We start from the raw sequence: 57,671 nt of genomic DNA, 5'->3' as shown, positions 1-57,671 counted from the left end.
CTCGAAGGCGGGACACCCGCAGGTGTGGGCGGTGGTCTCGTAGAACTCCGAGCCGTCGGAGCTGACGACGACGAACAGGTCGCCGTGGAGGGGGACGATCGCGCCGTCCTCGATCAGCTCCCGGGCGGACTCGACCTGGTGGGGCTTGTATCCGGCCTCGCGGATCGCGGCCTCGCGGCGCTCCATGCGCTCGCAGTGGGCGCCGATCCCGCGGGTCACGGACTGGGTGGAGCGGAGGGTGGCGTAGCAGCGGCGGCAGGTCGCCGTCTTGGTGGTGTGCTGCTTGGCCATGTCCCATTCTCGCTTCCTGTAGCGCTTGCCGTTGCGCTAACTGTAGCGAAGAGGATAGGCATAGCGCAAGCGGTAGCGCTATGGTGAATGCATGGACGACGCAGAGAAGGCACTCGCCGCCCTGGACAAGACCACCACCCAGTTCCGGCGAACCGAGAAGGCGCACAACGCCGCCCGCGACGCCGCCACCGAGGCCGTCATCACCGCACTGCGCGCCGGAGCCAGACCCACCGAGGTGACCAACCGGTCGCCGTTCTCGCCGGCGCACGTCCGCAACCTCGCACGCGAGAACGGCATTGAGCCGGCGCGCAAAGGTCGCCCGGCACCGAAGGACAGCGATCATGACTAGCGCCTCTGTGGGAGATCTGTGGGACGATCAAGGCCGCGAGGCTGTGTCAGACTGCGTGAGGCTGGGCCGGAATGAGGGCTCTACCTGCGTGAACGTGGAACGTCACTGGTAGGCCGGAGCGTCTTACCTCGTTCGCATCGAGGGGGTCAGGGGTTCAAATCCCCTCAGCTCCACCGAGAAACCCCAGGTAAAGGCCCTGATCGAAGCATACTTCGATCAGGGCCTTGATCGTTTGTCATCAAGTTGTCATCAGGATTCCCCGGCACCAGATGACACGCCCGGTAGCCAAGACCTATCCCTCGCGCCACCACATCGCGTCTCACGTCCGCCGACGGCTCGCGTGCCAGAGGGTTGGGCTAACAGTCGTAGCGGAGCCCACGTCGCTTCTAGACCCGCTCTGAGCTCTTCGCCGGGTTGCCCGTGCGACACGCTGATCTCGCAGCGCCTTGGCCCGCCGCCCACGAACTGGCTGTCCTACAGCATGCGATCGTCCGCTTTGCGACCGCAGGACGCCCGACAGCCAAGCCCGGCATCAGACGAACTGATCAACTGCTCCATGCCAGTGAGGCGCTGCCCGCGCTGAGGTCCTGCACCCGTCTGACGGGGTGAAGGCGGTCTCGTTCGAACTCGTCGGGCCGACGCCGACCTGGACGCCGCGGTCGCCGGGACGGCCCGGTCCTCGTTCACCAATGGCGGGCAGGTCTGCCTGTGCACCGAGCGACTTTACGTGCAGCGCCCGGTCTTCGACGAGTTCGTGGAGAGGGTCGCCGAGCGCGCTCGCGCGCTGCGGTTCGGCTGGCCGGACGACCCCGACACGGCCATGATGCCGATGATCTCCGCAGACCATCGCGCGAAGGTACTGAGCCACTACCGGCTGGCCCGAGACGAGGGCGCCGACGTCATAGCCGGTGGCGACGTACCGTCCTTCGGGGACGCGCGGGACGCCGGCGCCTACGTGCGGCCCACCGTCCTGACCGGCCTCCCGGCCGACGCCCGCACGAACCGCGAGGAGATCTTCGGCCCGGTCTGCCACATCGCCCCGTTCGACACCGAAGACGAGGCATTCGCCCTCGCCAACGACAGCGACTATGGCCTGGCCGCCACGGTGTGGACTCGGGATGTCAAACGCGCACACCGGGCCGGAGAGCGCCTCGACGTCGGGCTCGTCTGGGCCAACACCTGGTTCGTCCCATCGAGGGCGCGGTTGCCGACGAATTGGGCACGACCAAGCTCGACATCCGGGCGCAGACCCACGCCGTGATCGGCAACGTCCGAGACATCCTGCAAGCCACCGGTGCCGACCTTGCGGACCTGGTGCAGGTGACCACCTACCTGGTCAACATGAACGACTTCGGCGGCTACAACGAGGGCCTCGGCCGCTCCTGCGATCTTGGCATTGCTACTCCTCGGCGCCTTGACCGAGGGCGAGGTTGCCGACGGGATTCGGCGGGCACCCGCCCAGTCTCGTGATGCTCTGCCCGACCGGGCACGCAACACCGCCGACCTGGCCGACCGGGAAGCGTGGGAGGAGGTCCACCCGCTTCGCTGACCGGCCGATCGCACGCCTTCAGCGAGGCCGCTGGCTCATGTCGGACGCCGTTGTCGCTGATGTCACCGCCAAGCGTCTGAACCTCCGCTGAAGATGCTGTGGACCAGGACGGACGAGACCTGACCCACACCGAACCTGCTGCACTTCAGCGCTGAGCTTCCCCCGTTCCACGGTCACGTTGATGTTGCCCCGGTTTTCACGGACTTGAGGGCGCGGAGAAGAAGGAACTGGTCGAGTTGCGACGCAAGGCCAGGCAGCTCGAACTGGAGAACGAGATCCTCAAGCGGGCGGCGTACTTTGCCCGTGAGAACGTGCTCCCAAAATAAGGTACTCGCTGGTCCGTGAACTCGCCGATTACGACATTCCCGTAGCGGTGGCCTGCCGAGTGCTGGGCGTCTCCCGGTCCGGTTACAAAGACTGGCTCGGCTGGCCCGCCGCGATCCGGGAACAACGCAACACCGAGTTGCTGAAGCTCATCCGTACCGTCCACACCGAATCGCGGCTCAGTTACGGCGCGCCGCGCGTCCAAGCCGAGTTGACGCTCGGTCTGGGCGAGCGAACGCTCACCCCACGTCGCCGGAGCTCCGCTGGCGCCGGGCAAGAAATGGAAATCCTAAGGATGTGGGTGTGTGGACCGGGCGTGGTCCACGTCGAGAGGCGGATCGAGCGCGATCCGGATTTGGGGGTTGATGACCGGGGAAGGCTGGACCGAGCCGTCGCTGCGGAAGGCGACTCGCCGGAACCGGAGGGCGCACCGTACGCCACGGCGCGGTCGTGCGTCGTTCGTCGCGTTGTCTGAGGACGACACGCCTTGCTGGTGGCGGCTGCGGAACGGGAACGGCTGGCGACGGGCGCTTGGGCGGCTCAGGTGCTCGATAGAGCAATAGAGCAATTTTCTCGATGAACCAACTCAGGATAGTTGCGGTATAGGTCGTGCGCCAAATGCTGGCGTTGGTCAACCTGTAGGTTCCCTTGAATTGCCGAGAGGGTGCACTATTGTGATCAATGCGACCAATTTAATAGGTCGAATCTCTGCTTTGGGTCAGATTTCTGTGCTGGCCCACAGGCGTCGGGATTCGCTCTGCGTGGCATTGTTTGCCATACATACTGCTATCGATCGAGCGCATTGATCATCCACCGTCTGTTCGGTGGGCGGGGTGGATCTCCGTGGTCGACGGCCAGCGTGGCGGGCTTCCGCCTAGGCGAAGTGACCCTGTTGACGAACCTGCCGTCCGTCCGGCAAGGTGGCTATTGGTTGGAGCGCTCGCTCCAGGAGTCCGGGAGACCCCCATGGTGAAGATCGTGGCGTTCGTCCGCAAGAAGGACGATCTGACACAGGACGCTTTCCGCGCTTACTGGCAGGACCACCATGCGAACGTCGTCGCCGCGCTGCCCGGCCTACGCAAGTACGTGCAGAACCCGGCACTGGACATGGGCGGGCGGCGGGAGTGGCCTTACGACGGTGTCGCCGAGTTGTGGTTCGACGACGTTGACGCGGTCCGCGTCGCGTTCGACAGCGAGGAGGCCGCCCGGGTCCGGGAGGACGAGCCGAACTTCACCAAGGCGATCGACTGGCTCCTCGCCACCGAGTTCCCAGTGATGGGCTGACCGTGCTCCGGTTCGGCATCCAGCTTCCGCACTATGGCGCGGGCCCGCTCGGATTGGGCTTGGACGCCCTGGTCGACGCGATCATCGATGCGGGCTTCGACGGCATCTGGGTAAGCGACCACGTGGTGCTGATCGACGGCACGACCTCGGCCTACCCCTACACCGACGACGGCGACTACGGATTTCCCGCTGACACGCCCTGGTACGAAGCGGTCGCGATGCTCGCCTACCTGGCCGCGCGCACCCACGAGGTGGAGCTGGGCACGGCGGTCTGCGTGCTCCCGCAGCGGCAGCCGGTGCTCTTGGCCAAGCAGCTCGCCACGATCGACCGGCTCGCCGACGGCCGGGTGAGGCTCGGCGCCGGAGCTGGCTGGCTGGCCGAGGAATTCACCGCGCTCGGCGTCCCGTACGACGGCCGAGGCGCCCGGACCGACGCCGCCATAGCGCTGCTGCGTGACTGCTGGACCGGTACGCCCGCGCCTGGACGATATGGCGACGTGAGCGTGCCCGGCGGCGTGCATTGTCGGCCCACCCCGGTGAACGGCAGTGTGCCGATCCTTGTCGGTGGCAACAGTCCGGCCGCGCTGCGCCGGGCAGCCCGGCTCGGCGACGGCTGGCTGGGTGCGGTACCGCTCGCCGGGCTGTCGGCAGACGAGCTGGGAGGCATGGTGGCCCGGCTGCGCCAAGAATGTGACCAGGTCGGCCGGAACCCCTCCACATTGGATTTGAGCCTGAGGATCGCCGCACCGTCGCATGCATTGGGCACGCCCGCGCTGCGCGACCTCCTTCTCGGCTATGCCGAGCACGGCGTCACCCGGTTCACGGTCGACCTGTCCTGGCGCGACTTCGACACCGGCCGCCGTCGGCTGGACGCTCTGTCACGCACCGCGGCGGCGGTCCGGGAGAGCCTGACGGCGGGTGCTACATGACCGAAAGTCTGCTGCTGGACCTGCTCGCCCTCAAACGCGGTCCGATCGCGGAAGGAGTGGCCTGGGTCGGCCGCCGCGAGCAGCCCCGACCGGGCGCCCGGCAGGTCGGGGTCGGCCAGGTGGAGTCTTTCGCCGCCTTGATCCGCGACGACGACCCCCGCTACTGGACACCGGCGCCGCGCAGGCCGGTACCGCCAGGCCTGCTGCTCACCTACACGTTGCCGCTGCCGTGGAGTCCGCACGCGCAGACCACCCCGATCTGGGCCAGGATTCCGTTGCCCGGTGACACGCTGATCAACGTCGGCACCAGCACGGTCTTCCACCGCGAGATCGGCACCGGCGACACGGTCATCCTGGATGAGGAGGTCGTGTCGGTCTCGGCGGAGAAGAAGACCCGCCTGGGCACCGGTCACTTCCTGACCACCCGGACCCGGTTCCAGATCGACGAGGAGCCGGTCGCCGACCACACCAACGTGATGTTCCGCTACGGCAGCGACTCACCGCGGGGGGCCGTGCCGGTGCCGCCCGCGCCGCCCTTGGACGGCGAATCGGTTTTCACCCTTACCGTGACCAGCGAGCTGTGCGTGCACAACGTGGCCGCGTCTGGCGATTTCTTCCCGGGGCACTACGACGACGCCTACGCCCGGTCGCAGGGGGCGGCCGGGGCGTACCTCAACACGATGTTCTTCCAGGGGCTTGCCGACCGGTTGGCCTGCCGACACCTCGGTGTCCGCTCGGTACGGCGCCGCGACCTGCGAATGCTCACGCCATCGGCGGTCGGCGACACGCTGGAAGCGTGGGCACGGACGACCACGGACGGCGCCGTCGAGGTCGAGGTGCGCACCGCGCGCGGTCCTGTCGCCATCGCGACCGTCTGGTGCGGCCATGAATGAGCCGTCGCTCGCGGAGCGCATGGCGGTCCGCCCGGTCGCACCGGACGTCTGGGCAGTGCCCGTGCCGATCCCCGACAACCCGCTGCGGTATACGGTCTGCTACGCGCTGGAGGCGGCCGGCGGGCTGGTGCTCCTCGACCCGGGCTGGGACGCAGACGCGACTTATGAGGCGCTCGTGTCCGGGCTCGCGACGCTCGGCGGCGCGGTCGGCGACGTGCGCGGTGTCATCGTCACCCACTTCCATCCCGACCACCATGGGCTGGCAGGCCGGGTACGGGCGGAATCCGGTGCCTGGATCGCGCTGCACGATGCCGACGCGCGGTTCTTCGGCTCGGACGCGGCGGCGGTCGAGGCGATGGTGCGCACCAACGAGGTCTGGATGCGGGCGGCCGGCGCCAGTGTCGACGACCACCCCGAGCTCGCCGACGCGGAAGACGAGGTGGTGCGCCGGATCCTGCTCGCCCGGCCCGACATCCACCCGCTCGACGGCGACCGCCTCCCCGGCACCGGCCGGCTCACCGTCGTCCACACGCCGGGACACACACCCGGTCACATCTGCCTGCACGACCCTGATCGGCGGCTGCTGTTCGGCGGCGACCACCTGCTTCCCCGGATATCACCGAATGTGGGCTGGCATCCGATGTCCGGCACGAACCCCCTCAGTGACTTCCTCGCTTCGCTCCAGCGGGTAGCCCAGCTCGATGCGGCGACCGACCTGGTTTTGCCGGCGCACGAGTGGGCGTTCACCGGACCGGCCGCGCGGGCCATGGAGCTGATCCGGCACCACGATGAGCGGCTGGCCGAGGTGAAGGGGCTACTGGTCGCCGGGCCGCAGACAGCATGGGATCTCGTGCAGGGCCTGACCTGGTCCCGGCCGTGGGCGTCGCTGGCGCCGAATCTCAAGCGGGCCGCGCTCGGTGAGGTCCTGGCCCATCTCGTGTTGCTGCTGTCCGCCGGTGAGGTGACCAGGTCCATGGGACCGCCCGAGGTGTGGTCCATGATCCAGGAGGAGCCCGCATGATCGTCGATGAAGAGACCGCGCTGGCCACCACCGTCAGTGGCCTCCTCCGGATGCAGGCCGAGGCCGACCCGGACCGGCCGTTCGTGGTCGCGCCGGGCGGTGAGCGCTGGTCGTACGGCCGAGTGCACGCCGAGTCGGAGCGGATCGCCGGCGGCCTCGCCGCGATGGGTGTGCGCCGCGGCGACCACGTGGTGATGATGCTTCCGAACGACCTGCCGTTCCTGCTCACCTGGTTCGCCCTGGCCCGCCTCGGTGCTGTGGAGGTTCCGGTGAACCCGGCGTTCCGCGGCGCCAGTCTCGAATACCCGGTCGTGCACAGCGACGCGACGGTCGCGATCGTCGACAGCCGTTATCTGGACCGGTTCGCGGCGCTCGGCGGGCGGCTCGGGGCGGTCGAGCGCCTCGTGGTCGTCGGCGCCACCGACGTTGCTGTGCCCGGCGTGTCCATCGTGGACATCGACGTGCTCGTCGGCGACTCACCGGAGGCTGAGCCGACCCCCGAAGATCTCCTCGCGATCCTCTACACGAGCGGCACCACCGGCCATCCCAAGGGCGTCATGAAAAGCCACCGATGCGCCGTCCACTGGGGACTGAACTACCGGCGTTACATGAACGTCGGCCGGGACGACGTCAACCTGCTCTTCCCGCCGCTCTACCACGCGATGTCGCAGTTCCTTGGGGTCATGCCGGCGCTGCTGACCGGCTCCGCGGTGGCCATCGCGTCCGGCTTCTCCGCCTCCCGATTCTGGGACGAATGCCGGGAGTACGGCGTGACGCTGTTCAACTTCACCGGCGGCGTGCTCTCGTTCCTGTGGAAGCAGCCGGCCCGCCCCGATGACCGCGATAACCCGGTGACTCGCGCGCTGGGCGTACCGATACCCAACGATCTCTATCCCGGCTTCGAGACCCGCTTCGGACTTACCTTGCTGCCGTGCTTCGGCACCAGCGAGAGCAGTGTCGTGTGCTACAGCGCGCCGGGCGAGGTGCGCCCCGGTTCGAGCGGTCGGCCCATCCCGGAGTATGCAGTGGCGATCGCCGACGACGAGGGCAAGCTCGTCGGTCCGGGCGACAAGGGCGAGATCCTGACCCGCCCGAAGCATCCGGACGCGATGATGCGCGGCTACTACAAGCAACCCGAGCTGACCGCCAAGGTGCTGCGCGACCTGTGGTACCACACCGGCGACATGGGGTACCTCGACGCCGACGGCTACCTCTTCTTCGTCGACCGGCGTAAGGACGCCATCCGCCGCCGCGGCGAGAACATCTCCTCGTTCGAGATCGAGCGGGTGGTCAACGTGCACCCGCGGGTACTCGAGTCGGCCGCGGTCGGCATCCCGTCGTCCCACGGCGAGGAGGAGGTCAAGCTCGCGGTCGTCGCGCTCCCCGGCGAGACGCTCGATGCCGACGACCTCTGGGCCTACTGCGAAGCCGAACTGCCCGCGTTCATGGTCCCCCGCTACCTGGAAATCCGCGCGTCCCTGCCGAGGACCCCCACCGAACGCGTGCAGAAGTTCGTGCTTCGTGAGGAGGGGCTGCACTCCGGCGTCCAGGACCGCATCACCTCGAACAAGGAGGCTGCCCGATGACCCGTGCCGCAGTTCTTGGCATCGGCGAGGTCACCCACCCGCCCAAAGGCACAGGCTCTATGCAATTGCACGCGCTCGCGGCGAAGCGGGCACTCGACGACGCCGGGCTAACGAAGGACGACATCGACGGCCTCGTCGTTGGATACTCGCTGACCGAGCCCAAGATGGTACTTTCCGCCGCGGTCGCCGAGTACCTGGGGCTGACGGTCGGCTACATCGACTCGGCACATGTCGGCGGCGCCGCCCCGTTCGTCGGAGTGGCCAACGCGGCCAGCGCGATCGAGACCGGCCGGGCCCGGCGGATCCTGGTGATCTTCGGCGATAACCGGAAGACCGGCTGGCACACGATGGACGCCGCGATCGCCGCGATGATCGGCGAGGTCGGCCACCCGGATTACGAACTGCCGTACGGCCCGCTGATCCCGGCGAATCTCGCGCTGATCGCCCACCGGCACATGCACGAATACGGCACCACCCGCGAACAGCTGGCGATGATCCCGGTGATCCAGCGTGAGCACGCGCTGCTGCGCCCCGGTGCCGAGCGCACCGACCCGCTCACGGTCGACGACATCCTTGGTGCCCGCCCGGTGGCGACCCCACTGGTCGCCGCTGACTGCGCTCTGGTCTCCGACTCCGCGGGCGCGGTCGTCATCGGGCCCGCCGACGACGACAAGGCCGCGGCGAAGTGCCGGGCCGTGGTGGCCGGCTCGTCACAGCACAGTGATTACTACTACCCGTTCCAGAGTGGCGACCTGACCCGGTTCGGCTTCGGTCCGGCCAGCCAGCGGGCATACGAGGCGGCCGGGTTCGGCCCTGCCGATCTGGACTTCGCCGAGATCTACGACGCGTTCAGCGTGATCGTGCTGGCCGCGGTCGAGGACCTGGGGCTGGTCGAGAAGGGCGGCGGCGGCCCCTACGTCGCCGGTCGGCACATGGCACTCGCCGGCCCGGACGAACGGCGTGCTGGATTTCGATCGATCCCGATCAACACGCACGGCGGACTACTGTCATACTCCGGCAACGGTGCGTTCCACATCACGGAAGCCGTGAAACAACTGCGCCATGACGCCGGGCCAGCCCAGGTCGCCGACGCCCGTCGCGGCCTGGTCACCGGGATCGGCGGCATGCTCGCGGTCCACTGCACCCTTCTTTTGGAACGAGCCGAACCGTGATGAACTGGAGCAAATATGGCCAAGGGTGGAGATGTCAAGGCCCGGATCCTCGAGGTTGCAGCTCAGCTGTTCATGGAACAGGGCTACGCCGCGACATCCGTACGCGAGATCGGCGAGCACGCGTCGGTCGGGCAGAGTTCCCTCTACCACCACGTCCAATCCAAGGGTCAGCTCCTCTACGAGTTGCACCACGCGTTCAGCCTCGACCTGATCGACCGGCTGACGGCGGTAATCGAGTCCAAGCCCTCGCCGACCGACCAGTTGCGCGGACTCATCCACGTGGTGCTCGGCGTTGTGGAGACCCATCAGGCCGAGGTCACCGTGTTCCTGCGCGAGGGGCACGCACTACCCGAAGATGCCCGGAAGGACATTCAGCGGGAGCGCGACCAGGTCGATGCCCTGGTCGACAAGATCATCTCGGATGGGATCGAGGCCGGGGAACTGCGCGAGGACCTCGACGTCCGGCTGACCCGGCTGGGCATCCTCGGCCTTACCAACTGGTCCTACCAGTGGCTCCGGCCGGGCGGCGAGCGCACGAGTGCGGAGATCGCCGACTATTTCGCCGACCTGGTGGTCAACGGGGTCGCGGCTCGCTGACCCGCGCCGCCGGTCCGATGGAGGGCTGGCATGGCTGAGCGACGCACGGTGCCGCTGCGTGAGCGGGTGCTTCCGCACCTGCTGCTGCACCGTGCCGAGACCGCTCCGGACGCGCCGCTTCTCACAGTCGGCGCCGGGCCTCGGCGGTCCGTCGGTGAGATCGCGGATGCCGCACTGCGGGTCGGTGGCGGGCTCGCGCGGCTCGGCGTCCGACGCCGCGACCCGGTGGCGGTCATGCTGCCCAACCGGGAGGAGGCCGTGCTGGCCTGGTTCGGCACGGCTGTGATCGGCGCGGTCGAGGTCCCGGTCAACACGAACCTGAGCGGACCGCTGCTGCACCACGTGCTCGCCGACTGCGGCGCGACCGTGCTCATCGTCGCGGCGGACCTGCTGCCGGTCGTCCGGCCGCTGTTGCCGTCATTGCCGCTGAAGATCATCGTGGTGGTCGGGCAGGCGGACCCCGATCACGGTCACGTCCCGTGGGACGAGGTGGCCGACGCCGACCCGGTCGCGCCGGCGAATCTCACGCCGGCCGATCCGATCGCGATCATGTACACCTCCGGTACGACCGGGCCGGCCAAGGGTGTCGTCTGTCCACACGGCTACTTCATGTGCTGGGCCGACGACACCGGACGGGCGGTGCGGTTCGGTCCCGGCGATGTGCTCTACACCCCGTTGCCGCTCTACCACATCACCGCGCAGGCGGTGAACGTGCAGCTCGCCCTCCTCCACCATGGACAGGCGATCGTGGACACCCGCTTCTCGCCCCGCGGCTTCTGGCAGCGGATGGCCGAGCTGGGTGCCACGCACATCTGGTCGTTCGGCTCGATGACGCCGTTGCTGCACCAGCAACCGCCGGACGCACACGACCGCGCGCACCGCGTCCGGGTGGTGTGGAGCATTCCGTGGCCGGCCGGCTTCGGCCGGGAGTTCGAGAACCGGTTCGGAGTGCGCATCCTGTGTGGCTACGGATCCACAGAGCAGGGTCTCACCGTCGTCCAACCCTACGACGCGGTCGAGCCGAGCGCGGTCGGGCTGCCCTCGCCACACTACGAGATATCGGTCGTCGACGAGTACGGCGCGCCGGCCGGCGAGGGTGAGCTGCTGGTGCGGCCGCGCGAACCGGCCTCGATGATGTCCGGTTATCTCGGGCGTGATCGGGAGACCGTGGCCGTAACGCGCGACCTCTGGTATCACACTGGCGATCTCGTACAGCGATGCGCGGACGGATACCTCGCGTTCGTCGAGCGCAAGACCGACTCGATCCGCCGACGCGGGGAGAACATCTCGGCCTGGGAGATCGAATCGATCGCGGCGACCTTTCCGGGCGTCGTCGAGGCAGCCGCGATCGGCGTGCCGTCGCCGCTCGGAGAGCATGACGTGATGCTCGTGGCGACGACGAGCGCGCCGGTGGTGCCGCGCGAGCTGTTCGACTTCTGCGCGGAGCGATTGCCCTACTACATGGTCCCGCGCTACATCCGCTTCGCCGCGGAACTGCCGAAGACGCCGAGCATGCGGGTTCAGAAGTACCGGCTGCGCGAGGCCGGCGTGACCGCCGACAGCTGGGACTGCGAGGCCGCCGGCCTGCGGTTGCGTCGGCCCAATCTGAGCTGATCAGGCCCCGGATGGCCCTTGACATCCCGAAGACTGTCTGACTTTATAGATGGAGCGCTCGCTCCATAACCAGGTAGGTGCCTCGTGGGACAGAATGTTGACGTCTACGCCGCCGCCGAGAGCGCGCCGTGGGACGAGGTCGTGGCCGACGCCTTCACGCGCGTGACCCGCCAGATCGCCGACGTGCGATCCCGCTCGCCGTTCTACGCGGACCTGTTCGACGCCGCTGGGATCGGCCCGGAATACCAGATTCGTGACTGGGACGACCTGACGAGGATCCCGACGACAGACAAGCGGGAAATCCGCGCCTCGCTCGCCGCTGCGCCCCCGCTGGGGCGCCACCTCGGCGTCGACCGCGCGCGGCTGGTGCAGATCCAGGCGACCTCCGGCACCACGGGGTCGCCGTCCTACCTCGGCGTCACCGAGGCCGACATTGCGACCTGGAACGAACTCGGTGCGCGCGCCTTCTACGCGGCCGGCTTCCGCAAGGGCGACGTGGTGCTGCACGCCTGGTCGCTGAGCAAAGGATTCACCGGCGGGGTGCCGGTGGTCCGGATGCTCGCGCACCTCGGCGCGACGGTCATCCCGGTCGGCGCGGAAGCCGGTCTGCACAAGATCCTGACCGTTGCGAAGGAGCAGGAGGCGGTCGCGATGTGCACCGCGCCGAACTTCGCGCTCTACCTCGCCGACAAATGCATGGAGACGATCGGGGTGTCGGCGAACGACCTCGCGATCGCGAAGCTGGTGGTGGGCGGCGAGCCCGGCGGTGGTCTCCCGGCGATCCGCGCGCGGATCCAGGACGGCTGGGGAGCCACCTGCTGCGAGGTGCTGGGCAACTCCGACATCGCGACGATCGTCTGGGCGGAGTGCCCCGAACGCGACGGCATGCACTTCATCGGGCAGGGCCTCGTGCTCCCGGAGATCGTCGATCCGGTCACGGGTCGTCACGTCGAGCCCGTCGCGGGCGCCACCGGCGAACTGCTCTACACCGCGCTGCAACGCGAGGCGTCGGCACTGATCCGTTTCCGGAGCGGCGACATGGTCCAGATCATCGACACCGACTGTGCCTGCGGCCGCACCAGCTACAAGCTGCGCTGCGAGGGCCGTACTGACGACATGCTGCTGGTGCGGGGCATCAACGTCTGGCCCACCGCCGTGCAGGGAGTCGTCGCCGACTTCGCCCCGCGCACCACCGGCGCCATGCGGATCGTGCTCGACTTCGCCGGCCACGTCACCAACGAGAACCTCATGCTCAAGGTCGAGCACGCGCCCGACACGCCCGCCGACGCACACGACGAACTCGCTCGCGACATCTCCTCCGCGATCCGCAGCCGGCTCTCGTTCCGGGCCGACGTGCGCATCGTGCCGGCCGGTGAGCTGGAACCCCCGGGCGCCGCGAAGGTCCGGCTCGTGGAACGGAGCATCTGATGGACTTCACCCTCTCGCCCGAACAGGCCGCGCTGCGCGACTCCGCCCGCGACTACCTCGCGAAGAAGGTGCCGCTGAGCCTCGCCCGCGAGGCCGACGAGACCGAGACCTTCCCGAACGAGATCTACCGTGGACTCGGCGACCTCGGCTGGCAGGGACTGCCGTTCACCGAAGAGTACGGCGGCTCCGGCGGGGATGCGTTCGACGAGGCTCTGGTCGTGGAGCAGCTGGGCTACGCGATGACGCCGCTCGCCGCGTGTTTCCTCGTGACGGTGCTGACCTGTGGCAAGACGATCCGCGACGTCGGCACGGAGGCGCAGAAGCAGGCCTGGCTGCCGGCGATCTCCGCAGGCACGGCCTACGTCAGCTACGCCCTGACCGAGCCGTCGGCGGGCTCCGACGCCGCGAGCGTCCGCACGACCGCACGCAAGACCGGCGACGGCTGGCGGATCAACGGGCAGAAGATGTTCTGCACCGGCGCGGACATGGCATCGGTCATCCTGCTGATCGCCCGCACCGGAGGGCCGGGCAGGGACGGGCTCTCGATATTCCTCGTCGACCCGGAGACACCCGGCATCACCATCCAGCGGATGCCCAAGCTCGGCCTCAGGCCGTACCACACCTGCGTGGTCTTCTTCGACGACGTGGACCTGCCCGCGGACGCCCTGCTCGGCACGGAGAACGAGGCCTGGCGCTACACCGTCGCGAGCCTCAACCGCGAGCGCATCGCCTGCGCCGCCATGACTCTGGGAACCGGCCAGGCGGCGCTCGACTACGCGGTCGCCTACGCCAAGGAGCGCGAGCAGTTCGGCGTGCCGATCGGGTCCTTCCAGGCGATCCGGCACCGGCTCGCGAACGCGCACGTGCGGCTGCGGCAGGCCCGCCTGCTGACACACCGGGCGGCGTGGTTGGAGGCGAACGGCCTGTCCTCCACCCGCGCCGCGTCGATGGCGAAGGTGTGGGCCACCGAGACCTGCGTCGACGTCGCCGGAGACGGGATGCGGGTGCTGGGCGGCTACTCGTACACGATGGAGCATCCGATGCAGCGTTACCTGCGCGATGCGTTGATCCATCCGATCGGGGCCGGGACCAACGAGATCCAGCGCAACATCATCGCAAAGGAGCTGCTCGGGTGAAAGGCGTCAACTCCACCGACCGCCGCGTCGTCGTCACGGACGAGGTGACCGCCCTCGACGGGTTGCGCGACGGCATGACCGTGGCCATCGGCGGGTTCGCCAACTCCGGCCACCCGATGAGCCTCGTCCGCGAGGTGATCCGCCGCCGCCCGAAGGGGCTCACCGTGATGGGTGCGGCGACCTCGGGTCTCGAGGTCGACATGCTGATCGCGGCCGGCTGCGTCACCAAGGTGATCAGTCCGTACGTGGGCGGCGAGACGATCGTCGGCATCGGGCCCGCCTTCCGCCGGGCGGCCGAGTCCGGCGATGTGAAGATCTGGGAGATCGACGAGGCGATGTACTACTGCGCGCTCAACGCGGCCGCGCAGAACCTGCCCTTCCTGCCCTGGCGCGCCCTGGTCGGGACTTCGTTCCCCGAGGTCAACCCCGACCTCAAGGTCTTCGATGACCCGATCCGCGGCGAGCCGCTGATCGCCGTGCCCGCGGTCGCGCCGGACTTCGCCCTGCTGCACGCGAGCGTCTCGGACCCGTACGGCAACATTCAGCACGTCGGCAGCGGCTTCGGTGACCGGGCCATCGCCCGGGCGTCCGACAAGGTCATCGTCTCGGTCGAGCGGATCGTCTCCAACGAGGAGATCCGCCGAGCCCCCGAACGCACCTCGATATCGCTGGTGCGGAACGTCGTCCGGGCTCCGTTCGGCGCGCACCCGTTCTCCAGCCTCGGCCACTACCTAGAGGACATCCCGTTCCTCAAGGACTACGTCGCCGCCGCCGAACGATGGCGAGCGAAGGACGACCGCGACCTGCTCGACGAGTTCTTCGACACCTATGTGTACGGACCGGAGGATCACATGGCCTACCTCGATCGGCTCGGCAGCCGCCGGCTCTTCGGATTGAACGAGTTCTGATGCGTACCGAAGTCACGACCAAGGAGCTCATGGCCTGCGTGATGGCGCGGGACCTGGAGGACGGCCTCGGCGTCCCGGTCGGCGCCAACCTGCCGGTGCCGCGGGCGGCCGTGCTGCTCGCTCACCTGATGCACGGCCCGAACATGCTGGTGCTGCTCTCCTGGACCCGGGCCAACCTCGTGGACGTGCCGGAGTTGCGGCCGTTCGAGTTCATCACCGACTGGCGGGCCGCGCAGTGGGGCGAGTCGTACTGGGCGCACGATGAAGGCTTTCTCAACATGAAGCAGCGAGCCAACTGGATCTTCTACGTCGGCGGGATCCAGATCGACCGGTTCGGCAACTCCAACCTGTTCGGCGTCGGCGACGACCATTCGAGGCTGAAGTTCCGCGGCCCCGGTGGGGTCGGCACCGGCAACATGGCCGCGTTCACCAACCGCTACTACCTCTACAGCCAGACGCACAACCCGCGCATCTTCGTGCCGAAGGTGGACTTCGTCTCCGCGCTCGGCTGGGGCGATGGACCGGGCACCCGGGAGAAGTGGCATATTCCGGGCGGCGGCCCGCGCTACTGCTACACCCCGCTCGGCGTCTTCGACTTCGAGCCGGAGACCAAGCGGATGCGCGTCAAGTCCATCCACCCCGGCGTGACCCTCGACGACGTCGTGAAGGCGACCGGATTCGAGCTGGTCATCCCCGACGACGTGCCGTTCACCCCCGAGCCGACCGACGAAGAGCTGGAGATCCTGCGGACGCGGGTCGACCCCACCGGGATGCTGCGATCATGACCCGCACGGGTGCATGTGCCGGCCTCCGGGTGCTCGACCTCACCCAGCTGCTCCCAGGTGCCGTCACCACGCTCATCCTCGCCGATCTCGGCGCCGACGTGCTCAAGGTCGAGCGACCGGGCGAGGGCGACTACATGCGCTGGGTGCCGCCGGTGGCCGGCGAGATGGGCGCGATGTTCGCGGCGGCCAACCGCAACAAGCGCTCGATGACGCTCGACCTCAAGACACCGGCAGGTCAGGACGTGCTGCGCCGCCTGGCCGCCGACGCGGACGTGCTCATCGAGGGTTTTCGACCGGGAGTGGCGGACCGGCTGGGCGCCGGCTTCAATGAGCTGTCCGCGCTCAACCCGCGCCTTGTCTACTGCTCGCTGTCCGGGTACGGCCAGACCGGCCCGTATGCAAGGCGGCCCGGTCATGACCTCAACTACCTCGCGGCGGCCGGAATCACCGCGCTGACAGGTGCGGCCGGCGAGGCGCCGGCGCTCGTCGGCCCGCAGATCGCCGACGTGTGGGGCGGAGGCATCACGGCGGCCGTCGCGGTGCTCGTCGGCCTGCTCGAACGCGGGAGCACCGGCCGCGGCCGCTTCCTCGACGTGTCCATGCTGGACGGCTCGACGCTCGGGCTCGTCAACCACCTGTCGGCTTGGCTCGGCGCCGGCGTCGCGTACGAGCCCGGCGGACTGCCGCTTAACGGCGGCCACGCGAACTACGGCATCTACCGGGCCAAGGACGGCTACGTGACGATCGCCGACTACGAGGAGAAGTTCTGGCGCCGCACGTGCGCGGTGATCGGTCGGCCCGGTCTCGTCGATTCACACCAGACGAGGGAGGCCGAGGAAACGCTGCGCGAGGTGTTCGCGACGAAGACCCGCGCCGAGTGGGAGGAGCTGCTGGGCGCCGAGGACTCGTGCTTCATGCCGGTGCTGACGCCCGAGGAGGCGGCCGACTCGGACCACTTCGCGGCCCGCGGCCTGACCATCCAGGTCGGTGCCGGGCGCCAGCTGGCGACGCCCGTGACGCGCTTCGGCGACGGTGCTCACACGCCCGCGCCGGCGCTCGGCGCGCACACCGACGAAGTGCTGACCGGGCTCGGCCTCGACCCGGCCGTGCTACGCGCGGAAGGAGCCGTGTGATGCAGGTCCTCAGCGGCCGTGACCGCACGATTCCAACGTTCCTGCGGACCAAGGCGGAGCGCAACGGCTCCCTGCCCGCGCTGCGTTTCCAGGACGAGACGATCAGCTACGGGGAGCTCTACGCCGACGCGCTGCGCCTGGCATCGGGACTTGTGGAGATCGGCGTCCGGCCGGGGGACACGGTCGCGATAGCCCTGCACAACTCGCTCGACTTCCACCGGTGCTGGTTCGCCGTCAACCTCGCCGGCGCCGTGGAGGTGCCGGTCAACACCGAGTACCGCCGCGACGGTCTCGCCTATGTGCTCAACAACTGCGAGGCCCGGGTGCTGATCGCTGACAGTGACCTGCTGGCCCGGGTCCTGGAGATCCGCGAAGACCTGACCGATCTGCGCGTCGTCCTTGCGCGGGGCGAGCTTCCCGACGATCCTCGCGGGCTCGCTGTCCGTCCACTCCGGTCATTGCCGGTGGCCGCCCGCACGCTTCCGGTGGTCGGGCCGGGCGACCACGCCGCGGTGATGTACACCTCCGGCACCACTGGCCCGCCGAAAGGCGTCGTCCTCCCGCACGGCTGCGCGATCTCCTGGGCCGAGGAGACGGTGAAGATGCTCGGGCTGCGTCCCGGAGAGACGCACTACTGCTCCTACCCGCTCTTCCACACGCTGGCGCAGTACTTCGCGACGATGCCGGCGCTCGCGAACGACGGTGTCCTCGCGCTCGCTGAACGCTTCAGTGTCACCCGGTTCTGGGACGACGTCCGGCGCTTCGGTGCCGCCTCGGCCAACATGATGGGCTCGACGGTGTCCCTGCTGCACGCCGTGCCGGCCGGGGACGATGACCGGGACAATCCGCTGCGGATCGCGTTCGGCGCGCCCGCACCCCCGGCGATACTGCCGGCGTTCCAGGAACGCTTCGGCCTCCGGTTCGTGGAGATCTACGGTTCCAGCGAGGCCAACGTCGTGCTGTGGAATTCGCTCGACGACGTCCGGGGCGGCACATGCGGCAAGCCGATCGGCGCGTTCGACGTGCGCCTGGTCGACGCGGACGACGAAGAGGTCCCCGACGGGGAGGTCGGCGAGATCGTCACCCGCCCGCACCGGCCCCACTCGATGATGTCCGGCTACTACAACATGCCCGCGGCGACGGCGGCGGCGTTCCGCAACCTCTGGTTCCACACCGGCGACCTCGCCAGGCGCGACGCCGACGGCTACTACACGTTCGTCGACCGTGCGAAGGACGCGATCCGCCGGCGCGGCGAGAACATCTCGTCCTGGGAGGTCGAGTCGGTCGTGGCGCGCTGGCCCCAGGTGGAGGACTGCGCCGCGTTCGGCGTGCCGTCCGCGCTCTCCGAAGAGGACGTCATGGTGGTGATCGTGCCGAAGCGCGGCCAGGAGCCGCGCCTCGATGAGCTGACCGCTTTCTGCGCTGAGCATATGCCGCGCTACATGGTGCCGCGGTACTGGGAGATCGCCGACGGGCTGCCACGCACCCAGACCGGCAAGGTGGAGAAGTTCCGGCTGCGCGACCGGGGAGTCGGGCCGAAGACATGGGACCGGGAGCGGATCGGATGAGACTCACGGAAGACACGCGCGAGAGCGTCCTGCGGGAAGAGTTCCGGGCCTTCTTCGCCGAGCACTGCACCCCGGAGTACGCCGACGAGTGCGACGCCCGGGGCCGCTTCCCGGAAGAGCTGTTCAAGGCCGCCGGCGAGGCCGGTCTCCTGGGCGCCTGCCTGCCCGCCGAATACGGCGGCCGAGGCGAGGACGCCACCGCGCTTGCGATCCTTTTCAGCGAGGCAGGCCGGGCGTTTCCCGACTTCGCCAATCTGATCGTCCGGCAGCAGCTCTGCGCGACCGTCCTGGAACGGTTCGGCTCGCCGGAGCAACGCGCCGGGCTGCTACCGCGGTTCGCCCGCGGCGACATCCACATGGCGTTCGGCGCCTCCGAGCGCGGTGCCGGCAGCGACGTGACGGCCCTCGCCACCACGGCGCGCCACGACGGCGACGGCTACGTCATCGACGGCGAGAAGCTGTACGCGACCGGCGCGCACGTCGCCGACGCGGTGCTGGTCCTCGCCCGGGAGCCGGGGAGCTCGGGCCGGGACGGCATCCTCGCGCTGGTCGTGTGGGCCGGCAATCCCGGCATGCGAGCCGAACGGCTGGACACGCTCGGCGTCCGGGCGACCGGGACCGCGGTGGTCACGCTTACCGGCGCCCGCGTCCCGGCGAGCGCGCGGGTGGGCGGCGACGGTGAGGGCTGGCGGCTGTTGCGCAGCGGCCTGGACATGGAGCGGCTCGCCACGGCGGCGATCGCGACGGGTGGGTCCCGTTTGCTGCTCGAACACGCGATCGGCTACCTGCGTGAGCGCCGGCAGTTCGGCCGACCGTTGTCCGACCTCCAAGCGGTCCGTCACCGCCTCGCCGACCTGGCGATGCGGATCGACGCGGCCGAGCTGGCGACGATGGCCGTCGCGGACGGGCTCGCCACCGGCGCCCCGGTGCACCTCGACGCCTCGGTCGCCAAGCTGGCGGCCACCGAGACGTACATGGAGGCGGCCCACCAGGCGGTCCAGTTCGAAGGCGGCCACGGCTACACCAAGGACAGGGTCGTCCAACGGCACTTCCGCGACGCCAAGATGTACGAGATCGGCGGCGGAGCCTCGGACGTCCAGCGGGACATCATCGCGAGAGGACTCGGTCTATGACCGCCACAAGGGAGCGCGTCGTCGCCGACATGGCCACGGCCGCCCGGTGCGTCGAATCCGGCATGACCATCGGTGTGGGTGGGCTGGGCACTTCCAGCCACCCGATGGCCCTGCTGCACCAGGTGATCCGGCAGGGCGCACGGGACCTGACCGTCGTCGCGGGCCCGATGGCCGGCCTGGACGTGGACCTGCTGATCGCCGCCGGCTGCGTCCGGGAGGTCGTCTGCTCCTATGTCGGCGCCGAGCGGCTCGCCTCCATCGGCCCGGCCTACCGGCGTGCGGTGGAGCACGGTGACGTCGCGGTTCGCGAGGTCGACGAGGGGATCTGGGTCCAGGGCCTGCGGGCCGCGGCACAGCTTGTCCCGTTCCAGGCCTGGCGCGGCGGCGTCGGCACCGCGCTGCCCGACCGCAACCCCGACCTGCGCCCGATCGAGGACCCGTTCGGCGGCCCGGCACTGCTCGCGGTCCGGGCACTGCCGCTGGACGTCGCCATCCTGCACGCCGCGACCGCCGACGCCTACGGCAACGTGCAGCCCATCGGCACGGGCTTCGCCGACCGTCTGCAGAGCCAGGCGGCCGACCTGACGGTTGTGCAGGTCGAAAGGATCGAGAGCAACGAAGGCATCCGCCGCGCCCCCTGGCTCACCACCATCCCCGACGCCGACATGGTGGTCCACGCGCCCGGCGGCGCGCATCCCTACGCGAGCCCCGGCTACTTCGTGGAGGACGAGGACTTCCTGCACGACTACGTGGCCGCGGCCAAGTCCGGTGGCGCCACGCTGGCCGAGTGGCTCGATCGCTACGTGTACGGCTGCGCCGACCACCATGACTACCTCGACCTCATCGGCCTGCGGCGGCTGTTCGGACTGGGGGAGCACCCGTGACGACGTCGACGACCTCTTACACCTATCCGGAGTTCCTGGCCTGCCTGATCTCGCGCCAGATCGAGGACCACCGGCCGGCCTTCGTCGGCGCCGCCCTGCCCGCCATCCGGGCGGGCACGGTGCTCGGCCACCTCATGCGCGGCCCCAGCATGCGAATGCTGATCTCCATGACGACCACGAACATCTACCACAACCCCGTGATCGACCGGTTCTCCTACGTCACCGACTGGCGGGGGGCGCGCTGGGCCGAGCACTACCGGGTGGTCGAGGACATCTTCGGCGGGATGCGCCGGGTCGCCCACTGGCGCGGATTCTTCGTGGGCGCGCTGCAGGTCGATCCCTACGGCAACTCGAACCTGCTCGGGGTCACGGCGCGTGACGGAAGACCGGCGATGCGCGGCGCGGGCAGCGTCGGGACGCCGTCCGTCACCGCGGTGGCGGAATCGTTCAACATTCTACTTAATCGTCACTCGCCATCGACATTTGTTGCGAAATGTGACTACATAAGCTGTCCCGGCTGGCTTGACGGCACCACCGGGGCACGGGAGGGGCTGGGCCTCCGCGGCGGGCCTGAGCTGTGCATCAGCCCGCTGGGGGTGTTCGACTTTCCGGAGGCGACGAGACGGATGCGGCTGCGCACAGCCCATCCGGGCGTGACGGTGAGTGACATCGTCGCGGCGACCGGTTTCGAACTGGAGATCCCCGAGACGGTCGGCGAGACGGCCGCACCCGCCGAGGAAGAACTGGAGCTGCTCCGTACCCGGGTGGACCGGCACGGAGAGCTGCGTAGAGGGGAGAACCCGTGGCCATCGACGTGAATGTCAAGCCGCTGCCCACACCGGCGCCGGAGGCGGCGCCGTACTGGGACGGCCTGCGCGCCGGACGGCTTCTCATGCAGCGCTGTACGAGCTGCGAGCGGCTCCAGTTCTATCCTCGCTCGATCTGCCGGCACTGCGGCGGAACCGATCTCGGCTGGGACGAGATGGTCGGCACCGGGAAGATCTACTCCTTCACGGTCATCCACCGCGCGCCCTTCGAGGCGTTCAAGGCCGACGTGCCCTACGCCTACGCCGTGGTCGAACTCGACGAGGGCCCGCGCGTCGTGGCCACCATCGAGACCGACGACCTGGACGCGCTCGCCATCGACCAGCCGGTCACCGCGGTCTTCGACGCCGTCACCGACGAGGTGACCCTGCTGCGGTTCCAGCCGGCATGACGGCCGCCTACGCTCCGCCGGCAGAGGTCGAGGAGCTGCGCGAGGTCGTCACCGCCTTCACGGCCAGGGAGGTGGCGCCACTGGTCGCCGCCGCAGAGCGTGACGAGGCATTCCCGCGCGAGCTCTTCGACCGCTGGGCCAAGGCCGGGTTGCTCGGACTGCGGGTACCGGAGGAGTACGGAGGTTCCGATGCGGGCCTGCAGGCGGAGGTCATGCTCGTGGAGGAGACCGCCAAGGTCTGCGCCGGCTTCGCGACCTCGCTCATCGTCCAGCTCACGGTCGTCCCCGGTATCATCCGCGCTTTCGGCACTGAGGTGCAGAAGGCCGCACTGCTGCCCGGGCTCGGCTCGGCCGAGATGGTCGGCTCGCTCGCGGTGACCGAGCCGGATACGGGCTCTGACGTCCGTGCGATCAAGGCACGCGCGGAACGCACCCCCGATGGCTACCGGATCAGCGGCAGCAAGGTCTTCATCACCAACGGCACGCTGGCCGACTTCTACATCGTCGCCGCCGTCGTCGATCCCGACGCGGGCCACCGGGGCATCGGGCTTTTCGTCGTGCGACGGGATGCCCCGGGCCTCATCACGGTCGAGAAGATGCGCAAGACCTCGGTGCGCTCCTCGGACACGGCGATACTGGCCTTCGACGGCTGCGCAGTGGACGAATCGGACCTGCTCGGCGGCGATCTGAACGGCTTCGCCAAGCTGATGTCCACCTTCGATGGTGAGCGTGTGGTGCATGCGGCCCGCGCACTCGGCCTAGCCCGGGCCTGCTTCGACGCCGCGAACGACTACGCCTCCCAGCGTCAGCAGTTCGGCAGTCCGATCCGGTCCTTCCAGGCGGTCGCGTTCAAGCTGGCCGACATGGTGGTCGGGATCGACGCGGCCACCTTGCTCGTTTACCGGGCGGCCGCGCTCGCCGATGCCGGCCTGCCGTTCCATCGCGCCGCGTCGGTCGCGAAACTGTTCACCACCGAAACCGCCCGCGCCGTCGCCACCGAGGCCATGCAGGTACACGGCAGCTACGGGCTCACCGCTGATTTCCCGATCGGGCGCTACGTCGCCGACGCGCAGCTCGAAACCATCGGCACCGGCACGTCCGAGATCCAGCGCCTGATCATCAGCAGAGAACTGGAGGCCGAGCATGAGCGCCGTCCTCGCTAGCTCCATCATCACCGGGTCGCTCTACACCATCATGGCGCTCGGCCTGGTGGCCATCTACAAGACCACACGGGTGTTCAACTTCGCGCACGGGATGATGGCGGCGTTCTGCGGCTACGTCTCGTACCAGCTCGTGACCGTCTGGAAGCTTCCGTTCTTCGTCGGCGTGCTGGGCGGCATCGCGATTGGCGCGCTGCTCGGGTTCCTCGTCGAGCGGCTCCTGCTGAGCCGGCTCTACCAGCGCACGCCGCTGGAACTGGTGATCGCGACGTTCGGCGTCTCACTCGTCCTGCAGTTCCTGATCATCCGCCTCTGGGGCCACGAGGAACGCGGCGTCTCGGCGCCGTTCAACGACAAGCCCATCTTCGCCAACGTCACCGGGTACGACGTGCTCGTCGTCGCGATCAGCCTCGCGGTCGTCGGCCTGCTGACGATGGTGCTGCTTCGCACGGACGTGGGTCTCCGGCTGCGTGCGACGTTCGAGGACCCGGTCGCGGCGCGCCTCGCGGGCATCAACGTCAGCTGGGTCCGGACGCTGTCCTGGGTGGTCGGCGGATCGATGGCCGGGCTGGCCGGCGTGCTCCTGGCGCCCCTGCTGTTCCTCAGCCCGGGCACCATGAACGTCATCCTGATCACGGCGTTCGCCGCGGCGGTAATCGGCGGGTTCTCCTCGTTCTACGGCACGGTGGCCGGCGGCGCCGGGGTGGCGCTCGTGCTCAACGTCGGCGGCACCTACATCTCGCTCCAGTTCCGCAACCTGATCCTCTACGCGGTGATCCTGGTGTTCCTCTGGCTCCGGCCGCAGGGCCTGCTCGGTGAGCAGGAGGACGCGACGCACGCCGCCGAGGGCGAGCGCGCCGGGTCGATCATGCGTCGCTGGCACCGGATCCTGGCGATGGCCGGGCAGGCCGGCGAAACCGTTCGGCAGCGGGCACTCTTCGGGCACGCGCCGCAGTGGCTGCTGCACGCCCTGATGGTCGTCATCGTCATCACCGCTCCCGCGATCCTCGGCGTGGAGTGGCAGATGAGCCTCGGCACCTGGCTCATCTACTTCATCGCGGTGGCCGGACTGGCGATGATCATGACGTACGGCCACCAGTTCTCGCTGGCACAGAACGCGTTCATGGGGGCCGGGGCGTATGCGACCGCCTGGTTCATCACAGACGCGGGCGGCGGCTGGCTGCTCGCGATCATCCTGACCACGCTCGGTGCCGCCGCCGTCTCGGTGCTGGTCGCGCTCCCTTCGGCCCGGCTCAAAGGCGCCTACTTCGCGGCGATGACGCTCGCCCTCGCCCTCGCCCTGCCCGAGGCCGCCTACAACTGGATCGGACTGACCGGCGGCGGCAACGGCAAGGTCGTGGAACGGCCCGCGATCGGCGGCGTGCCGCTCACCGGCGACCAGCTTTACCTGATGGTCGCCACTATCGCGATCATCGTGTTCTTCGCCCTGATCGCGTTCCGCAACTCGCCACTGGGGCGGCGGATGGTGCTCGCCTCCGACGCGCCGAAGGCCGCCCGCAGTATCGGCCTGTCCCCCCAGTGGTGGCAGGTCGCGGTGCTGGCGATCGGCGGGACCCTGGGGGGCGTTGCGGGCTCGCTCTCCGCTGTCCATGCCGGGATCGTCTCTCCCACTTCGTTCACGCTCGACCTCGCTCTGCTGCTGTTCGTGGCGGCCGTCGTCGGCGGCTCGGTCACCGGAGCGTTCTGGGGCACGGCGATCGTCGTGCTCGTTCCGGTGGCGTTCAAGGAGAGCCAAGAGTTCTCGATCATGTTCTTCGGGCTCGCGCTGATCCTGGCGCTGTTCATTCTGCCCCGCGACATGTCCGGAGCGGACGTGCTCAGCCGCCGCCGGAGGCCACGCGGCGAGCCGGTCGCGCCGACGGCGCCCGATGCCCCTCCCGCCGCCGTCCAGTCACATATCGCTACGTAGAACTACCGATCGCAGTGCGTCACCTGAGGGGTGTGAAGTCCGCCAAATCAATTGGAGCGATCGTTCGCTACAGGTCGCTCGACGCTTGAGAGAGGACATGACATGTCCGAAAAACGCGCCAGAAGCTGGGGCTTCCTCGCGGCCGTGACCACGGTCGCCCTCGCCCTCACGGGATGCGCGGCGGGCGGAGGCGATTCCGGTGGCGGGGCCGCGGCACCGGGGGTGGACGACTCCACCAAGACTGTGACCCTCGGGGGCTGGCGGCTCGCCTCCGGCGCCTACGCCTCGCAGAACCAGACCACACAGGCGGTCGAGGCCTGCCTCAAAGCGTCTAACGATGCCGGCGGCGTCAACGGCTGGAAGTTCCAGTACACCGCCAACGATACCGGCGGCGACCCCACCCGGGCCCTTCAGGAGGTGAAGAGCCTGGTGGACACCAAGAAGGCCTTCGCGCTCCTATGGGGGCCGGGCACCCCGTCGAACAACGCGGTGCTGCCGTACGTCCAGCAGACCGGCATTCCCTACTTCCCGGGCATGTCCGGCGACCCGTTCGTCGGCAAGGTCGTCGAGAACGTCTTCCCGACCATTCCGCCCTACAGCTACCAGGCCATGTACATGGCGCAGCACGCGATCCAGGAGATGGACGCGAAGAAGATCGCACTCCTCTACCAGAACGACGACGTCGGGCAGAGCGTGCACACGGTGATGGCCGACTTCGTGAAGAGCAAGGGCGCCGAACTGGTGGCCGACGTTCCGCACACCGCCACCGACACCGACTACACGTCGATGTCGCAGAAGATCGCGAAGGCCAAGCCCGACGCGGTCATCGCCTGGGGCTACCCGAACGCGCTGGTCAAGGGCAAGGCGGGCGTGATGGGCGCCGGGGTCGATGTGCCGTGGCTCGCGGCGTACTACAACGCCAACGAGGACGTCGTCAAGCTCGACCCCGAGACCGTCGAGGGCACCTACTTCAACTACTACCTGACCCCGTTCTTCACCGACACCCCGGCGGTGGAGGCGTTCAAGAACGCGATGAAGAAGTACTACCCGGACGTGCCGCCTAGCGGCCTGCCGCTCAACGGGTACGCGTCCTGCCAGGTCTTCCTGGAGGCGTTCAAGGAGATGACGAAGGACGGTGCCCAGCCCACCTGGGACGGTCTTTTCAAGGCGCTCAACAGTTTCCAGACCCGCCAGATCGGGGTGGTGCCGAGCGTCACCTACAGCGCGGACAAGCACACCGGGCCCAACAAGTCCTACCTGATCCAGTTCAAGAAGGGCGAGTGGGTGCAGGTGGCCGACGCGACCGAGATGCCCACAGGGCAGTGACCTGCCGCCGGCCCCCTCGGGCCATCGGCTCGTAACCGGCGGACCGGCCCACCCCCGGCCGGTCCGCCGGACACCCCGCCATCGGCAAACCCCAGGAAAGGAGACTGCGGTGGCTCCGGCATCCGAGCGAGATTCGGCGTCCCCCGCCGTCGAGGTCGCCGCGGTATCCGTTACGTTCGGGAACCTGCGCGCCGTCGACGACGTCAGCCTCACCATCGCGCCCGGCGAGATCCGCGGGCTGATCGGGCCCAACGGCGCAGGCAAGTCCACGCTCGTCAACGTCATCGCCGGCGAGCAGCGCGCCCACGCCGGCGAGGTGCGGCTCGGCGGTCGGACCTTCACCGGCCGTCCGCCGCGCGACCGGGCGGCCGCCGGTCTCGCCCGCACCTTCCAGCACCCCGAGATCGCCGGCCGGCTCTCCGTGGGGGAGAACCTCGACATCGCCCGGCGCCGCGCGCCCCGCGAGCGGCGCGGCACCCTCGGCTGGGTCGACGAGTTGATCGGCGAGCTGGGGCTGGAGTCCTGGCTGCCGGTGCTCGCCAAGAACGCGCCCTACCCGGTGCTCAAGCTCGCCGACACACTACGTGCGCTGCTCAGCGCGCCGCAGGTTCTGCTCGTCGACGAGCCAGCGGCCGGGCTCAACCGCGACGAGCGGGAAAGGCTCGTCGGCCTGCTGACCACCGCCCGCGAGCGGCTCGGCACCACGATCGTCGTCATCGAGCACGACGTGCCGCTCGTCTTCGGCCTCTGCGAGCGGATCAGCGTGCTCGACTCGGGTCGGCTGATCGCCGATGGCACGGCGGCCGATGTCAGGCGCCATCCCGAGGTCATCGAAGCCTATTTGGGGGTGCACCAGTGAGCGCGCTCGAGGTACAGGACCTGGTCTGCGGATACCTGGCGACGCCGGTCCTGCGCGGCGTCAGCTTCTCCGCGGCCCCGGGCGAAGTGGTCGCCCTGCTCGGTCCCAACGGTGCCGGCAAGACCACCCTGCTCAAGACGCTCAGCGGCCTCGTCCAGGCCCGTTCGGGCACGGTGACGGTCGGCGGCCGTGACGTGACCAACCTGCGCACCGAGAAGCTCGCCCGGGCCGGCGTGATCCTCGCCCCGGAGGGCCGCCGTCTCTTCACTGGGCTGACCGTGCGCGAGAACCTCCGGATCGGTGCCCTCACCGGCCGCGAGGCACCGGGCATCGAGGAGGTGCTGGAACTCTTTCCCCGATTGCGCGAGCGCATCGACTTCAAGGCCGGCTCGCTGAGCGGCGGCGAGCAGCAGATGCTGACGGTCGGCCGGGCGCTGATCGGTGGCCCCGGAGTGCTGCTCATCGACGAACCCTCGCTCGGGCTCGCGCCCAAGCTCGTCGCGGCCGTCTTCGACGTCTTCGGTTCGCTCGCGGCCCAGGGCCGCGCGGTCATGGTCGCGGAGCAGAACGTCGGTGAGGCGATCCGGGTCGCCGACCGCTGCCTCGTACTCGCCGACGGCGGGATCGCGCTGTCGGCGCCGAGCCGCACCGAGGCCGAGCGCGCGCACGTCCAGGCCGAATACGCCCGCCTGCTCGCCATCGAACTGCCGGAGGCCTCATGAGCGCGCCCCGCCTGGGGATCTGCATGCCGCTGACCTCGACGGCTCCGACCGTTGGCGACTACCTCGCGCAGCTGACAGCGGAGGCCGAGGCCGCCGACGCCGCCGGCCTCGACGTGGTGATGCTGCCCGAGCATCACCAGGGCCTCCCGGTCGGCTATGCCGCCCCTCTCACGCTCGCCGCGCACCTGCTCGCGCGCACGTCTCGGATCACGGTCGCGACCGGAGTGCTGGTGCTGCCCGGGCACCACCCCGTGCACCTCGCAGAGCAGGTGACGATGCTCGACAATCTCTCCGGCGGCCGGTTCGCGCTCGGTGTCGGCGCCGGCTACCAGGAGTCGGACCTTGCCCCGTTCGGCGTCGGCCTCGCCGATCGGGGAGCCGTGCTGACCGAGACCCTGACCGGCCTCGGCGCTCTGCTCTCCAGCGAGGACGCCGCCTTCGACGGTGCCCACGTCGCGTTCCCGTCCTTCCGGCTGCGGCCCCGGCCGCTGTCGGTGCCCCGGCCGCCGATCTGGCTCGGCAGCTGGTCGCGCACCGGAGTGCGGCGGGCGGCCGAGCTGGCAGACGGCTGGATCGCCGACCCGATCCGCACCATCACCGAGATCGCGGAGATGGCGGCGGCCTACCGGGCGGCCGGCGGCATCGGCCCGGTCATCGTCATGCGCGAGGCCTGGGTCGATACCGACGTCGCCACCGCTCGCGGGGCCTTCGAGCCGGCGATCGCGCCCGTCTTCGGCTACTACCGCAAGAGCGGTGCCTATACGGGCTCGTTCGACGACCTGGCGGCGGACCGCTTCGTGCTGGGCAGCGCCGACGACTGCGTCGCGCAGGCGCAGGACGTCGTCGACCGGACCGGCGCCGACATCGTGCTGCTGACCGTCCGGCATCCTGCGGGACCGGGGCACGTGGAGACCCTGGAGCACATCACCGCGCTCGGTCACGCCTGGAAGGGGGCCCGGGTATGAACGACGTGGTCTTGCTCTCCGCCGTGCGGAGCCCGATCGGGCGGCGGAAGGGCGGGCTCTCCGGGGCGCACCCGGTGGACCTGCTCGGACATGTGCTGACCGCGGCCGTCGACCGTGCCGGGCTGACCCCGGCCGACGTCACGCAGGTACTGGCCGGATGCGTCACCCAGGCCGGTGCACAGGGCTACAACATCGCCCGCAACGCGGCGCTGGCCGCCGGCTTCCCGGCCGAAGTGCCGGGTTCGACGATCGACGCGCAGTGCGGCTCGTCCCAGCAGGCGGTCAACCTCGGTGCCGCGCTCGTCGCGAGCGGGGCGGCGGAGGTCGTGGTCGCCGCCGGGGTCGAGTCGATGTCGCGGCTACCGCTCGGCACCGCGGTCGAGGCCGGCCCGGGAGAGCCGCTCAATGACGCCTACCGGGCCCGGTACGAGGTCGTCCACCAGGGGGAGTCGGCCGAGCGCATCGCCGACCGCTGGAACCTCGACAGGCGGGCGTGCGACGAGTTCGCGCTCGCCTCGCAGGACCGGGCGGCTGAGGCATGGGCCACCGGCCGGTTCGACCGCGAGGTGCTGCCACTGGCCGGGGTGACCCGTGATGAGGGCCTCCGGGCCAGCTCCCTTGACGGGCTGGGCGGGCTCAAACCGGCGTTCCGGTCGGAAGGGCGGCTGACCGCGGGCAGCTCGTCGCAGCTCTCGGACGGCGCCGCCGCCGTGGTGCTGACCTCCGCGGCGCATGCGGCTGCGGTCGGGCTGCGCCCGCGCGCCCGGATCCTGGCGCAAGCGACTGTCGGCGTCGACCCCGTGCTGAAGCTGACCGGGCCGATCCCAGCCACCCGCGCGATCCTCGCCCGCACCGGCCTGAGCCTCGCCGACATCGACCGGTTCGAGGTGAACGAGGCGTTCGCGAGCGTCGTGCTGGCCTGGCAGGCGGAGTTGGGCGCCGATCCCGACCGGGTCAACGTCAACGGTGGTGCCATCGCGCTCGGCCACCCGGTCGGCGCGACCGGGGCACGGCTGGTGACGACCGCGCTTCATGAACTGGAGCGGTCCGGAACCGACCGGGCCTTGGTGACCATGTGCTGCGGCGGCGGGCTCGGCACGGCGACGCTTCTCTCCATGATCGACTAACTGAGGACGGTTGAAGAGCCATGACGCTGGTGAAGCTGGACCCTTCCTACGAGGAACTGCGGGCGGTGGCCCGGGATTTCGCGCGGAAGGAGGTGGAACCGCGGGCGGCCGAAGCGGACCAGACCATGCAATACCCGGGGCCGCTCTTCCGGGCCATGGTCGACGCCGGCCTGACGGCGCTGCCGATCCCGGAGGACCTGGGCGGCTCCGGGGCCGGCATGGTGGGGCTTTGCGTGGCGATCGAGGAGGTCACCCGGTACTGCCAGAGCGCGGGCCTGATGCTGCTGCTGAGCCGGCTCGCCGCCGGGCCGTTGCTGATCTCCGGTTCCCCTGAGCAGCAGCGGCGGTACGTGCCCGACGTGGCTGCCGGCCGGCGGCGGGGATCCTTCTGCCTCACCGAGCCGCAGACCGGGTCGGACACCTCGGCGATCGCCACCAGCGCCCGGCGCGTCGGCGGCGACTACGTTCTCGATGGACGCAAGGCCTACATCTCAGGGGCCACCGTCGCCGACTTCTATGTCGTGTGGGCCCGGGTTCCCGACGAGGAGGGCCCGCGCAACCTTGCCGCGTTCGTGGTCGACCGAGACCGCGACGGCGTGTCCATCGGGCACGTCGACGAGAAGATGGGCGTGCGCGGCGTACCCACGGCCGAAGTGGTCTTCGAGTCGGCCGCCGTACGGGCCGATGCCCGGCTCACCCCGCCCGGCAAGGGATTCGCCCATCTCATGGCGCAGCTCAACTCGGCCCGGCCCGGGGTGGCGGCTCGCGGCTTGGGCCTAGCGGGCGGCGCACTGCGCTACGCGGCCGACTACGCCAGGGAGCGGCAGGCGTTCGGCGGGACACTGCTGGACTTGCAGGCCGTGCAGTTCCTCCTCGCCGACATCGCGATCGGGCTTGAGGGAGCGCGGTCGATGGTCTACAACTCGGCCGCACTCGTCGACCGCGGCTCCCACGGCAAGGAGGCCGCGCCCTACATCGCGATGGCCAAGGCCGCGGCCGCCGACCTCGCGGTGAAGGCGTCGTCGGACTGCCTTCAAGTGCTCGGCGGCGCCGGGTACATGATGGACCACCCGATGGAGCGCTACTACCGCGACGCGAAGCAACTCCAGATCGTCGAAGGCACCTCGCAGATCCAGCGGCTGATCGTCGGCAGGTCGATCCGCGACGGTGCGCTGGCGTTCGACTGAAGGTCAAACCTGGTGAGTATCGGCCGTGACACCCTCGGCCCGGAGGCGGTACTTCTCCACCTTCGCGGTCGGGGTGCGCGGCAGGGCCGTGACGAACCGGATGTACGCGGGCACGGCGAACCGCGGCAGTTCGGCCGCGCAGTGCCGGGCGATCTCCGCCACGGTCAACGTCTCGTCGGCGCGCATCACCGCGATCATCACCTCGTCCTCACCCAGGCGGGACGGCACCGGATAAGCGGCGACCTCGGCCACGCCTGGGTGCCGGAGAACCGCCGCTTCGACCTCGAGCGAACTGATGTTCTCGCCCCGCCGGCGGATCGCGTCCTTGCCTCGGTCCACGAAGTACAGGTAGCCGTCAGCATCCCGGTAACCGAGATCGCCGGTGTGGAGCCAGAGGTTGCGAAACGCCTCCACGGTCGCCTCGGGCATGCCGTGGTAGCCGGCCATCATCGCGCCGTACTGCCGCGGCCGGACAACGATCTCCCCCTTCTCTCCGGGACCGAGCGGCCGGTCGTGCGGATCGTGGATCTCCAGCTCGTAGAGGCCGACGGGCGTACCGGCGGAGCCGGGTTTCGGCGCGTCGTACGGTTGATAGGTCACCTGACCCGCCTCGGTGATGCCGTAGCCGTTGATGAGCCGCACCCCGAACCGCTCCTCGAAGCGCCGTTCGACGGTCGCGGGCACGGCGACTGCGAACGCGAACCGCACCCGGTGGTCGCGGTCGCCGGGATCGGCCGGACGGTTGTGGAGCATCGAGGTCATCGCGGCGATCGAGCCGAACCCGGTCACGCCGTACCGGCGGCAGTCGTCCCAGAAACGCGATGCGCTGAACTTCGGCACGACGACCAGTTCTGCGCCGGCGATGAGCGGGGCCATCGTGCCGGAAAGTTGCGCCATGCCGTGGAAGAGCGGCAGGCACGTGTAGTAGACGTCGTCCTCGCGCAGGCGCATGTTGCGGATATTGGCCGCAGCCATCAGCAAGAAGTAGCGGTGGCTGAGCACTACGCCCTTGGAACGGCCGGTCGTGCCGGACGTGTACATGATGGCGGCCGGTTCGGTCGTGCCGTCGAACGATTCGTCTGGATCGCCGGCGAGTTCCGTCCAGGTGGCGACGGCTCCTTCGGCGGCGTCACAGATCAGCAGCCTGTCCAGCGGGCCGAGAGCGGAGACGCGGTCGGCGTACCGGTCGTCGAGGACGATCGCCGCGCACCCGGACTGTTCCAACACGTAGCGCAGCGACGCGCCGTGGAAGGCGGTGTTGACCGGCACCTCGACGGCGCCGATGAGCGCCAAGGCGAACCAGGTGATGAGGAAGCGCGGCCCGTTGTCCATGACCAGTGCCACACGCGTGCCACGTCCCACACCGAGGGTTTGCAGGCCACCGGCGACCCGGCGCACCTCCGACCAAAGCTGCCCGTAGGTGAGACTTTCCGCGCCCGAACGGCAGAAGACGAGGTCCGGTGTCGAGGCCGCGCGCTCCCGCAGGGGGTCGGTGATCAATCGATAGGGCGACTCCACAGGTTCCGTCATACCTCTACTGTAGCGAGCGCTCCATCCAGCTGCTACCCTCCTAAATGAGCGTCGGAAAAAGGAGCGAAATGAAGCGGATATCCCGGTTCCTGCCCACCGCGCTGCGGCCACGCGACGAGGCCGACGAGCACTACGTGATGGTCCATCACAGGTTCGCGATGCGAATGTTCCGCGAACATGCACCAACGGTGACGCGTTATGCGACCAACCACGCCACTGCGCAGTACGATCTCGCGTCCACCTTCCGCCGACGGCCTGCCGACGCCTGGCGTTTCATCATGCTGGAGTTCGGTGATCCCGCGGTGGCCGCGGGCGCGGGCCACGACGGAGACGCTGGCGGCCCGAGCGTCGGCCGCGGTGGGAAGGAGTGGCTTCCTACCTGGGCGGAACACGCCATCGTCAGTGACCACACCAACTTCCTGCGCGAGGTGCGGCCGTTCGAGGTCACCCCCTCGGTCGCCGTCGACCGGCGCAGCGGGCAGACCAGCCTGGTGAAGTACCTCATCGAGATTGAGGACACCGGCGCCGGTTCCGACGCCGGTGTCTTCGAGTCGGTGCGCAGCGCTTTGGCGGAAGCCGCCCCGGACGCGTTCGGGCTCCGACTGCACATCGCCAACGACGTGGTCCGGGAGGCCGAGATGGCCGCCGTCAGTGAACCCGGGCAGGCGTACACCGGCCGCTACCGCGAACGGACCGGCATGTACGCGATCGACGAGATGTACTTCGACCACGCGGTATGGGCCGAAGAGTTCTTCGCATCGCTGGCGATGCGGCCGGCGCTCGCGCCGCGGACCGGCGTCCGGGTCGCCGTCTATGCCGTAACGGAGCTTGTCGGTGTCGACCGCAGTTGACCTTCGGCACGGGCTGCTGCTGAACACTCAGGACCCGCCGGCCGGCGCCGCGATCCCACAACGGTGGCAGGAACTGCTCGTACTCGCCGGCGTAGCCGAAGAGGCGGGATTCGAGTCCGTACATCTGCCCGAGCACCACGGCCGCGACGACGGATTCCTCCCGCAACCGCTCGTGGCCTGCGCGGCCCTCGCCGCGCGCACCTCCCGAATCCTGATCGGGACCGGCATCTCCGTGGCGCCGCTGCGGCATCCGATTCACCTGGCCGAGGAGGCGGCGGTCGTCGATGTCCTCTCCAACGGCCGGCTGGTGCTCGCCCTCGGGATAGGCGACCATCGGCCGGAGTACGAGCTGTTCGGACTCGACATCGCCACCCAGGCGAGACGTTTCGATGAGTGTCTGACCGTGCTGCTGCGCGGCCTGACCGGCGAACGGTTCTCGTTCGAGGGGCGTTATTACCGGTTCCGTGACGCAGCGATCCGGCCGGTGCCCGTACAACGACCGCGGCCCGACGTCTGGGTGGGCGCGATGTCCCGTGCCGGAGCGCGGCGGGCTGCGCGGTTCGGCCTGCCGCTGTATCTCGACCCGCTCACCACAGTCACCGAGCTGGAGCCGCTCGCCGCCGAATACCGCGCGGAGTGTGCACGGCACGGGCATGCCGGTCGGATCGTGTTGAGCCGGTGGGGTTGGGTCGACGAGGACGGCCGGGTGGACAAATGGTGGCCGCACGTGCGGCTTGCGCTCTGGGCGTATCTCGTGGAAATTCCCCGGATGGCGGCGCCGGAGGCCGCAACGTCGGCTGACGACCTCGACCTCGCCTCGGTCGCACCCGACCGGCTCCTCGTCGGCACCCCCGGCGAGGTCGCCCGCACCGCGCGGGACTTCGCCGAGCGGCTCGGCGCCGACCGGCTCGTGGTCAAGCTGCAGGGCGCGAGCGGCCCCTGGGGCGCCTCGCTGGAGCAAGCGATCCGGCTCTACGGCCGAAGCGTGATTTCGGCCGGCGGCAGGACAGTGCGCCCCACAAGTTCCACACGATGACCGATCCGACCGTGCATGACCTCAAGGAATGCTGTGGTGCTGCGAATGTCCGATCCGATGATCCTGCCTGATGAGACCCGGCTGCGCGCGGCGATCGCAGACGCCAACGTGCCGACCCTGCTCATGGTCCTGGTGCAGCTCACCGGGGACCTGCAATGGCTGGAACCGCCTTACCAGCCGACCCGGCCCCGAGGGTTGGACGACAACTCGACCGGCGGCCTCTCCGAGCGCGACCAGACCGCCGTGCGGGAGGCCGCGGTGCGAGCGATCCTACGCTGGCATGACGGTGCGCCACCGGCGTTGCCGATGCCCGACCGCGAGTTGATGTCGCGCATGATGCAGGTCAGCGTGAGTGAGCCGGTTCCTCCGGAATATGGGCTGCTGCTTGTCGACGAACTTTCCCCGCCGGGCGTCGAACCGGCGCCTGAAGCACCCGGGTTCTCGGTCGCCGTGATCGGTGCTGGTGTGTCAGGGCTGCTGGCCGCAGTGCGTCTGCGGGAGGTGGGGATCTCCTGCACGGTGTTCGAGCGTGATGACGATATCGGCGGCACTTGGTACTACAACGGATATCCCGGTGCCGGCGTCGACACGCCCAGCTACATCTACTCGTACTCGTTTTTCCCATGGGACTGGAAAACCCACTTCGGCCGACGCGACGATGTACTCGAGTACCTGCGCGCCATGGCCGACGACTGTGGGCTGTCGCCGTGCATCGAGCTGCGGACGACCGTGTCGTCGGCGGTCTACGATGCCGCGGCACAGGGGTGGTCTGTGACGACTGTCCGCGACGACGTCTCGCGCACCCGGCGGTTCGACGCCGTCATCAGTGCGGTCGGCCAATTGAACGTGCCGTCGATTCCTGATCTGCCGGGGCTCGCGGATTTCCGCGGCCCGGTGTTCCACTCGTCGCAGTGGCCCGCGGATCTCGACGTGACCGGCAAGCGCGTGGCGGTGATCGGCACCGGGGCGAGCGCGATGCAAATCGTGCCGGCGATCGCTTCGCGCACGAGCCACCTGACGGTGTTCCAGCGGTCGCCGCACTGGATAGCGCCGAGCGCCGACTACTTCGGGGAGGTGCGACCTACGGTCCATTTCCTTATGGCGCACGTGCCGTACTACAGGGCCTGGTACCGGTGGCGGCTCGGGTGGATCTTCAACGACAAGACGCACGCGTCGCTGCAGATAGACCCCGAGTGGCCACATCCGGAGCGGGCTCTGAACGCGGTCAACGACCGCCACCGCGCGCACTTCACGAACTACCTGCACCAGCAGTTGGCAGGTCGGCCCGACCTGCAGGCGAAGGCACTGCCGAACTATCCGCCGTTCGGCAAGCGGATGTTGCTGGATAACGGTTGGTACACGGCGATACGCCGGGACGATGTCTCACTGGAGACATCCCGTGCGGTGGCGCTGACCTCGTCCGGAGTCCGGGCTGCCTCGGGCACTGAGCACCCGGCGGACGTGGTGGTACTGGCGACCGGCTTCGAGTCACTGAAGCTGGTTCAGACGGTCGAGATCCGCGGTCGGTCCGGGCAGACCCTGCGCGAGCTGTGGGGTGACGACGACGGTTGGGCCTACCTCGGGGTGACAACCCCAGACTTCCCGAACCTCTTCTTCCTCTATGGTCCGGGCACCAGCGCAGGCGCCGGTGGGAGCTACATTTTCCTCGCCGAATGTCAGGTGAACTACGTCGTATCACTCTTGGACACGATGCGTTCCCGCGGGCTGGCCGTTGCCGAGGTACGGCGCGAGATCTCGGACGCGTACAAGACCAAGCTTGACGCGGCGCACGCCAAGATGGTGTGGACTCACCCGGGAGTAAGCAACTACTACCGGAACGAAAAGGGACGGGTCGTCACCAACTCGCCGTGGCGGTTCATCGACTACTGGCAGATGACGAGATCGCCGGATCTCGCCGATTTCGAAACCGAACCCGCGGGAGAGGAAAAGTCTCCACGGAGCCGCCAGGGCTGATGGGTTCCGCGCGGATGCCGTATTCACCTCGGCCGGTCGTGCGCTGCAGACGCACGGCGGCATGGGTTATCTCGAGGAGTGCGACGCCGCGGGCGCTGCCGTGAGGCCCGGAAGATCGACGTCTCAGTCAGGAGATGGCCTCAAGTGATCGACATGCTGGGAATGCCAAGGAGCTATCGATGGACACGAACCGGCTGTTCGACCTCACCGGACGCTCCGCACTGGTCACCGGGGCCGCAGGCGGTATCGGCTCGGCTGTCGCGCAGGCCTTTGCCGGTGCCGGGGCGGCGGTTCTTGTGACCGACGTCGACGCGGACGCGGCCGCCACCGTCGCCCAGCGGATCTCGGCTTCCGGCGGCCGTGCCGACAGCACCGCGCTGGACGTACAGGATCGGACCGCGGCCGACGCGGCCGCCGCGCGTGCGGCGGCTCTGACCGGCGGGACGCTGCACGTGCTGGTGAACAACGCGGGCGTGACCGCCCCGGCGATGTTCGCCGACACCACCGAGGAGTCCGCGCACCGGCTCCTCGACGTCCACCTCATGGGTGCCTTCCGCTGCTCCCAGGCCGCGCTGCCGTACCTGCCGACCGACGGCACCGGGCGGATCGTCAACGTGACGTCGTCGGCCGGGCTCACCGGCACGCTCGGCCAAGTCAACTACTCCGCGGCCAAGGCCGGCATCGTCGGACTCACAAAGTCGCTGGCCCGCGAACTGGCCAGGAAGAAGATCACCGTCAACGCGCTGGCACCGCTGGCCGCGACACCGATGACCGAGACCATCCGGACCAACGAGAAGTTCGCCGCCAACATGCTCGCCCGAATCCCGCTGGGCCGGTGGCCCGAGCCCGAAGAGGTCGCGGGGGCATTCGTGTTCCTCGCCTCCGACGCCGCATCGTTCGTCACCGGCCAGGTACTGCCGGTCGACGGCGGCTTGGTGATCTAATGCCCGAACTGTGTGGGCCGACCTTTCGAAGAGACCTGGGTGGGCCGCGTGGGGAGAGTGCCCCCCAGGTTGGTCCCTGGGAGGTTCTCAGCCGTGATCGTCTGGAAGTTAGACGGCGCGGATTGTCGAGGCTGGCTTTGAGCGATTGCGGATTTTGGCGAAGGCGTCCAGGGCGGTGTCGTCCTCGTCGGGGAGCGTGTGGAGGTACTTCTCGGTTGTGGTGATGCTGGCGTGGCCTAGGCGTTCTTTGACGACCTGGAGGTCCGCGCCGCCAGCCAGGAGCCAGGAGGCGTGGGCGTGGCGCAGGTCGTGGGGGCGGACGTGGACGCGGAGTTCCGCGGTCATGGTGGCGGGCTTCCAGATGTGGTCCCGGAACCAACTGCGTGGGATGTGGCCGTCTGTGTTGACCACGCGGCGGCGCCTGGGGGAGTCCTTGCCGGCTTCTCTGCGGCGGGCGCGGTAGTCGGCGTAGGCGTCCTTGCAGTGCTGGCAGCGGCATTTGCCTGCGGAATAGCCGCTCAGGGTGCCGTGGCGGTAGCGGCGGTCGGGTTCGATGTATCCCAGGGTCTGCGGGTCGCAGAGGACTCGTAGGCGGTGGGGGCGGGGGAGCTCTTCCTGCCGGAGGAAGAAAAGCAAGGCGTCATCGGCGAGTTGTTCCGTCTGGATGTAGGCACCGAGCCTTCTTGCGAGTTGGGCGCTGATCCGGACGGTTCGGTGCTCCCGGTCCTTGGGGTAGTCCTTCACCAAGAAGCGACCGCCTTCAGGGTGATGCTTCGGGCTCAGTTCGATGACGACGCGACTCACGGTAAGCACGCGCGTGGCGTGGTCGATGTCTTTGCCCCGCAGTTCGGTGACTTCACCCCAGCGCAGGCCTGTCTCGATTTTCAGTTCGGTCAGAAGCTGCATCCGTGCGTCCGTGAGGGCCTCATAGAGCGCGTCGAACTGCTCGGGTGTGATGATGGTGCGCTTCTTTTTCGGAACTGGGGGAGTCTTCACGCCTTTGCAGGGGTGAAGGACGATGACCAAGTCGTTCAGGGCTGTGGTGAAGATGGCGCTGAGCACGGTCATGCAGTAGCGGATCGTCGGTGGGTTGACGCCTTCCTTCTGCAGATGTGTAACCCATTCGCGGACGTCAATGGGCATGACGTCGATCATGCGCATGTCGGCGAACCAGGGCATGATGTGTCGGTTGATCTCGTAGTCGTAGTTCTCCCTGGTGCGGAGTTCGATGACGTGGTTGGGGAACCAGACGTCCTCCACGTAGCGGCGAAACCGCTGGCGGCCCTTCCCTGCATCGGGAAGCCGGTCTAACGCCAGCTTGGCCTCAGCTTTTTGCCACGCTTTGTCGGCCTGCAGCTCGGTCGAGTAGGTTCCGGCGGAGCGAACACGGCCGCGCTGGTCGCGGTAGAGAGCGGTGTACCGCTCTCGGCCGTCCTTGCTCTTGCGAAGCCGGGCGAATCCCATGGCGCACTCCAGGGTGGTGATCGTTTGTCATCGGGCTGTCATCAAGGACGGTGTTGTCGATCTTGATACTTGATGACACGAGGCGGCATGGATGTCGCCTCTCACCAGGGAATTTACCCTGAAGTTGTTGAACTGAAGATCGCGTTTTGTTTGATTGATCTCGTTCGCATCGAGGGGGTCAGGGACCGGCCAAAGTTTCGCCGGACGAGCATCCGCTCTCCACGTGGGTGATCACCCGACCGTTCACCGACATGACCTCGTGGGCGGTGTCGGGCCAGCGGCCGTCCTTCTTGGCCGATGTGCCGCGTAAATCGTCCCGTCGTGGCCCGGTTTCGAGTGGGCCGCGCTTGGCGGTAGATGAAAGGACTCACTTCTTCGAGCACCTTAAGAGCGCCGCCGAGAGGGCAGATGTCGGCAGCGTTGACGGAATGCTGCTTCGTCGGCAGGCGCATTACGTCGCGAGCTTTGATGATTCCGTGGAGACGGCGGAATGGCTGGCGGGCATGCAGCACGAGGAGGAACGTAGGTCTCAGCGTTCCGCCGACTGGTCGCCGTCATGGGTGGTTGTGCGTTCCGGAGCGCACTCACTTGCTCGCAAGGGAGACCCCGAGGCGCTTCAAGCGTTCATCGGCCGGGCGATGAAGACCGACAGGCGCGAGACCGCCAATCTCAACTACTGGGCGTACTGGCTCGGCAAGATCACCGAGCCGCAGACGGCCGACACGTTCATGGTGGAGTTGCCAACTCGGTCATGGAGAGGCACGAAGCTGCTGGCTCATCTGGTGGGCAAGCTGGAGCCGACGAACGTCTACATCGATGTCGTCGCTCATACGGTCTGGGCGCTACTGCGACACCGGCCCGCGATCGTCCATGACGAGCCCGGCATGCTCGGTCAGTTGCAGGACCGGGCGGCCCGGGTCCTGGACGGAGCCGCGATCTCCGTCCAGTCGCGACGGGAGTTGGAAGAGGTTCTACGGTTTACGTATGGCGGACGGCCGTTGAGAGAGGGTGAGCATGGCGAACGAGACGGAGCGGTTGGCGGGTTTCCTGTACGAGATCGGGCTTCTCAAGCGCTACAAGCGTCAGCCTCTTCCACGACAGCCAGGAGACGCGCCTCACCGACATCCCTTACGTGGCCAAGCCGTACATCAAGAAGGCGCCCAACGAGCGGGTCACCGAGCGCCAGACGCGCGGCCTGCCGGAGGCGGTTACCTCGATGATCACGGGGGTCGTCGCGGAGTACGAAGGCAAGGTCAGTGCCGAGGCGATGTGCGCCCGCGACGCGGACAAGCTTGAGTGCCTCATTCAGGCCGTCGAGTATCGCGAGCACGGCAACCAGAACACCCAGCCGTGGATAGACAACTCGCTCGCTCAGCTTCAGACCGCGTCCGCGAAGCTTCTCGCCGAGGAGGCGCAGAGGACTGGTTCTCTCGACTGGTTCATGCGAGCGTTGAACGGTGACGAGGACGCTTAAAGGCGTCCCGTACCTGAACATTCGGCGGTGCTGCTGTACAGCAGAGAAGTACAGCAACGCACCCGCACACGGGCGCATCTGATCACTCGTCACCACACCCGCGACCAGCGAGGCGAGGAAGTCACCTCGGTCGGGCAGGTAGTTCGCATCGTGGGGGTCAGGGGTTCAAATCTCCTCAGCCGAGACACCCCGAGTCAAGGTCCTGTTCGGAGCATTTCCGCGGGGCCTTGGTCGTTCGTCATCACTATTCGCCGGTGAACGTGCAGGACCATTTGTGCAGAAGGTGCGAGCTGTGCGTCGTCCGGTCCGGCCGGGTGGTCGGCGTGTGTCAGGAGCGGGTGCGTAGTCCTTCGCACACGACCTCGATCATCCGGCGGCGCACGACCGCGTCGGTGGTTCCGCGCTCGCGGGCCAGGCACCCCGCGATGAGGGCCTTCACGTCGGCGACCTCGGTATCGTCGCGGACCGCGCCCGCCCGTTGGGCGGCGGTGAGCAGCTCGCGCAGTGCTCCCATGACGTCGTGCCCGGTGCGCTCGGCGGAGGCCGCGACGTCGTAGCCGCCGCCGGCCAGGGCCTCGGCCAATCCGTGGTCCAGCGCGCCCTCCTGCACCATGTGCGCGATGTAGGCGAAGAACGCGTCGCCGGGATCGCGGCGGCGGCCAGTGACCGCGCCCGGCCGACCAGCTCCTCGACGCGGTGCAGGATCATCGCGTCGTAGAGCGCCTCCTTGGTCGGTAAGTGGCGGCTGACCGTGCCGGTGCCGCCCCCGGCGCGCCGGGCCGACGACGAACCGACCGCCTTGGAGGACATCGCCGCCCGGGTGGCCGGAGATCGGCTGCCGGAACTCCCTCCCGAACTGCGGCGCCTGATGCCCGAGGTCGCGTGACGTCCGGACTTCATGAGGGCAGAGCCCGCCATGCGGTCGGCCACGTCCCGGTTCCGACGCGCCGGCCCGACGGTCACCCGCTTGGGGGAGAACACTTACTGCTCAGGTGGACCGATCGTAGGCCGGTCCACCTGGGCAGTTCTCACGAGGTGCCGTTGTACACCCCTGGACACCACGCCTAGGCGACGACCGCCAGGAGGGCGGTGATGGCCGCGGTGAGGTCGGTGTCGCCGCTCGTCGTCGAGCGCTGGCGAGCCTGTTCCACGGTGATGCCCCTCGTCGCCAGCCGCCAGAAGGTGTCCTGGTCCATCGAGACGTGGGCGGTCGGCTCCCCTTGGGGTGGGGCCATCCGCCACCTTTGGTCTTGCCGGATCGTTCCCCATCGTCCGCCCGCCGGGCCGGATACTTCCAGGTGAGCCGTGCTGCCTTCGGGACGGTCGTGCATCCGCAGGGCGTGCGGCAGGCCGCGTGCGAAGATGTCCAGCACCGGAGCCATGAGGTCGGGTTCGGTGGCGCCCGGAGCGGAAACGGCGTCGCGCACCTGCTGCTGATGCACCCAGAACTCGGTGTAATCGCGGCCGATGTCCAGCCAGGCGGGGCTGTCGATGTCGGCGGCGGCCCAGGAGACGTTGAGGTCCGCGGCGGCCTGGAGGTCGCGGGCCGCCCATACGGCGTCGAGCCGTGCTCCCAGGTGGTCCAGCAGTTCGATCATCAGTTGCGGGCTGAGCTGCCGGGACGCCCGGACGAACTCCTCGTTGGTGCGCGCCAGATAGGCGGGGAGCGTCTCATCGTCGGCGAAGATCGCACCGCCGAACCCGTCGCGGCTGCCCGACAGGCGCCGCATGTAGTCGTTGAGCACATGACCGACGACGTCATGCACGTCCCAGCCGGGGCACACCGTCGGCGTGGACCAGTCGGCGGGGCTCAGGGAACCGAGCAGGTCGAGCATGGCCCGCCGTTCACGTGGGAAGAGGGGACGAACGTCGACGGCCGGGCCAAAGATCATCATGGGGCGACCTTACCGACGGCCGTTTCGTCGTCCACCGAATTCTCGGCTCGGTGCCGCCGACCGGCCGCGGGTGCCGCGTCACGGCCGCGGTGCTCTGCGGTTCGGGTGGTAGTGGGCGAGGGGTGGTGATGGGGTTCCGTGGATCTCTTGGGTGATCAGGGCCGCCAGGTGGGGGGCCAGGGTGATGCCGCTGTGGGTGACGACGGTGTACAGGCCGGGGCGCTGGTAGCCGATCAAGGGGTAGCCGTCGGTGGGGAGCGGGCGGACGCACCGCCGGACTTCGGCGACGTCCGCCGTCAGGCCCGGGATGAGCGCTCGTGCGCGGGCGAGGAGTTCGGTGCCGACCGCGCGCATCAGTGTGGAGGAGGGGTGCTCGTCCACGCCGGCGTCCAGGTCTGCGGCCTCCAGGACGAGACCCTCGTCCTCCGCCGGGCGAGCGGAGAGGCCGGGGGCGTGGACGAGGCCCCTGAGGACGCCCGGTGCCGCGGTGGTGGTGGCGACGAGGCAGGGGGCGGCCGAGCCGAGGGCGGACGGGTCGATCAGCGGGAGGGTGACGCCGGTGGTGGCGAGGAGCGCGGGGCTGTGCCGGCCGGCCGCGCAGATCGTGAGGTCGGCGTCCAGGTTCCGGCCGTCGTCCAGTCGCACGCCGGTCACGCGGTCGCCCCGGGTGGTGAGGCGGACCGCGCGGTGGCCGGTGACGATGTCGGCGCCCGATTCACGGGCGCGCCGGGCGAGGGCCCGTGCCGCGGGGCCTCCATGCACGTAGCCCTCGTCGGGATAGTGCGCGACGAGGGCGCCCTGCGGGGGACGGACGTGCGGTTCCAGTTCGTGCAACCGGCCGGTGCCGATCAGTTCGGCGGCGTAGCCGAGGTCGGTGAGGCGGGCGACCCGGCCCGCCAGGCGGGCCTGGTCCTCGTCGGTGTCCGCCCATGTCGTGTTGCCTGACGGCCGGTACCAGGACGGGTCGCCGAACTCGGCGGCCACCTCCCTCCAGGTGGACATCGCCGCCGTCCGCAGCCGGTGATAGGCCGGGTCGGCGGGGTCGTTGGCGTTGAACCAGGCGTAGCTGGTGCCGGAGGTTCCGGCACCGGGCCCTTGCTCCTCGACGACCGTGACCTCGTCCTGCGAACCGGGACGGGTGAGCCGGTCCGCCAGCGCAGTGCCGATGATTCCCGCACCCACGACCAATATCCGCATGCACTCACAATGACACCCACCCGGCGTGGGGGTCAGGTCACGAGGTCGGCTATGGCCTCGGGGTTGCGCTTGCGGCGCAGTGCCCCGACCGCCGTCCCCGCGGCCAGGACGATGAACGGCAGCGCCACCAGGAACCAGCCGAGCGCCGACAGGCCCCACGACCGGGTCGCGGGGTCGACGCCCTCGGCCGCGGTCCCGGCCAGGAGGCCGAAGCGGGACACGAGCAGGTACATCCCGAGCAGGAGGCCGACGATGGCCACGACGGGCGCGACCAGGGTGTTCCACACGCGGCCTTCGCCGGGCCGCCGGCGGAAGTAGGCGATCACGGCGATGGACACGAGGACCTCCACCAGCACGATCGCCAGCACCGCCAGGGCGCTGAACCAGGAGAACATGTGCAGGACCGGGTCGCGGTCGGTGATCCGGAACAGCAGGATGACGACCAGCGACGTCGCCGCGACGGCGGCGGTGCCGTACACCGGCGCGCCGCGCCCGTTGACCCGGCCGAGGACGGCGGGCAGCACGCCGGCGCGGGCCATCGAGAAGAAGTAGCGGGCGGCGCTGTTCTGGAAGGCGAGCAGTCCCGCGAAGAGGCTGGACAGGACGAGCCAGCTCATCACCGTCGCCATCCAGCCGCCGACGTACTCGGTGGCGACGCCGAAGATGACCGCCGCGGGGTCGGCCAGCGGGGTCCCGTCCACGGCCGAGGCCTCGGCGACGCGGTCGCGGACCGTCGCGCTGCCGAGGCCGCTGACCACCGCCCACGAGGTGAACGCGAACAGCACCGCGATCAGGGAGACGGCGATGTAGGTCGCGATGGGGACGCTGCGCTTGGGGTTCCTGGTCTCCTCGCCGTAGATGGCGGTCGCCTCGAAGCCGATGTAGGAGGCGAAGGCGAACGTGAGCGCGATGCCCGCCGAGCCGGCGAAGCCGCCCTCGAAGACGCTGCCGGGGGAGAAGGAGGAGCCGAGCGACATGCCGTCCGGTCCGCCGCCGTGGAGCAGGACGGCCACGGCCACGACCGCGAGCGACAGCACTTCGAGGAGCATGAGCAGGCCGAGCACCTTGGCCCCGATGTCCACGCTGAGCGCGGACAGCCCCAGGACCAGGGCCCAGGCGATCAGCGCCCATACCCACCACGCCAGGCCGATGCCCAGTTCGGCGTCCATGTGGCCGGCCATGACGGCTCCGAAGAACCCGAAGACCGCGAGCTGGATCGTCAGGTAGGCGAGCAGGGAGACGAAGGCGGACGCCACGCCGGGGACGACGCCGAGCCCCCGCCCGACATACGCGAAGAACGCCCCGGTGTTGGTCACCTGGTGGCTCATCGCGGAGTACCCGACGCTGAAGACGAGCAGGATGAGGCCCACGGCGAGGTAGGCGCCGGGCACGCCCGCGCCGTTGCCGAGGACGATGGCGATGGGGACGGCCCCGGTCATGCCGACCAGGGGCGCGGCCGCGGCGACGACGAAGAACACGATGCCCGCGATCCCGAGCTTGTTCCTCGCGAGGCGGCTCCCGCCTCCGTCGATCGGGTCGGCGTCCCGCAGACCCGTTCCGCTTTGCTCGGTCATACCCCTCACTGTCCTTTCGATCGGCCGCGCGCGGTGTATGCGTGACGGGATCATACGGGGCCAAACGACTTTTGGAAACACCTCCGTCCGCCTGCGGTCGGATATTGTTTGGGGGCAAATGGATTCGAGGACGGACGGAGGACCGCATGCGGGCGCTGGTGATCGAGCACGACGCCTTCTCCCCGATCGGGCCGGTCGGGGACCGTCTCGTCCAGCGCGGGTTCGAGGTCGAGGAACTGGTCGTCGTGCCGCCTGAGCGGCACCTGGATCCCGGCGTGGAGATCGCCTTCCCCGAGCCGGAGGAGTGGGACCTCGTCGTGGCGATGGGCGCGCCGTGGTCCGTGGACGAGCCGGCGATCGGGAGCTGGATCGCCGGCGAGCTGGCGATGCTGCGCGAGGTGCACGGCGCCGGCGTGCCCGTCCTCGGGATCTGCTTCGGCGGCCAGGCACTGGCGACGGCGCTCGGCGGCGGGGTGGAACGCGCGCCGCGTCCCGAGATCGGGTGGGGCGAGGTCGAGACGGAGGAGCCCTCGCTCGTCGGTCCCGGGCCGTGGTTCCAGTACCACTACGACCGCTGGATCATGCCGCCGGGCGGCGTCGAGATCGCCCGCAACGGGGTGTCGCCGCAGGCGTTCCGAATCGGGCGGAGCCTCGGCGTCCAGTTCCATCCCGAGCTCACCGTGCGCGAGCTGGAGTCGTGGCTCGCGATCGGCGGGGAGAAGGACATGCGGGGGCTTGGCCTGGACCCCGGAGCGGTGCTCGACCAGACCCGGGCGCTGGCTCCCGTCGCCGAGCGCCGCGCCCACCGCTTCGTGGACGCCTTCCTACGCCACGCCCGTCTCAAGTGAGCGGGCCTCCGCGCCGCGGGACGCCCGCACGAGTGCGGTGAAGAGGGCCTGCTGGGCCGGGTCGCGGGCCGCCGTGTCCTCCGGATGCCATTGGACGCCGAGGAACCATCCCGCCGCGCCGGGGAGTTCCATCGCCTCGATCATGCCGTCGGCCGCCCGCGCGGTGACGGCGAGCCCGGCGCCGGGCGTCTCCATGCCCTGGTGGTGGTAGCAGGAGACGGTCGGGGCCCGGTCTCCGATCGTCTCGTGCAGCAGCGAGCCGTCCTCGACGGCGACCCGGTGCACGAGGTGCCGGTGGTCGGGCTCCATGTGCTGGCGCAGTGTCCCGCCCGTCACCACGTTGACGACCTGGAGGCCCCGGCAGATCGCCAGCGTCGGCAGCCCGGCGGCGAGCGCGTGCCGGGCGACGGCGAGGTCGAAGGCGTCCTGCTCCTCGTCCACGTCGTACAGGGCCTCGTGCTCGTCGGACGCGCCGTAGTGGCGCGGGTGCAGGTCGCCGCCGCCCGGCAGCAGGACGCCGGCGCAGCGGGCCAGGCGTCCGGCGACGTGGTCCGGGTCGGCCGGATGCATGACGAACGGCTCTCCGCCGCCCCGCCAGACGGCCTCGACCAGCGCGCGGGCGGCGACCTCCGCCGCGTGGCGCAGCGCGGAGGCGCCCGCCGAGAACCGGGCGGGGACGGCGATCAGCGGACGGACGCTCACAGCGCGATCCAGGTGGTCTTGAGGTCGAGGTACTTGTCGAGGGCGTGCAGGGACTTGTCGCGGCCGTTGCCGGACCGCTTGACGCCGCCGAACGGGACGCTCATGTCGCCCTCCTCGTAGCAGTTGACCCAGACGGTGCCGGCCCGCAGCGCGCGGGAGACTCGGTGCGCGGTCGACAGGTCCGACGTCCAGAGCGCGGCGGCCAGGCCGTAGTCGGTGTCGTTGGCCAGCCGCACGGCCTCGTCGACGCCGTCGAACTCCAGGACGGCGAGCACCGGGCCGAAGATCTCCTCCCGCGCGATCCGCATCCCGGGCTTCACCTGGTCGAAGACCGTCGGGCGGACGTAGTACCCGACGTCCCCGCCGGGCGGGGGGCCGCCCGCGCGCAGCCGGGCCCCTTCGGCCTCGCCGGCCTCCAGGTACGACAGGACGCGGTCGCGCTGGCGGGCCGAGACCAGGGGCCCCATCTCGGTGGCGGGGTCGAGCGGATCCCCGATCGCCAGCGTTCGCGCGCGGTCGACGATCCGGTCGAGGACCCGTCCGGCCACGGAGCGGTGGACGAGCAGGCGGGACGGGGCGGTGCACATCTCCCCGGCGTTGAAGAAGATCCCCCAGGCGGCGGTGTCGGCGGCGGCGTCCAGGTCGGGGGCGTCCGGCAGGATGATGTTGGGCGACTTGCCGCCGAGCTCCAGCCACACCCGCTTGAGGTTGGAGCCGGCCGCGTACCGCAGGAAGTGGCGGCCGACCTCGGTGGAGCCGGTGAAGGCGACGACGTCGACGCCGGGATGCTCGCCCAGTGCCCGCCCGGCGGTCTCGCCGTGCCCGTTGACGACGTTGAACGCCCCGTCCGGCAGCCCCGCCTCGGCGGCCAGCGCGGCCAGGTGCAGGGCCGAGAGCGGTGACTCCTCCGCGGGTTTGAGCACCACCGTGCAGCCCGCCGCGAGCGCGGGCGCGACCTTCCAGGCGGCCATGGTGAGCGGGAAGTTCCACGGGACGACGGCGCCGACCACGCCCACCGGCTCGCGGGTGACCAGGGCCAGGGACGCGGCATCGGTGCGGGGCGACTCGTCGATGAGCTTGTCCGCGGCCTCGGCGTACCAGCGCAGGCAGCCGATGAGGGCGCGCAGTTCGATGCCGTCCGCCTCGGCGACCGGTTTGCCCATCTCCAGGGAGACCAGCAGCGCCAGCGTCTCCCGGTCGCGCTCGACGAGGCCGGCCAACCGCAGGAGGGCGGCCTTGCGGTCGGCGGGCGCGAGCCGGGGCCAGGGCCCCTCGTCGAAGGCGCGCCGCGCCGCGGCCACCGCGCGGTCGACGTCCGCGGCCCCGGCGGCGGCCACGTCGGCGACCGTGCGGCCGTCCCGCGGCGAGACGGCCGGGAACGTGGCGCCGTCGCGGCTCGGCACGAACGCGCCGCCGATGTGGTGGCCGGTGTGCGGGCTGAGCCGGGCGGCCCGCCGGCGCCACTCCTCGTACGGGACGTCGGTCATGGGCTCTCCGTTCAGAGCAGGGCGCCTGCGCGCCTGACGACCTCGCGGCAGAAGGGGCCGACGCCGTCCGGGTCGTCGATGAACTGCGAGGGCTTGATGCAGAAGGTGGTGAATCCCTGGGCGAGCTGTTCCGGGACGCTCTCCAGCGCGGGCGCGAGCGGAGCGCAGGAGCGGTCGTCCGGGAAGGCGGGGCGGGTCCCGCCGATCATCTCCAGGGCGGCCGCGTCGCGTCCCGCGCCGGCCATGGCCGTCCGCAGGCGCGCGAGCTCCTCGGGGGACGGCCTGCCGAGCGGGTGGAAGCCGTGCCCGTACCGCACCAGGCGGTCGAGGAGCCGGTCGTGCAGCCGCTGCCCCCCGAACCACATGCGGGGGCCGTCGGGCCGGTGGGCGCGCGGCTCGAAGTACACGTCCTCGAAGGCGTAGTGGCGCCCCCGGTAGGAGACCGGGGACCCCTGCCAGAGCCGGCTCCAGATCTCCAGTTGCTCGTCCAGAAGCGCGCCCCGCTTGTCGAACGGGACGCCCAGGGCGGCGTACTCGTCGCGGCTCCAGCTCACGGTGGGCTGCACCACCAGGCGTCCTTCGGAGACCAGGTCGAGCGTCCCGAGGTCGCGGGCGAGCGCGAGGGGGTGGCGGAGCGGGGCGAGCACCGCCGCCGCCGCGAGCCGCAGCCGGGAGGTCACCGAGGCGATCGCCGAGAGGAGCACCAGCGAGGACGGCCAGGGTGTGCGGGGGTCCTGGTTGCCCGGGAGCGCGTACTCCCGCGGGTTTCCCATGATGCCGCCGGCGCCGGCGTCCGGGCCGAGGACGATGTGCTCGCTGACCATGACGGCGTCGAAGCCGGCGTCCTCGGCCTCCCGTGCCCAGCGGACCAGGGCGGGCAGGTCCCGTCCGGCGGTCATCGTCCAGTTCTCGCTCAGTACGAGCACGAAGCGCGGAGGCTGCACTCCCCGTCCCCTCCCCAGGCGCCGGTCTTCCGGTGACCTAGAATGTTCGGGCTCAAACGATCTGTCAAGGCGGGGCCTGTGAAGTTGACCGCGGGAGCCCGGTCGACCTATTTTATTTGGGACCAAACGAACTGGAGGTGCCGCATGGCAGAGGTCGCGGGCGTCACCGTCGACACCGGCCACTGGATCGGCGGTGAACGGGTCGGCTCGGCCGCCGCGTTCACCGATGTCTCCCCCATCGACGAGCAGCCGCTCGCCGAGGTCGCGCGGGGCGGCACCGCCGAGGCGGGCGCCGCCGTGACCGCCGCCGCACGGGCCTTCCCGGGCTGGGCCCGCACGAGCCGGGACGAGAGGGCGCGGATCCTGCACGCCATCGCCGACGGCGTCGACAAGCGCGTCGAGGAACTCGCCCAGGTCGAGACGGCCGACAACGGGGCGCTCATCCGCTCCCACCGGCGCGGTGTGATGCCGCGCGTGGCGCACAACTTCCGGTTCTTCGCCGACCGGCTGCTGCGGCTCGGCCACGACGACTTCGAGACCCGGGGCCACGGCAACCATGTGAGCTGGGATCCGGCGGGGGTCTGCGCGCTGATCACCCCGTGGAACGCGCCGCTCATGCTGGCCACCTGGAAGGTCGCCCCGGCGCTGGCCGCCGGGAACACCGTCGTGCTCAAGCCGGCCGAGTGGTCCCCGCTCACCGCGTCCCTGCTCGCCGACATCGCCGCGCAGGCCGGTCTGCCCGACGGCGTGCTGAACGTCGTCCAGGGGTTCGGCGGCGAAGCGGGCGCGGCCCTCGTCGCGCACCCCGAGGTGCGCAGGATCAGCTTCACCGGGTCGGTGGCCACCGCGCGGAGCATCTCCGCGGCGGCGGCGCCCAACCTCACCCCGCTGTCGCTGGAACTCGGGGGCAAGTCCCCGCTGCTGGTGTTCGCCGACGCGGACCTGGACCTCGCGGCCGACCTCGCCGTGGAGCAGTACGACAACGCCGGGCAGGTCTGCCTGGCCGCGACGCGGCTGCTGGTGGACGCGTCCGTCGCCGACGAGTTCACCGAGCGCCTCCTCGACCGGGCGGGGCGGCTCGTCCAGGGCGACCCCCGCGAGGAGGGCACCGACATCGGCCCGCAGATCCACCGCCGCCACTTCGACCGCGTGGACGGATTCGTACGGCGCGCGGTCGAGGACGGTGCGCGGGCACTGACCGGCGGCGGCCCCAACACGGGCCTCGGCGGCCTCTACTACCGGCCCACGCTGTTCACCGATGCCCCCGAGGGCAGCGAGATCCTCACCGAGGAGGTCTTCGGGCCCGTGCTGACCCTCCAGACGTTCGAGACCGAGGAGCAGGCCGTCGCGATGGCCAACGGCACCCGGTTCGGACTCGCCGCCACCGTCGCCACCGGCGATCCCGAGCGCGCGGCGCGCGTCTCCGGGCGCCTGGTCGCCGGGACGGTGTGGGTCAACTGCTTCTTCGTCCGCGACCTGCGGGCCCCCTTCGGCGGCTCACGCGACTCCGGCGTCGGGCGCGAGGGCGGCGATTGGAGCTTCGACTTCTACTGCGACCTGAAGAACACGGTGATGGCCCCATGGGCGAAATAGCCGGCGCGGGCCTGCTGGCCCACGTCCCCACGATCGTGCTGCCCGAGGCCACCCGCCGCGAGCTGAACGGCGGCGAGGACTTCACCCTGGTCGACGGCCTGCGGCGGCTGCGGTCCGACGTGTTCGACCGGGCGGACGACTACGACACCGTCGTCGTCCTCGACTCCCACTGGGCCACCACGGTCGAGTTCGTGACCACGGCCCACGACCGGCGGGCCGGGCTGTTCACCTCCGAGGAGCTGCCGCGCGGCATGTGCCGCATGCCCTACGACTTCCCCGGGGACCCCGAGCTGGCCAGGGCCGTCGCGCGCTACGCCGACAGGCACGGTACCTGGATCACCCCGATCGACGACCCGTACCTGCCGATCTACTACGCCACCGTCAACCTGTGGACGTACCTGGGCGTGCGCGACAACCCGTACCTGGAGGAGCCGGGCAAGCGGTGGATGTCGATCGGGGTGTGCCAGACCGCCGACACCGAGGACTTCCTGCGGCTCGGCCGGGCGCTGCGCGACGCGGTCGAGGCCACCGACCGGCGGGTCCTGCTCATCGCCTCCGGCGCGCTGTCGCACACGTTCTGGCCGCTGCGGCAGATCCGGGACCACGAGGGGGCCGATCCGTCGCACATCTTCACCCCCGAGGCCCGCGCCGCCGACGAGGAGCGGATCGAGTGGCTGACGCGCGGCGACCACGCCCGCGTCCTCGACACGATGCCGGAGTTCCTGCGCTTCAAGCCGGAGTCCCGGTTCGGCCACTACCTGATGATGATCGGTGCGCTCGGCGGGCGGGCGTGCACCGCGCCGGGCCGCCTGTACAGCGAGTACGAGAACTCCGTCGGTACCGGCCAGGTGCACATCTGGTTCGACCGGCCCGAGAACGGATGGACCGCCTCATGACCGGGCAGCCGACCGAGTACCGCCGGATCCTGCTGGACGGCGCGGACGTCCAGGTCGTCCGCGAGGGCGACGACCTGGTCAGTGCGGACGGCCGCCGGGTGCGCGCCGAGGACGCCCTCCATCTGCCGCCGTGCCGGCCGACCAAGGTCGTCGCGGTGCACCTCAACCACCGCAGCCGCGTGGAGGAGTTCCAGGCGACGCTGCCGCCCGCGCCGACCTACTTCCACAAGCCGGTCTCGGCGCTGAACGCCCACGGCGGCGCGGTCGTCCGCCCGGAACGGTGCGAGTACCTCAACTACGAGGGCGAGATCGCGATCGTCATCGGCCGGACGTGCCGCAACATCGCGCCCGCGGACGCGGGCGCGCACATCGCCGGCTACACCGTCGCCAACGACTACGGCCTGCACGACTTCCGCGACACCGACGCCGGCTCGATGCTGCGGGTCAAGGGCTCCGACACGCTCTGCCCGCTCGGCCCCGGCCTGGTCACCGGCTGGGACTTCCGCGGCAAGTACCTGCGGACCTACGTCAACGGCGAGCTGGTCCAGGACGGCGGCACCGACGAGATGCAGTGGGACATGCACTACCTCGTCGCCGACATCGCCCGCACCATCACCCTGCACCCCGGGGACGTGCTGCTGTCGGGCACGCCCGCCAACTCGCGTCCCGTGCGGCCGGGGGACGTGGTCGAGGTGGAGGCCGAGGGCCTCGGACGGCTGCGCAACCACATCGTCGCGGGCCCCGTCCCCGTCAGGGACGACGTCGGCGCGCAGCCCACCGCATCCGAAGAGGTCGTGTCCACCGCGTTCGGCGGTGACTGGGAGTTCCGAGGCGTCCGCGCCCCGAGGAGGTAGTGCCATGAAGGTCATCGTCGACATGGACAAGTGCCAGGACCACGGGCAGTGCGTGTTCTCCGCGCCCGAGGTCTTCCGCCTCGACGACACGGGGAAACTGGAGTACGAGAGCGAGCCCGGCGACGCCCTGCGCGACGACGTGGAGGAGGCGGCCGACGTCTGCCCGCTCCAGGCCATCACGATCGAGGACTGAACGGTGCGAAGGATCGTGGTGGTGGGGGCGTCCCTCGGCGGGCTGCGTGCCGCCGAGCAGCTGCGCGCCGCCGGTCACACCGGCGAACTCGTGGTGATCGGCGACGAGCCCCACCGCCCTTACAACCGGCCGCCCCTGTCCAAGGAGGTCCTGGCCGGGGAGGTCGCCTTCGACCGGGTGGCCTTCCGGATGCGGGCGAGCACCGCCGACGTCGACTGGCGGCTCGGAACGGCCGTCACCGGGGCCGACCTCACGGCGCGCGCCGTGCGCCTGGCCGACGGGACGGAGGTGTCCTACGACGGCCTGGTGATCGCCACCGGGCTGCGGCCACGGAGGCTGGACGCCCCGGGGCCGGGGCCGTCGCGGCACGTCGTGCGGACCCTGGACGACGCCGCCGCGCTGCGCGAACGCCTGCGCCCGGGGACGCGGGCGGCCGTGGTCGGGGCGGGCTTCATCGGCTGCGAGGTCGCCGCGACCGCCCGCACGCTCGGCGCGGACGTCACCGTGGTCGCCCCGGAGAGCGAGCCGATGCTCCGCCCGCTCGGCCCCGAGCTCGGCGCCGAGCTTCGCCGCCGCCATCGGGAGCGGGGAGTGCGGTTCCTGCTCGGCCGCACGGTCGCGCGGTTCACCGAGTCGGGGTTGGAACTGTCGGACGGGTCGGAGGTGCGCGCCGAGGTCGTCGTCGAGGCGGTCGGGTCGGTCCCGTGCGTGGAATGGCTGAAGGGCAATGGCCTCGACCTGTCGGACGGCGTGCTCTGCGACGGCGCGCTCCGGGTCGAGGGGCGTCCCGACGTGGTGGCCGTCGGCGATGTCGCCCGATTCCCCAACCCCCGGTACGACGACGTCGCCCGCCGGGTGGAGCACTGGAGCATCCCGACCGACACCGCCAAGCGCGCGGCGCGCACGCTGCTCGGCGAGGAGGAGGGGCAGTTCAGGCCGCTCCCCTCGTTCTGGAGCGACCAGTACGACATGCGGCTGCAGTCGTTCGGCGCACCGGCCCTCGGCGAAAGCGACATCCGCATCCTGGAAGGCGACCTCAACCGTGAGGCCGTCGTCGGATACCACCGCGACGGCGGGCTCGTCGGCGTGGTGATGCTCGGCTGCACCCGCCGCCAGGCCCACTACCGGAAGCTGCTGCTGGACGACGTCCAGGTCGCCGCGTCCTGACAGAGCGAGCGCGCCCCCGATGCCGTCTCGGGCATCGGGGGCGCGTCGCATTGTGAACTCAGATCGTCGGGAACTCAGACCTCGGCGAGCCGGCAGCAGCACCTTCCCGCCTGGAGGCAGGCGGCGCCGTGGGCCTGCTTCCGGGCGGACATGCCGGCGTTCACGATCCTCTTCGTCCGGGCGTCGGCCTCGCCGTCGTACACCACCCGGCCGCCCTGGACGGTCGCGGCGATCGGCAGGTCGACCAGGTCGTGCGGATCGGCGCCCAGGAGGTCGGCGTCGACGACGCACACGTCGACCGCGTTCCCGGGCTCCAGCGTGCCCTTCCAGCGCTCGGCGTGGTCCTGCCAGGCGGGCGCCCGGGTGTAGGTCACGAGCGCCTCCTTCAGCGTGATGCGCTCCGCCTCGCCCGCCACGCCGCCGAACCTGCCCTCGCGCAGGACGGCCGACTGCACGCCCTGGAGCCAGCTCGGGAACGTCACCGACGCGTCCGAGGCGCTGCTCACCCGCACGCCAAGGTCGAGCGCGCTGCGGTACGGCCACTGGTAGTCCGTGCGCTCGGGGCCGAGGACCGGGTCGAGCGTCCGGCCCAGCAGGTACTTGATCGTCGCGTTCATGTTGACGCCGATGTCGTTGCGCGCCATCGTCCGCAGCGTCTCGCGCGGCGTCAGGTCGCCGTGGATGACGTAGTGCCGCAGATCGCGGCGGCGCCGGTTGCGCCGCATCGCCGCGAGGTAGCCGGCGACCACCGCGTCGATGGTGGCGTCCCCGGTCGCGTGCGTCCCGATCTGGAGCCCGGCGTCATGCGCGGTCCGGATCAGCTCGTGCAGGTTCGCGACCTGCTCCTCCGCCGTGTCCCCCTCCATCATGAGACGGCCGTTGGTGCCGTCGAGGTAGGGCTCGTGCAGCCACGCGGTCTGCGCCGCGGTCGGGACGCCGTCACCGAAGATCTTGACGCCCGCGACGCGCAGGATCCGGGGGTCCACGCCGCGCGGCGGCTCGTAGGCGTCGAGCATGCTCCGCAGCTCGTCCAGCGTCGTCCCCGCGGACAGCAGCGCGTTGACCCGCAGGCCGAGGGCCCCCGAGCGCGCCTTCCGCTCGTACAGGGCGAGCCGGTCGAGGCCGATCCCCGGATCGGTGACGCTCGTGATGCCCAGGCTGTGCAGGAGGTCGATCGCCCGGTCGAGGGCGTTCGAGACCTCCTCGTCGGTGAACGGCGGGACGTGCGGGCCGATGAGGTCCCGCGCCGTCTCGCGCAGGACGCCCGTGGGCTCGCCGTCGGAGTCCTTCTCGATCACCCCGCCGGTCGGCGGCTGGGTGTCGCGGGTGATCCCGGCCATCCGCAGCACGACCGAGTTGACCGCGACCGCGTGGGCGGAGAAGTCCCTGAGGACCACCGGGTGGTCGCCGGAGACGGAGTCGAGATCGGTCCTGCGCGGCGGACGGGGCAGCCGGTTGTCGTTCCAGCCCTGCCCGCGGATCCAGGCGCCAGGCGCCGTGTCCGCCGCCGCGGTGCGCACGGCGTCGACGAGTTCCTCGATCGTGGCCGTGTCGACGTCGATGGTGAACGGCGGGTAGTCGAGCCCGAATCCGCCGAGGTGCAGATGCGAGTCGTTGATGCCGGGCAGGACGGTGCCGCCGCCCGCGTCGAGCGTCTGCGTGCGCCGGCCCGTGAACCGGCGCATCTCCTTGTCGCGTCCGACGCCGACCACGACGCCGTCGCGGATCGCGATCGCCTCGGCGGTGCGGAAATGCCTGTCCAGGAGAAGGACCCTGCCGTTGCGGATGACCAGGTCGGCGGGGCCTCGTCCCCGCCCCCGCCCGCCGGGGTCGGCCAGGGCGGACTGTGCGGGCAGGGTTCCGGCGATCGCGGCACCGGCCGCCGCGGCGGCCGACCCCTGGAGGAACCTACGTCGGTCGACTCTGTTTCCCATCACGGGCTCCCTCTCAAGAGCAGTGGGCACACATCTGGCGGGGGTCGGGGCGGCGAGCCCAGCTGACGCTCCGGGCCCGGGCGGCGGCAGAGCGGTGGGACGCGTCCGCGGCGTCGTAGGCGATCTCGCCGTCGACCACGGTGAGCGCGACGGGGACGTCCGTGATGCCGTGCGCGTCGTGGGTCAGCCGGCCGCGGGAGTCGAACAGGGTCCCGTCCAGGACGCAGAGGTCGGCGGCCATGCCGCGGGTCAGCGCGCCCTTCCAGCGGTCGGCGCGGTCCTGCCACGCTCCGGCCGTGGTGTAGGTGTGCAGCGCCTCCCGCACACCGATGATCTGATCCGGGCCGGAGACCTCACCCGAGCCGCCCTCGCGCAGGAGCATGGTCTCCAGCCCTTGCCGCCAGTCCGGTGCGACGTTCGGCGCGTCGGACGCGCTCGTCACCACGGCGCCCGCGCGCAGGGCCGACCGGTAGGGCGTCTGGTAGGCCGCCCGCCTCGCGCCGACGATGTCCGGCTGGGAGTCGGCGATCAGGTGCTTGATGCTCGGGTTGAAGCTCACCCCGCAGCGGTTCCTCGCCAGGATGCGCAGCGTCTCCGGCCAGGCGAAGTCGCCATGGATGACGTAGTGCCGCGGGTGGGATCGCGACCGCCGCAGAGCCCGCGCGTACGCGGCCGCGACCGCGTCGATGGCGGCGTCGCCCGTGGCATGCGTCCCGACCTGCATCCGGGCCTGATGAACCAGGCCGATCATGGCGGTGAGCTCGGCGACCTTGTCCTGGTCGGTCTCGCCGTCGGTGACGAGGCTTCCCCGGCCGCCGCCGGTGTAGGGCTCGCGCATCCAGGCCGTGCGGCCGGCGATGGGCACTCCGTCGGCCCGGAGCTTCACGCCGGTGACGCTGAACCACCGCGGATCGACGTCCGCCGGGGGACGGTGGCCGCCGAGGATCTCGCGCACGTGGTCCGCGGAGGTCGGGTAGGTGTCGTCGGGCCTGCTGAGCAGGGCCGTGACCCGGGCGCCGAGCGCGCCGCGGCGGGCCTTGTCCGCGTAGACCCGCTGGGCCGCGGCGCCGATGCCCGGCTCGGTGAAGCTCGTGATGCCGTGGCTCAGCAGCAGGGCGACGGCGTTGTCGATCGCGTCGGCCTGCTCCTCTTCGGTGTAGGGCGGGACGTGCCTGTTCACCAGGTCCATCGCGGTCTCGCGGAGGAGGCCGGTCGGCTCGCCCGAGGCGTCCCGCACGATGACCCCGCCGCTGGGGTCGGGCGTGTCGCGGGTGATGCCCGCCAGTTCGAGGGCCTTGCCGTTCACCCACAGCACGTGGTTCGACCAGTCGAGCAGCACGACCGGGTGGCCGGGGGACACCGGGTCGAGGTCCTGGCGGGTGGGCGGGCGTCCCTCGGCGAAGGCGTTCTCGTTCCATCCCTTGCCGCGGATCCACGTCCCCGGATCCGCCTGCCGCACGGCCTCGCCCACCGCGGCCACGGCGTCGGCGATGGAGCGGACGGCGGGCTCGCCGACGTCGACGGTGTACGGCGGCAGCGCGAGTCCCGTCCGCAGGCCGTGCAGGTGGGAGTCGTTGATACCGGGCAGGACCGTGCGCCCGCGCAGGTTGACGACCCGGGTCCGGCGGCCGATGAGGCGGCGCACCGAGGGGTCGGGGCCGGCGTGGACGACCCGGCCCGCCTCGATCGCCAGCGCGGAGACGATGCGGAACCCCCGGTCCATCAGCAGCACCTGGCCGTTGTGCAGCACCAGGTCGGCGTCCCGCGACGGCGGTTTCGCGTCCTGAGCCAGGGCGTTCCCGGGGATCAGGGGCTGGGCTGCGGCTCCGGCGGCCAGGCCGGCCCCTCCCCGTAGCAGTCCTCGGCGGCTCAGCGGGCTGTGCTCCATGACGGCTCCTCTCCGGCTTCCGGCAAGAAGTTCGGGCCCAAACGGCATTTAGAATGTTCGGGCTCAAACGATCTGTCAAGGGTGCGGGGCAGAAGTCAGGGCCGGGAACGCGCCCGACCCCGCCTCGAAGGACGAGGCGGGGTCGTGGGG

53 protein-coding genes, 1 tRNA gene and 1 pseudogene (1 of these 55 running past the window's edge) are annotated in these 57,671 nt (G+C 70.0%); 43 read left to right on the top strand and 12 right to left on the bottom strand.

Annotated features, from left to right (window positions below; translation table 11 throughout):
* Positions 1-291 carry the 5' portion of an SWIM zinc finger family protein gene (locus E1281_RS01075; protein ID WP_165958733.1) on the bottom strand. Its footprint begins 48 nt before the window's first position, so 291 of the gene's 339 nt are visible here — the first part of the coding sequence; it begins with the start codon at positions 289-291; its stop codon lies beyond the left edge, outside the window.
* 91 nt (positions 292-382) lie between these two features.
* Here E1281_RS01075 and E1281_RS01065 point away from each other — a divergent pair, with 91 nt between their 5' ends.
* The 31 genes from E1281_RS01065 to E1281_RS00920 all read left to right on the top strand — a co-directional run bounded on the left by E1281_RS01065 (position 383) and on the right by E1281_RS00920 (position 31,076).
* A complete protein-coding gene (locus E1281_RS01065; RefSeq protein WP_131875189.1) occupies positions 383-640 on the top strand; it encodes a hypothetical protein in 258 nt (85 codons plus the stop codon).
* A gap of 96 nt (positions 641-736) precedes the next feature.
* Positions 737-813, top strand: a tRNA-Ala gene (locus E1281_RS39880).
* A 473-nt stretch (positions 814-1,286) separates the two neighbouring features.
* Positions 1,287-1,901 (top strand): aldehyde dehydrogenase family protein, encoded by a 615-nt coding sequence (locus E1281_RS01060; protein ID WP_243716451.1) that lies wholly within the window; start codon positions 1,287-1,289, stop codon positions 1,899-1,901.
* On the top strand, positions 1,898-2,110 hold the full coding sequence (locus E1281_RS41640; protein WP_243716445.1) for a Rid family hydrolase: 213 nt from the start codon (positions 1,898-1,900) through the stop codon (positions 2,108-2,110). The genes E1281_RS01060 and E1281_RS41640 overlap by 4 nt, the downstream gene beginning before the upstream one ends.
* A gap of 464 nt (positions 2,111-2,574) precedes the next feature.
* Positions 2,575-2,988 carry a hypothetical protein gene (locus E1281_RS01050; RefSeq protein WP_131875187.1) on the top strand — a complete coding sequence of 138 codons (414 nt, stop codon included), beginning with the start codon at positions 2,575-2,577 and terminating at the stop codon, positions 2,986-2,988.
* A gap of 491 nt (positions 2,989-3,479) precedes the next feature.
* Positions 3,480-3,797 (top strand): EthD family reductase, encoded by a 318-nt coding sequence (locus E1281_RS01045; RefSeq protein WP_131875186.1) that lies wholly within the window; start codon positions 3,480-3,482, stop codon positions 3,795-3,797.
* A gap of 59 nt (positions 3,798-3,856) precedes the next feature.
* Positions 3,857-4,726 carry a TIGR03619 family F420-dependent LLM class oxidoreductase gene (locus E1281_RS01040; RefSeq protein WP_165958732.1) on the top strand — a complete coding sequence of 290 codons (870 nt, stop codon included), beginning with the start codon at positions 3,857-3,859 and terminating at the stop codon, positions 4,724-4,726.
* Positions 4,723-5,619, top strand: a complete 897-nt coding sequence (locus E1281_RS01035) for a MaoC family dehydratase N-terminal domain-containing protein (protein WP_131875184.1) — start codon at positions 4,723-4,725, stop codon at positions 5,617-5,619. Before E1281_RS01040 ends, E1281_RS01035 begins: the two co-directional genes overlap by 4 nt.
* Complete coding sequence (locus E1281_RS01030) at positions 5,612-6,640, top strand: MBL fold metallo-hydrolase (RefSeq protein WP_131875183.1); 1,029 nt, start codon at positions 5,612-5,614, stop codon at positions 6,638-6,640. The genes E1281_RS01035 and E1281_RS01030 overlap by 8 nt, the downstream gene beginning before the upstream one ends.
* Complete coding sequence (locus E1281_RS01025; RefSeq protein WP_131875182.1) at positions 6,637-8,226, top strand: AMP-binding protein; 1,590 nt, start codon at positions 6,637-6,639, stop codon at positions 8,224-8,226. Before E1281_RS01030 ends, E1281_RS01025 begins: the two co-directional genes overlap by 4 nt.
* Positions 8,223-9,398 (top strand): thiolase family protein, encoded by a 1,176-nt coding sequence (locus tag E1281_RS39875; protein ID WP_165958731.1) that lies wholly within the window; start codon positions 8,223-8,225, stop codon positions 9,396-9,398. The genes E1281_RS01025 and E1281_RS39875 overlap by 4 nt, the downstream gene beginning before the upstream one ends.
* Before the next feature lie 15 nt (positions 9,399-9,413).
* The gene (locus E1281_RS01015) at positions 9,414-9,995 is read left to right on the top strand and encodes a TetR/AcrR family transcriptional regulator (RefSeq protein WP_131875181.1); all 582 of its coding nucleotides are present in this window, start codon (positions 9,414-9,416) and stop codon (positions 9,993-9,995) included.
* 30 nt (positions 9,996-10,025) lie between these two features.
* Positions 10,026-11,609, top strand: coding sequence for an AMP-binding protein (locus E1281_RS01010; RefSeq protein WP_131875180.1), 1,584 nt, complete (start codon positions 10,026-10,028; stop codon positions 11,607-11,609).
* Between the two features lie 84 nt (positions 11,610-11,693).
* Positions 11,694-13,037 (top strand): AMP-binding protein, encoded by a 1,344-nt coding sequence (locus E1281_RS01005; protein ID WP_131875179.1) that lies wholly within the window; start codon positions 11,694-11,696, stop codon positions 13,035-13,037.
* Positions 13,037-14,173, top strand: coding sequence for an acyl-CoA dehydrogenase family protein (locus E1281_RS01000; RefSeq protein ID WP_131875178.1), 1,137 nt, complete (start codon positions 13,037-13,039; stop codon positions 14,171-14,173). Before E1281_RS01005 ends, E1281_RS01000 begins: the two co-directional genes overlap by 1 nt.
* Positions 14,170-15,081, top strand: coding sequence for a CoA-transferase (locus tag E1281_RS00995; RefSeq protein ID WP_131875177.1), 912 nt, complete (start codon positions 14,170-14,172; stop codon positions 15,079-15,081). Before E1281_RS01000 ends, E1281_RS00995 begins: the two co-directional genes overlap by 4 nt.
* Positions 15,081-15,866 (top strand): CoA-transferase, encoded by a 786-nt coding sequence (locus E1281_RS00990; RefSeq protein ID WP_165958730.1) that lies wholly within the window; start codon positions 15,081-15,083, stop codon positions 15,864-15,866. Before E1281_RS00995 ends, E1281_RS00990 begins: the two co-directional genes overlap by 1 nt.
* Entirely contained in the window at positions 15,863-16,999 is a 1,137-nt protein-coding gene (locus E1281_RS00985) for a CoA transferase (RefSeq protein ID WP_131875175.1), read from the top strand. The genes E1281_RS00990 and E1281_RS00985 overlap by 4 nt, the downstream gene beginning before the upstream one ends.
* On the top strand, positions 16,999-18,567 hold the full coding sequence (locus tag E1281_RS00980) for an AMP-binding protein (protein WP_131875174.1): 1,569 nt from the start codon (positions 16,999-17,001) through the stop codon (positions 18,565-18,567). Before E1281_RS00985 ends, E1281_RS00980 begins: the two co-directional genes overlap by 1 nt.
* Entirely contained in the window at positions 18,564-19,700 is a 1,137-nt protein-coding gene (locus E1281_RS00975) for an acyl-CoA dehydrogenase family protein (protein WP_165958729.1), read from the top strand. The genes E1281_RS00980 and E1281_RS00975 overlap by 4 nt, the downstream gene beginning before the upstream one ends.
* Positions 19,697-20,584 carry a CoA-transferase gene (locus E1281_RS00970; protein ID WP_131875172.1) on the top strand — a complete coding sequence of 296 codons (888 nt, stop codon included), beginning with the start codon at positions 19,697-19,699 and terminating at the stop codon, positions 20,582-20,584. The genes E1281_RS00975 and E1281_RS00970 overlap by 4 nt, the downstream gene beginning before the upstream one ends.
* Positions 20,581-21,402: a hypothetical protein gene (locus tag E1281_RS00965; protein WP_131875171.1), complete on the top strand. Its 822-nt coding sequence runs from the start codon at positions 20,581-20,583 to the stop codon at positions 21,400-21,402. Before E1281_RS00970 ends, E1281_RS00965 begins: the two co-directional genes overlap by 4 nt.
* Positions 21,387-21,800, top strand: coding sequence for a Zn-ribbon domain-containing OB-fold protein (locus E1281_RS00960; RefSeq protein WP_131875170.1), 414 nt, complete (start codon positions 21,387-21,389; stop codon positions 21,798-21,800). The genes E1281_RS00965 and E1281_RS00960 overlap by 16 nt, the downstream gene beginning before the upstream one ends.
* A complete protein-coding gene (locus E1281_RS00955) occupies positions 21,797-22,963 on the top strand; it encodes an acyl-CoA dehydrogenase family protein (RefSeq protein WP_131875169.1) in 1,167 nt (388 codons plus the stop codon). Before E1281_RS00960 ends, E1281_RS00955 begins: the two co-directional genes overlap by 4 nt.
* Entirely contained in the window at positions 22,944-24,890 is a 1,947-nt protein-coding gene (locus tag E1281_RS00950; protein WP_131875168.1) for an ABC transporter permease, read from the top strand. Before E1281_RS00955 ends, E1281_RS00950 begins: the two co-directional genes overlap by 20 nt.
* A gap of 102 nt (positions 24,891-24,992) precedes the next feature.
* A complete protein-coding gene (locus E1281_RS00945) occupies positions 24,993-26,216 on the top strand; it encodes an ABC transporter substrate-binding protein (protein ID WP_131875167.1) in 1,224 nt (407 codons plus the stop codon).
* A 109-nt stretch (positions 26,217-26,325) separates the two neighbouring features.
* Complete coding sequence (locus E1281_RS00940; protein WP_131875166.1) at positions 26,326-27,075, top strand: ATP-binding cassette domain-containing protein; 750 nt, start codon at positions 26,326-26,328, stop codon at positions 27,073-27,075.
* Entirely contained in the window at positions 27,072-27,797 is a 726-nt protein-coding gene (locus tag E1281_RS00935; RefSeq protein WP_131875165.1) for an ABC transporter ATP-binding protein, read from the top strand. The genes E1281_RS00940 and E1281_RS00935 overlap by 4 nt, the downstream gene beginning before the upstream one ends.
* Positions 27,794-28,762, top strand: coding sequence for an LLM class flavin-dependent oxidoreductase (locus E1281_RS00930; protein WP_131875164.1), 969 nt, complete (start codon positions 27,794-27,796; stop codon positions 28,760-28,762). Before E1281_RS00935 ends, E1281_RS00930 begins: the two co-directional genes overlap by 4 nt.
* The gene (locus E1281_RS00925) at positions 28,759-29,889 is read left to right on the top strand and encodes an acetyl-CoA C-acyltransferase (RefSeq protein ID WP_131875163.1); all 1,131 of its coding nucleotides are present in this window, start codon (positions 28,759-28,761) and stop codon (positions 29,887-29,889) included. Before E1281_RS00930 ends, E1281_RS00925 begins: the two co-directional genes overlap by 4 nt.
* 20 nt (positions 29,890-29,909) lie before the next feature.
* Positions 29,910-31,076 (top strand): acyl-CoA dehydrogenase family protein, encoded by a 1,167-nt coding sequence (locus tag E1281_RS00920; protein ID WP_131875162.1) that lies wholly within the window; start codon positions 29,910-29,912, stop codon positions 31,074-31,076.
* 3 nt (positions 31,077-31,079) lie between these two features.
* Here E1281_RS00920 and E1281_RS00915 read toward each other — a convergent pair whose 3' ends face one another.
* Positions 31,080-32,717, bottom strand: coding sequence for an AMP-binding protein (locus E1281_RS00915; protein ID WP_131875161.1), 1,638 nt, complete (start codon positions 32,715-32,717; stop codon positions 31,080-31,082).
* Between E1281_RS00915 and E1281_RS00910 the strand changes: the two genes are divergently transcribed.
* The 4 genes from E1281_RS00910 to E1281_RS00895 all read left to right on the top strand — a co-directional run bounded on the left by E1281_RS00910 (position 32,675) and on the right by E1281_RS00895 (position 37,411).
* Positions 32,675-33,457: a hypothetical protein gene (locus E1281_RS00910; RefSeq protein ID WP_131875160.1), complete on the top strand. Its 783-nt coding sequence runs from the start codon at positions 32,675-32,677 to the stop codon at positions 33,455-33,457. The genes E1281_RS00915 and E1281_RS00910 overlap by 43 nt on opposite strands.
* Positions 33,441-34,493: an LLM class flavin-dependent oxidoreductase gene (locus E1281_RS00905; RefSeq protein WP_165958728.1), complete on the top strand. Its 1,053-nt coding sequence runs from the start codon at positions 33,441-33,443 to the stop codon at positions 34,491-34,493. Before E1281_RS00910 ends, E1281_RS00905 begins: the two co-directional genes overlap by 17 nt.
* A 33-nt stretch (positions 34,494-34,526) precedes the next feature.
* Positions 34,527-36,467: an NAD(P)/FAD-dependent oxidoreductase gene (locus E1281_RS00900; protein ID WP_207943028.1), complete on the top strand. Its 1,941-nt coding sequence runs from the start codon at positions 34,527-34,529 to the stop codon at positions 36,465-36,467.
* 179 nt (positions 36,468-36,646) lie between these two features.
* Positions 36,647-37,411, top strand: a complete 765-nt coding sequence (locus tag E1281_RS00895; RefSeq protein WP_131875158.1) for an SDR family NAD(P)-dependent oxidoreductase — start codon at positions 36,647-36,649, stop codon at positions 37,409-37,411.
* Positions 37,412-37,519: 108 nt separating this feature from the next.
* Here the strand turns inward: E1281_RS00895 and E1281_RS00890 are convergent, their stop codons facing one another.
* Complete coding sequence (locus E1281_RS00890) at positions 37,520-38,875, bottom strand: tyrosine-type recombinase/integrase (protein WP_131875157.1); 1,356 nt, start codon at positions 38,873-38,875, stop codon at positions 37,520-37,522.
* A gap of 1,132 nt (positions 38,876-40,007) precedes the next feature.
* Between E1281_RS00890 and E1281_RS00885 the strand changes: the two genes are divergently transcribed.
* A complete protein-coding gene (locus tag E1281_RS00885) occupies positions 40,008-40,349 on the top strand; it encodes an HD domain-containing protein (RefSeq protein ID WP_347813261.1) in 342 nt (113 codons plus the stop codon).
* 328 nt (positions 40,350-40,677) lie between these two features.
* On the opposite strand, the pseudogene E1281_RS00880 reads toward E1281_RS00885, so the two are convergent.
* Positions 40,678-40,986 (bottom strand): annotated as a pseudogene (locus tag E1281_RS00880) (TetR/AcrR family transcriptional regulator); the annotation flags it as partial.
* A 90-nt stretch (positions 40,987-41,076) separates the two neighbouring features.
* On the opposite strand from E1281_RS00880, the gene E1281_RS39870 reads away from it, so the two are divergent.
* Entirely contained in the window at positions 41,077-41,235 is a 159-nt protein-coding gene (locus E1281_RS39870) for a hypothetical protein (protein ID WP_165958727.1), read from the top strand.
* 178 nt (positions 41,236-41,413) lie between these two features.
* Here the strand turns inward: E1281_RS39870 and E1281_RS00875 are convergent, their stop codons facing one another.
* From E1281_RS00875 to E1281_RS00865, 3 genes are all read right to left on the bottom strand, one after another.
* The gene (locus tag E1281_RS00875; protein WP_131875155.1) at positions 41,414-42,244 is read right to left on the bottom strand and encodes a maleylpyruvate isomerase family mycothiol-dependent enzyme; all 831 of its coding nucleotides are present in this window, start codon (positions 42,242-42,244) and stop codon (positions 41,414-41,416) included.
* Between the two features lie 78 nt (positions 42,245-42,322).
* Positions 42,323-43,441 (bottom strand): FAD-dependent oxidoreductase, encoded by a 1,119-nt coding sequence (locus E1281_RS00870; RefSeq protein WP_131875154.1) that lies wholly within the window; start codon positions 43,439-43,441, stop codon positions 42,323-42,325.
* 32 nt (positions 43,442-43,473) lie between these two features.
* Complete coding sequence (locus E1281_RS00865) at positions 43,474-45,015, bottom strand: APC family permease (RefSeq protein ID WP_131875153.1); 1,542 nt, start codon at positions 45,013-45,015, stop codon at positions 43,474-43,476.
* Between the two features lie 146 nt (positions 45,016-45,161).
* Here E1281_RS00865 and E1281_RS00860 point away from each other — a divergent pair, with 146 nt between their 5' ends.
* A complete protein-coding gene (locus E1281_RS00860; RefSeq protein WP_131875152.1) occupies positions 45,162-45,863 on the top strand; it encodes a type 1 glutamine amidotransferase in 702 nt (233 codons plus the stop codon).
* Here the strand turns inward: E1281_RS00860 and E1281_RS00855 are convergent.
* From E1281_RS00855 to E1281_RS00845, 3 genes are read right to left on the bottom strand one after another with little or no spacing between them, the layout of a single operon-like run.
* The gene (locus E1281_RS00855) at positions 45,840-46,565 is read right to left on the bottom strand and encodes a gamma-glutamyl-gamma-aminobutyrate hydrolase family protein (protein WP_131875151.1); all 726 of its coding nucleotides are present in this window, start codon (positions 46,563-46,565) and stop codon (positions 45,840-45,842) included. The genes E1281_RS00860 and E1281_RS00855 overlap by 24 nt on opposite strands.
* Entirely contained in the window at positions 46,562-48,052 is a 1,491-nt protein-coding gene (locus E1281_RS00850; RefSeq protein ID WP_131875150.1) for an aldehyde dehydrogenase family protein, read from the bottom strand. The genes E1281_RS00855 and E1281_RS00850 overlap by 4 nt, the downstream gene beginning before the upstream one ends.
* An 11-nt stretch (positions 48,053-48,063) precedes the next feature.
* On the bottom strand, positions 48,064-48,996 hold the full coding sequence (locus E1281_RS00845; protein WP_207943027.1) for a TIGR03619 family F420-dependent LLM class oxidoreductase: 933 nt from the start codon (positions 48,994-48,996) through the stop codon (positions 48,064-48,066).
* Positions 48,997-49,140: 144 nt separating this feature from the next.
* Here E1281_RS00845 and E1281_RS00840 point away from each other — a divergent pair, with 144 nt between their 5' ends.
* The 5 genes from E1281_RS00840 to E1281_RS00820 are packed head-to-tail and all read left to right on the top strand — an operon-like array spanning position 49,141 to position 53,699.
* Positions 49,141-50,589 carry an aldehyde dehydrogenase gene (locus E1281_RS00840; RefSeq protein WP_131875149.1) on the top strand — a complete coding sequence of 483 codons (1,449 nt, stop codon included), beginning with the start codon at positions 49,141-49,143 and terminating at the stop codon, positions 50,587-50,589.
* Positions 50,577-51,485, top strand: coding sequence for a 3,4-dihydroxyphenylacetate 2,3-dioxygenase (locus tag E1281_RS00835; RefSeq protein WP_131875148.1), 909 nt, complete (start codon positions 50,577-50,579; stop codon positions 51,483-51,485). Before E1281_RS00840 ends, E1281_RS00835 begins: the two co-directional genes overlap by 13 nt.
* On the top strand, positions 51,482-52,339 hold the full coding sequence (locus tag E1281_RS00830; RefSeq protein WP_131875147.1) for a fumarylacetoacetate hydrolase family protein: 858 nt from the start codon (positions 51,482-51,484) through the stop codon (positions 52,337-52,339). The genes E1281_RS00835 and E1281_RS00830 overlap by 4 nt, the downstream gene beginning before the upstream one ends.
* A gap of 4 nt (positions 52,340-52,343) precedes the next feature.
* Complete coding sequence (locus E1281_RS00825) at positions 52,344-52,532, top strand: ferredoxin (RefSeq protein ID WP_131875146.1); 189 nt, start codon at positions 52,344-52,346, stop codon at positions 52,530-52,532.
* Positions 52,533-52,535: 3 nt separating this feature from the next.
* Entirely contained in the window at positions 52,536-53,699 is a 1,164-nt protein-coding gene (locus E1281_RS00820) for an FAD/NAD(P)-binding oxidoreductase (protein WP_207943026.1), read from the top strand.
* A 74-nt stretch (positions 53,700-53,773) separates the two neighbouring features.
* Here E1281_RS00820 and E1281_RS00815 read toward each other — a convergent pair whose 3' ends face one another.
* Positions 53,774-55,633: an amidohydrolase gene (locus tag E1281_RS00815; protein ID WP_131875206.1), complete on the bottom strand. Its 1,860-nt coding sequence runs from the start codon at positions 55,631-55,633 to the stop codon at positions 53,774-53,776.
* Between the two features lie 13 nt (positions 55,634-55,646).
* Positions 55,647-57,521 carry an amidohydrolase gene (locus E1281_RS00810; protein ID WP_131875145.1) on the bottom strand — a complete coding sequence of 625 codons (1,875 nt, stop codon included), beginning with the start codon at positions 57,519-57,521 and terminating at the stop codon, positions 55,647-55,649.
* Positions 57,522-57,671: the final 150 nt, after the last annotated feature.

Origin of the sequence: Actinomadura sp. KC345 (assembly GCF_004348515.1) — a bacterium.
Classification (GTDB): Bacteria; Actinomycetota; Actinomycetes; order Streptosporangiales; family Streptosporangiaceae; genus Spirillospora.
This window is presented reverse-complemented; position numbering and strand designations above follow the sequence as displayed.

Bases quoted from the DNA above. Each gene is read 5' to 3' on its own strand.
- E1281_RS01065 (WP_131875189.1), top strand. From the start codon at position 383: ATGGACGACGCAGAGAAGGCACTCGCCGCCCTGGACAAGACCACCACC.
- E1281_RS01045 (WP_131875186.1), top strand. From the start codon at position 3,480: ATGGTGAAGATCGTGGCGTTCGTCCGCAAGAAGGACGATCTGACACAG.
- E1281_RS01035 (WP_131875184.1), top strand. From the start codon at position 4,723: ATGACCGAAAGTCTGCTGCTGGACCTGCTCGCCCTCAAACGCGGTCCG.
- E1281_RS01030 (WP_131875183.1), top strand. From the start codon at position 5,612: ATGAATGAGCCGTCGCTCGCGGAGCGCATGGCGGTCCGCCCGGTCGCA.
- E1281_RS01025 (WP_131875182.1), top strand. From the start codon at position 6,637: ATGATCGTCGATGAAGAGACCGCGCTGGCCACCACCGTCAGTGGCCTC.
- E1281_RS39875 (WP_165958731.1), top strand. From the start codon at position 8,223: ATGACCCGTGCCGCAGTTCTTGGCATCGGCGAGGTCACCCACCCGCCC.
- E1281_RS01015 (WP_131875181.1), top strand. From the start codon at position 9,414: ATGGCCAAGGGTGGAGATGTCAAGGCCCGGATCCTCGAGGTTGCAGCT.
- E1281_RS01010 (WP_131875180.1), top strand. From the start codon at position 10,026: ATGGCTGAGCGACGCACGGTGCCGCTGCGTGAGCGGGTGCTTCCGCAC.
- E1281_RS01000 (WP_131875178.1), top strand. From the start codon at position 13,037: ATGGACTTCACCCTCTCGCCCGAACAGGCCGCGCTGCGCGACTCCGCC.
- E1281_RS00990 (WP_165958730.1), top strand. From the start codon at position 15,081: ATGCGTACCGAAGTCACGACCAAGGAGCTCATGGCCTGCGTGATGGCG.
- E1281_RS00985 (WP_131875175.1), top strand. From the start codon at position 15,863: ATGACCCGCACGGGTGCATGTGCCGGCCTCCGGGTGCTCGACCTCACC.
- E1281_RS00980 (WP_131875174.1), top strand. From the start codon at position 16,999: ATGCAGGTCCTCAGCGGCCGTGACCGCACGATTCCAACGTTCCTGCGG.
- E1281_RS00975 (WP_165958729.1), top strand. From the start codon at position 18,564: ATGAGACTCACGGAAGACACGCGCGAGAGCGTCCTGCGGGAAGAGTTC.
- E1281_RS00970 (WP_131875172.1), top strand. From the start codon at position 19,697: ATGACCGCCACAAGGGAGCGCGTCGTCGCCGACATGGCCACGGCCGCC.
- E1281_RS00955 (WP_131875169.1), top strand. From the start codon at position 21,797: ATGACGGCCGCCTACGCTCCGCCGGCAGAGGTCGAGGAGCTGCGCGAG.
- E1281_RS00950 (WP_131875168.1), top strand. From the start codon at position 22,944: ATGAGCGCCGTCCTCGCTAGCTCCATCATCACCGGGTCGCTCTACACC.
- E1281_RS00945 (WP_131875167.1), top strand. From the start codon at position 24,993: ATGTCCGAAAAACGCGCCAGAAGCTGGGGCTTCCTCGCGGCCGTGACC.
- E1281_RS00930 (WP_131875164.1), top strand. From the start codon at position 27,794: ATGAGCGCGCCCCGCCTGGGGATCTGCATGCCGCTGACCTCGACGGCT.
- E1281_RS00925 (WP_131875163.1), top strand. From the start codon at position 28,759: ATGAACGACGTGGTCTTGCTCTCCGCCGTGCGGAGCCCGATCGGGCGG.
- E1281_RS00920 (WP_131875162.1), top strand. From the start codon at position 29,910: ATGACGCTGGTGAAGCTGGACCCTTCCTACGAGGAACTGCGGGCGGTG.
- E1281_RS00910 (WP_131875160.1), top strand. From the start codon at position 32,675: ATGAAGCGGATATCCCGGTTCCTGCCCACCGCGCTGCGGCCACGCGAC.
- E1281_RS00895 (WP_131875158.1), top strand. From the start codon at position 36,647: ATGGACACGAACCGGCTGTTCGACCTCACCGGACGCTCCGCACTGGTC.
- E1281_RS00890 (WP_131875157.1), bottom strand. From the start codon at position 38,875: ATGGGATTCGCCCGGCTTCGCAAGAGCAAGGACGGCCGAGAGCGGTAC.
- E1281_RS00875 (WP_131875155.1), bottom strand. From the start codon at position 42,244: ATGATGATCTTTGGCCCGGCCGTCGACGTTCGTCCCCTCTTCCCACGT.
- E1281_RS00870 (WP_131875154.1), bottom strand. From the start codon at position 43,441: ATGCGGATATTGGTCGTGGGTGCGGGAATCATCGGCACTGCGCTGGCG.
- E1281_RS00865 (WP_131875153.1), bottom strand. From the start codon at position 45,015: ATGACCGAGCAAAGCGGAACGGGTCTGCGGGACGCCGACCCGATCGAC.
- E1281_RS00860 (WP_131875152.1), top strand. From the start codon at position 45,162: ATGCGGGCGCTGGTGATCGAGCACGACGCCTTCTCCCCGATCGGGCCG.
- E1281_RS00850 (WP_131875150.1), bottom strand. From the start codon at position 48,052: ATGACCGACGTCCCGTACGAGGAGTGGCGCCGGCGGGCCGCCCGGCTC.
- E1281_RS00840 (WP_131875149.1), top strand. From the start codon at position 49,141: ATGGCAGAGGTCGCGGGCGTCACCGTCGACACCGGCCACTGGATCGGC.
- E1281_RS00835 (WP_131875148.1), top strand. From the start codon at position 50,577: ATGGGCGAAATAGCCGGCGCGGGCCTGCTGGCCCACGTCCCCACGATC.
- E1281_RS00830 (WP_131875147.1), top strand. From the start codon at position 51,482: ATGACCGGGCAGCCGACCGAGTACCGCCGGATCCTGCTGGACGGCGCG.
- E1281_RS00825 (WP_131875146.1), top strand. From the start codon at position 52,344: ATGAAGGTCATCGTCGACATGGACAAGTGCCAGGACCACGGGCAGTGC.
- E1281_RS00815 (WP_131875206.1), bottom strand. From the start codon at position 55,633: ATGGGAAACAGAGTCGACCGACGTAGGTTCCTCCAGGGGTCGGCCGCC.
- E1281_RS00810 (WP_131875145.1), bottom strand. From the start codon at position 57,521: ATGGAGCACAGCCCGCTGAGCCGCCGAGGACTGCTACGGGGAGGGGCC.